This window comes from Streptomyces sp. ADI96-02, assembly GCF_003846185.1.
Classification (GTDB): Bacteria; Actinomycetota; Actinomycetes; order Streptomycetales; family Streptomycetaceae; genus Streptomyces.
This window is the reverse complement of the sequence record NZ_ML123034.1, coordinates 5,104,194-5,161,864: the sequence shown is the minus strand read 5'-3', so window position 1 is coordinate 5,161,864 and position 57,671 is coordinate 5,104,194. Positions and strand designations below refer to the sequence as shown.

The window sequence follows — 57,671 nt, the reverse complement described above, 5'->3', positions numbered from 1 at the left end:
CTGGACGGCGCGGGCGAGGAACGGGTCCGGCGGCGGAGCCGGCGCCGGGTCGTCGGCCTCGGCGGGCAGGGGCGCGGCCTCGGGATCCACGAGCTCCAGGCCGATCATCAGTCCGCGCCCCCGTACGTCGCCGATCCCCGGATGGTCGGCGCGCAGATCCCGCAGTCGGGCGAGCATCCGGGCACCGAGGACCGCCGCACGCTCCGCCAGTCCGTTCTCCCTGACGTACGCCAGGGTGGCCGCGCCCGCCGCCATGGCGAGCTGGTTCCCCCGAAACGTACCCGCGTGCGCGCCCGGCTGCCAGAGGTCCAGTTCGGAGCGGTAGACGATGACCGCGAGGGGGAGCGATCCGCCGATGGCTTTGGACAGGACCATGACGTCGGGCACGATGCCGCTGTGCTCGACGGCCCAGAAGGCCCCGGTCCTGCCGACACCCGTCTGCACCTCGTCGGCGATCAGCGGGATGGAGCGGTCCCGGGTGATCCGTCGCATGCGGCGCAGCCAGCCGTCCGGCGCGGGATTGACGCCGCCCTCGCCCTGGACGGGCTCCAGGATCATCCCGGCCGGGGCCGGCACGCCGCCCTTCTCGTCGTCCAGCAGGTGCTCCGTCCAGCGGGCGGCGAGGGCCGCGCCGCGCTCGCCGCCCGTTCCGAACGGGCAGCGGTAGTCCTGCGGGTAGGGCAGCCGGGTCACCCGGACGTCGGTCGCGCCGCCGGAGGCTTCCAGCGCTCCGGCCGTCATGCCGTGGTACGCGCCGGTGAAGGTCAGCAGACCGCTGCGGCCCGTCGCGGCGCGGACGAGCTTGAACGCCGCCTCGACCGCGTCCGTTCCGGCCGGTCCGCAGAACTGGACGCGCGCGTCGTCGGCGAGTTCTCTGGGCAGCGTGGCGAACAGCTCAGTGGTGAAGGCGTCCTTGACCGGGGTGGCCAGGTCGAGGACGTGCAGCGGCGCGCCGGAGTCGATGACCTTCCGGATCGCTTCGAGCACGACGGGGTGGTTGTGCCCCAGCGCCAGGGTGCCCGCGCCGGACAGGCAGTCCAGGTAGCGCCGGCCGTCCGCGCCCTCGATGGTGAGCCCGCGGGCCCGTACCGGCACGATCGGCAGGGACCGCGCATACGTGCGGGCGGCCGATTCGCGCAGTGACTGGCGGCGCAGGATGCCCTCGTGCGCGGAGGGCGGTGCCACCGGAGCGGGTTCGGTCACGGCCACGGCTGTTGGTCCTCCTGCGGTAGCGGTCGCGTTGCACGGCGGTGCGTTCTGGGCGCGGGCGGAGTGCTCGGCTGAACGTCGTCCCGGTGTCCCCCGTACGTACCAACGACGTCGACGGCGAGGGAACACGGGTGCGCCGGAAGATCCTCGCGCGCGGAACTGCGGGCCCGCCGCTCGCCGTCCCTGCGGCACCGGCGGGGTCGGGGGCCGGGCCGAGGATGCCGGACACCCTGGTCAGGCGCACGGGTCCGACGCCGCGGCCCCGAGCAGTACCGAGCAGTACCGAGTCACGACGTCCCAGGGGATTAGACGGGCCGGTGGGGCCGAAACTCCGGTGCCGCCGGGACTCGGCGGCGAGGCTGCCGGCGTGCGACGGGACGGGGACGGGACCGCTGCGCATCCCGCGAGGTCGCTGCACGGGCGCCTCGCACGCCGAAGGCCCGGCCCCTCGGTCGGAGGATGCTGTTGGTCAATTCGGGCCTGGTTGCTTCGCCCCGTCGTTATGCGGCGGGGCGGAGTGCTGTCAAGGGGCTGGTGCGGGTGCGGGCTCTTGGTGTGCCGGTGAGCCAGGCGTTTATGCGGATGAGGTTGACGGCGGCGCCGGTGAGCTGGTGCTGGAGACTGGTCTTCGCCAGGCCGCGGTAGCGGGTTCTGCGCAGGCCGCAGGCGTTCACTGCTTGGGAGATGGTGCCTTCAACGCCGGCACGGATCTTATAGCGGTCCTTCCACCCGTCGGTCGCCTGGAGCTTTCGCGCCTGCTGGAGTGCTTCATATTCGTCGCGGGGTCGGAGGTTGGTCTCCCGCCGCCGAGGCTTGGCGGAGTTGACGCATTCCCGCAGCTGGGGACAGGCGCCGCAGTCGGCCGGAGAGAACCGAACCCGGATGGTCGCCAGCCCCTCCTCGGAGGTGCGCTGGGCCCCTTGCGTACTGACGACGCCGTTCGGGCACGTCACGTGCTGGTTGTCCCAGGCGATGGTGAACGCGTCCTGGCAGGTCTTTTGGGTCCCGGCGGGCCACCTCCCCGTCAACCAGGTGGAAGTACCTCACCCACCCCTGCCGCAGCACCTCGACTTCCGGCAGTTCCCGCAGGCCCGGTGGCCCGTCCTACGCCCAGACGCTCCGCAGCAGGTGCATGCCGTCGTCGCCGACCCGCCGATACGTCTGGTCCCGGCGAGACCGGTCCTTGGGGAAACGGGAGTCCTCGTCCCGGGTGGCGTAGTGCTTGAACCATTCCGGCCGGGCGCACGCGCTCAGCCAGCCCGGCTCGGCCAGAGCTACGGCATTCAGCGCGGAGCGCAGGGTTTCCGCGACCAGTTCCAGCTGGTTCAGCCCGCGCACCGCGGACAGCACGTGGGTGGAGTCGGTCCGTGCCCGCCCCCGGGCGGTGATCAGTCCCTGTCGCCGGGCGGCAGCCAGGACCGTGTCCAGGATCTCCCGGCCGCCGTCGGCTCCGACGAGCCGGTCCCGGAACTCCGAGAGCACCGAGTAGTCGAATGGCGAACTGCTCGTCGCTAGACAACGACCCCAGTTCGTCCCGCACCCGCATCGCCAGGCTTCCCTTTGGGAACGCGGCCCGCGCCACCCGAACCGTCTCCGCCGGAATCTCCCCAGACCCCTTCGGCTGCATCGACATCCGCACCCACCCCACACGACAACGTCGGCCTACAAGACCACAACCGGGTCTTGAAGGCCGACGTCACGCACAGGCCCGAATCGACCAACAGCGTCCCTCGGTCGGAGGGGGCCGGGCCTTCGGTCCGTGCGGTGGCTGTGCGGACGGACGGTCCTCAGTGCGCCGCGGGGACGAACACCGCGAGCTCCGCGGCCAGTTCCTCGTGGACGCGCGCCTGGAGGAGCGTGCCGTCGGCGGTGTGCTCCTCCGACAGGACCTCGCCCTCGGCGTGCACCCGGGAGACGAGCGCCCCCTGGATGTACGGCACGAGCGCCTCGATCTCGACGGATGGACGGGGCAGCTCGGCGTCGATGAGCGCCAGCAGCTCGTCCATGCCCGCACCGGTCCGGGCCGACACGGCGATGGCGTGCCTCTCGTTGCGCAGCAGGCGCTGAAGGACCAGCGGGTCCGCCGCGTCCGCCTTGTTGACCACCACGATCTCGCGCACGTCGACCGCGCCGACGTCCCGGATCACCTCGCGCACGGCGGCCAGCTGCTCCTCCGGCACCGGGTGGGAGCCGTCCACCACGTGCAGGATGAGATCGGACTCGCCGACCTCCTCCATGGTGGAGCGGAACGCCTCGACGAGGTGGTGGGGCAGGTGCCGGACGAATCCGACGGTGTCGGCCAGGGTGTAGACGCGACCGCTCGGCGTTTCGGCCCGGCGCACGGTCGGGTCCAGAGTGGCGAACAGGGCGTTCTCCACGAGGACTCCGGCCCCGGTCAGGCGGTTGAGCAGCGACGACTTGCCCGCGTTGGTGTATCCGGCGATGGCGACGGAGGGCACCTTGTTGCGCTTGCGCTCCTGCCGCTTGATCTCGCGGCCGGTCTTCATCTCCGCGATCTCCCGGCGCATCTTCGCCATCTTCTCGCGGATCCGTCGCCGGTCCGTCTCGATCTTGGTCTCACCGGGTCCGCGGGTGGCCATGCCGCCCCCGCCGCTGGAACCGCCGCCGCCCATCTGACGGGAGAGCGACTGGCCCCAGCCGCGCAGCCTAGGCAGCATGTACTGCATCTGGGCCAGCGAGACCTGCGCCTTGCCCTCACGGGACTTGGCGTGCTGGGCGAAGATGTCGAGGATCAGCGCGGTCCGGTCGACCACCTTGACCTTGACGACGTCTTCCAGGTGGATCAGCTGGCCCGGACTGAGCTCACCGTCGCACACCACGGTGTCCGCCCCGGATTCCAGGACAATGTCGCGCAGCTCCAGCGCCTTGCCCGAGCCGATGTAGGTGGCCGGGTCCGGCTTGTCGCGCCGCTGGTAGACGGCGTCGAGCACCTGGGCGCCCGCCGTCTCGGCGAGTGCGGCGAGCTCCGCGAGGGAGATCTCCGCGTCGTGCACCGTCCCCGAGGTCCAGACGCCGACCAGCACGACGCGCTCCAGGCGCAGCTGCCGGTACTCGACCTCCGTGACGTCTTCGAGTTCGGTGGAGAGACCCGCCACGCGCCGCAGCGCCGCACGCTCGGAGCGGTCCAGCTGGTCGCCGTCCCGCGCTCCGTCGATCTCGTGGCTCCAGGCGACGTCCTCTTCCATCAGGGCGTCGGCCCGAAGGCCGTCGGTGAGACTCTCGGTGACGTTCTCCGTGGCGCTCTGCGCGTCGTGCGCGTCCTGGGGAAGGGAAGAAGAGGAGGTCATTGGATCCTTACGTCGATAGAAGTCCGATACGTCAGTCACAACGTGTGATCTGCCCGGATGATTCCCTGCCGGGAACGTCCGGTGCGGGCCGCCGCGCCGACGCGTCGATAGTGGCACGGTCCGGCGGGGCCCGTCACGCGGTTTCCCGGCCGTCGAGGGCCTGCGGCGCCTCCGCTCCCCCGCGCCAGTCGGGGTGGCCGGGCATCGGCGGGGTCTTCTCCGCGTACAGCCAGCCGTCGAAGAAGTCGCCGAGGTCCCGGCCCGCCATCGTGGACGCCAGCCGGACGAAGTCGGCGGTGGTCGCCGAACCGTCCCGGTGCAGCCGCACCCAGAGACGCTCCAGCCGGTCGAAGGCCGCCTCGCCGATCTCCTGGCGCAGCGCGTAGAGCACCAGCGCGGACCCGTCGTAGACGACCGGGCGGAACAGGCTGATCTTCTGCCCCGGGGCCGGGGCGTGCGGGTAGGCCGGAGGGCCGCCGTCCGCGCGCCAGCCGTCGGAGCGGGCGTACGCCTCGCGCATCCGCCGCTCCAGCGTGCCGCCTCCGTGCTCCTGCGCGTACCGGGCCTCGTACCAGGTGGCGTGTCCCTCGTTGAGCCACAGATCGGACCAGGCGGCGGGCGAGACGCTGTCGCCGAACCACTGGTGGGCCAGTTCGTGGACCATGACCGAGTCGACGTACCACTCGGGGTATCCGCCGGTGAAGAGGGACTTCTCGAAGAGCGAGAGCGTCTGGGTCTCCAGCTCGAACCCGGTCTCGGCGTCGGCGATGAGCAGCCCGTACGTCTCGAAGGGGTAGCGGCCGACCTGCCGTTCCATCCAGGTCATCTGGTCGGGCGTCTTGACGAGCCAGGGTTCCAGCTCCGTACGGTCGGCGGTGGGCACGACGTCGCGCAGCGGGAGTCCGCGGGGGCCGGAGCGCTCCAGGACGGTGGAGCGGCCGATGGAGACCTGGGCCAGCTCGGTGGCCATGGGGTGCTCGGTCCGGTACGTCCAGGTGGTCGTGGCCCCGTGGCGGGTGCGGCCGGCGGGGAGTCCGTTCGCCACCGCGGTCAGCTTCGCGGGAGCGGTGATCCGGAAGGTGAAGTACGCCTTGTCCGAAGGATGGTCGTCGGCCGGGAAGACGCGGTGGGCCGCGTCGGCCTGGTTGGCGAGGGCGAGGCCGTCTGCGGTGCGGACCCAGCCTCCGTCGTCCGGGTCCCCGGCCGGGTCGCTGGTGTGCCGGACGGTGATGTGCAGCGGCGCTCCGGGGCGGAGCCGGCGGGGCGGCTGGACGATCAGGTCCTCGTGCTTGCCGGCGAAGTCGGCGGCCACCCCGTCGACCTCGACGGAGCGGACGCGGCCCTTGGCGAAGTCCAGGTTGATGCGGTCCAGGGGCTCGGTGACACGGGCGGTGATCTTCGTGACGGCGTTCAGGGGCTTCGTGTTGTCGCCGCCGTAGGCGAGGGCGATGTCGTACGCGAGGACGTCGTAGCCGGGATTGCCGAGCTCCGGGAAGAGCCGGTCGCCGATGCCGAGGGGTTCGGGGTCGGGCAGGGCGGCGGCGACGAGGGCGAGCGAGGCGGCGGCCAGCAGCGCGGCGCGCCGTCGGCGGGAGGTGAGCGGCATGGACTACCGCTATCAGCGCGCGGCACGTCCGGCGTCGGTGGCGCGCGCCGCGCCACCCGAACGGGCTCACGGAGCGGGCGGGGCGTGCCGGGTCAGCCGGCGGCGGCCGGGTGCTGGGCGCGGCTGACGTCGTAGACCCCGGCGACCTCGCGCATCGCGCGCATCAGGGCGGGCAGCCCGGCGGCGTCGGGGAGTTGGAGGGTGTAGGTGTGCCGGACGCGCTGTTCACTGGGCGGCTCGACGTTCGCGGAGACGATCGCCGCGTCGGCGGTCGCGATCGCCTCGGTGAGGTCGGCGAGCAGCCGGGGCCGTCCGAAGGACTCGGCGACGAGCGTGACCCGGCAGGCGGCCGTGTCGCTCCAGCCGTCCTCGTCGTCCCGCCATCGGGCGGCGACCGGTGCGCGGCCGGTGTCGCGCATGCGGGCCACGGCGGCGCACTCCCGGCGGTGCACGGTGACGGCTCCGCCGCGGACGGGGAAGCCGACGACGTCGTCGGGGGGTACCGGGGTGCAGCAGCCGGCCAGGCGCACGGGGGCCTCAGGGCCGTCGACCAGGACGTTCGCGGCGCGTGCGCCGGACCGGGAGCGGGGCGGGGCGGGGACCGGCGCGGCACCGGCGGAGCGCCGGCCGCGGTCGCCCGGTTCCGCGCCGGGCTCGTGGTCGGGGTGGTCGGTGAGCCAGCCGGTGATCGCGATCCGGGCGGCGGGGGTGCGGGCGTGGTCCAGCCAGTCGGGCGAGGGGCCCGAGGCGGTGTCCTGGGCGAGCAGGAGCTGCACGGTGTCGCCGTCGCTGAGCTGGGTGCCGAGGGTGGCGAGGCGGCCGTTGACCCGGGCCCCGATGCAGGTGTGCGCCCGGTCGCCGTACTGCGCGTAGGCGGCGTCCACGCAGCTCGCCCCGGCGGGCAGCCCGAGGGTTCCGCCGTCGGTGCGGAAGACGGTGATCTCGCGGTCCTGGGCGAGGTCGGCGCGGAGCGTGGTCCAGAAGGTGTCCGGGTCGGTGGCGGACTGCTGCCAGTCCAGCAGCCGGGAGAGCCAGCCGGGTCGGGTGGGGTCGGCGCGTTCGCCGTCGGAGGGTTCGGTCTGCTGGGCGGCGGCGTCGTGCGCGTACGGATTGCCGAGGGCGACGACGCCCGCCTCGGCGACCTTGTGCATCCGGTGCGTGCGGATGAGGACTTCGGCCACCGCGCCGTCGGGTCCGACGACAGCGGTGTGCAGGGACTGGTACAGGTTGAACTTGGGCGCGGCGATGAAGTCCTTGAACTCGGAGACGACCGGCGTGAAGCAGGTGTGCAGTTCGCCGAGGACGGCGTAGCAGTCCGCGTCCTCGCCGACCAGGACGAGCAGCCGGCCGAAGTCGGTCGAGCGCAGCTCGCCGCGTTTCCTGCGGACCCGGTGCAGGGACACGAAGTGCCTTGGTCTGATGAGGACTTCGGCACTGATGTCCGCCTCGCGCAGGGTGTGGCGGACGCTGTCGGCGATGGCGGGCAGCGCGTCGTCGGCGCCGGAGGCGGCGGTCGACAGACGCCGTGTCTCCTCGTACGCGTCGGGGTGCAGGATGGCGAAGACCAGGTCCTCCAGCTCGGTCTTGAGCGCCTGTACGCCGAGCCGTTCGGCGAGCGGGATGAGCACGTCCCGGGTGACCTTGGCGATCCTGGCCTGCTTCTCGGGCCGCATCACGCCGAGGGTGCGCATGTTGTGCAGTCGGTCGGCGAGTTTGATCGACATGACCCGGACGTCGTTGCCGGTGGCGACGAGCATCTTGCGGAAGGTCTCGGGTTCGGCGGCGGCCCCGTAGTCGACCTTTTCGAGTTTGGTGACGCCGTCGACGAGGTAGCAGACCTCCTCGCCGAACTCCTCGCGCACCTGGTCGAGGGTCACCTCGGTGTCCTCGACGGTGTCGTGGAGGAGGGAGGCGGTCAGGGTGGTGGTCTCGGCGCCGAGTGCGGCGAGGATCAGCGTCACGGCCAGCGGGTGCGTGATGTACGGCTCGCCGCTCTTGCGCATCTGGCCGCGGTGCGAGGACTCCGCGAGGACGTAGGCCCGGTGCAGGATCGTCAGGTCGGCGTCCGGGTGGTGGGCGCGGTGCGCCTCGGCGACATGGCCGATCGCGGCGGGCAGGCGGTCGCGGGAGACCGGCCCGAGCAGCGCCACCCGGCCCAGTCTGCGGAGATCGATCCGGGGGCGGCTCCGCCTGCGCGGCGGGGCGGCGGGATCGGCTGCCTCTGCACTCATGGGGGCACCTCCGGCGACGTCGACCGGCGGTGGGGAGAGACGGATGCCTCTCCGGGCCGGTGCTTGATGCTACCGACCCCACCACGTGGCGCAGTCCGCCTCTCGCTCAGCGTGAAACGGATCACCCATTCGAGCGAAGCTCTAGCCGATCACTGTTTCGAGCCAGTCGGGGTCGACGACGCCCTCGGCGACGATCACGGCGGGGCCGGTCATGTCGATCTCCCCGTCCGGGTGCTCGGTGATGACCAGGACGCCCCCGGGCAGGTCCACCGTGTACGTGGCGGGGAGCCCGGTCACGGCGGGGTCGGCGCCGTCCCTGCGGGCCGCGGCGACGGCCACCGCGCACGCGCCGGTGCCGCAGGAGCGGGTCTCGCCGGAGCCCCGCTCGTGGACGCGCAGGGCCACGTGGCGCGGTCCGCGCTCGACCACGAACTCGACGTTCACGCCGTCGGGGTAGGCGCTCGCGGGGGTGACGGGAGGGGGCGCGAGCAGGTCTCCGGCGTGCGCCAGGTCGTCCACGAAGGCGACCGCGTGCGGATTGCCCATGTTGACGTGGCGGGCGGGCCAGCTGCGACCGCCGACGGTGACGGTGACGCCGTCCTCGGGGAACAGGGCGCGGCCCATGGAGACCGTGACGTCGCCGTTCTTCGCCAGATGCACGCGCTTGACGCCGCCCCGGGTGGCTACGGCGAGGTCCCCGTCGCCGACGAGGCCGGCACGCTGGAGGTAGCGGGCGAAGACGCGCACGCCGTTGCCGCACATCTCGGCGATCGAGCCGTCGGCGTTGCGGTAGTCCATGAACCACTCGGCCTCGGCCGCCTGCTCGCGGGCCTCGGGGTGGGCCGCCGACCGGACGACGTGCAGCAGGCCGTCCGCGCCGATGCCGGCGCGGCGGTCGCAGAGCCGCGCCACCACGGACGCGGGCAGCGCGAGGGCGTTGTCCGGGTCGGGGACGATCACGAAGTCGTTCTCGGTGCCGTGACCCTTGAGGAAGGCGATCTGCGAGGTGCTCACAGGGCCACTGTACGAGGCTCCGCCGACACCGTGCGAGGTCGGGACCCCGGCATCGGCCGGACGGGCCGCGGGCCCTCGGCGGCGCTCAGCGCAGCCGGGCGACGCGCCAGACGGCGAGGGCGACCAGGCCGACGCCCACGGCGGCGTACAGGGCGATCACGCGCCAGTCGGGGCGCTCGCCCGAGCCGCGGGCGGGGAGGCCGGGCCAGGTGTGGCCGACGCGGCGGGCCGCCATCATGCCCCAGCCGGCCGCGCAGCAGCTGATCAGCAGCCCCAGCATGGCAACGACGGCTCCGCCGCCGCCGAACTCGAAGGCGAGCGGGAAGGCGAACATCAGGGAGCCGAGCGCCGCCAGCATGACGATGGGCGCGAGCTGCCAGATCCGGAGCCTGCGGGCGGGACGGAGCTCGACCTCGACCTCCTGGGCCACCGGCTGCTCATCGGGGCCGTCGGGGCTCAGCCGCCCGGCGAGGTGCCGTGTCGGCAGGGCGTCCTGCTCTGTGTCGCGCTGCTCCGTGTCGCGAGGGCCGGCCTCCATCGCCACGCGCCCTCCCAACTCGGACTCCACTGACGGATCGATGCTCGATGATGGCACGCCCGGGGGCGCCGAATTGACGGGCAGGGCGTCCCGATGCCATCACGTGATCAGGCTGTGACCGCCCGTTCGACCAACGCCAGCGCCCGGTGCGGGAGTTCCGCCCGGTCACGGTGCCCGCCGCCGAGCCATCGGACGCGCGGGTCGCGGCGGAACCAGGACTCCTGCCGGCGTGCGAAGCGCTTGGTGGCGCGGACGGTCTCGGCGCGCGCCTCGGCCTCGGTGCACTCCCCCGCGAGCGCCGCCAGGATCTGCTGGTAGCCAAGGGCCCGGGAGGCGGTGAGGCCCTCGCGCAGCCCGGCCGCCTCCAGGTCGCGGACCTCGTCGACCAGGCCGTCCTCCCACATCCGGTCGACGCGCCGGGCGATGCGTTCGTCCAGTTCGGGGCGGTCGACGCCGACGCCGATCTGCACGGCGTCGTAGACGGGTTCCTCGCCGGGGAGGTTGGCGGTGAAGGGTTTGCCGGTGATCTCGATGACTTCGAGCGCCCGTACGATCCGGCGGCCGTTGCCCGCCAGGATGGAGCGGGCGGCGTCCGGGTCGGCGGCGGCGAGCCGGGCGTGCAGCGCGCCGGGGCCCCGCTCCGCCAGTTCCTGTTCGAGTGCGGCGCGCACCTCGGGGTCGGTGCCGGGGAACTCCAGGGCGTCGACGGCGCCCTTCACGTACAGCCCGGAGCCGCCGACCAGGACGGGCGTGCGTCCCTCGGCGAGCAGCCGGTCGATCTCCCGCCGGGCGAGGCGCTGGTACTCGGCGACGCTGGCGGCCTCGGTGACGTCCCAGATGTCCAGCAGTCGGTGCGGCACGCCGTCGCGCTCGGCGACGGTGAGCTTCGCCGTCCCGATGTCCATCCCCCGGTAGAGCTGCATGGAGTCGGCGTTGATCACCTCGCCGCCGAGCCGCTGGGCGAGGAACACGCCCAGATCGGACTTTCCGGCCGCGGTGGGGCCGACGACGGTGATGACACGCGGTGCGGGAACAGGAGGGGTCACGGGCACAGTCTCCCAAAGCGCCGGAACGTTCCCGAACGGGATGCGACCGGATTCCCGGCGGAGCGGTCGTCGACGGCGTCACGCGTGGCCCCGGATGCCCGGCGGAGCGGTCGTCGCGAACATTTACGCGTCGCCCGGCCGACGCGTAAAAGCGGCGGGAGCGGACAGGTGACGCACAATGGACGCGGGGAGAGCCCTCTCCCGACAGTCCTCACCGCACGGAAGGTGACCCATGGGGTTCCTGGACAACCTGAAGGCCAAGCTGGCACCGGCCAAGGACAAGGTCGGAGACCTCGCGCAGCAGCACGGGGGCAAGATCGAGCAGGGCCTGGACAGGGCCGCGCGCACGGTCGACCAGAAGACCAAGGGCAAATACAGCGACAAGATCGGCACCGGGACGCGCAAGGCCAAGGACGCCGTCGACCGGCTCGGTCACCGGGACGGGGGCACCACCCCTCCGCCGCCTCCGGCCTCCCCGGGAGGCACGCCTCCCCCGCCGCCCGCGCCGGGAAACACGCCCCCGCCGCCTCCCTCCCACTGATCCGCGTGACGGCACCGACGGCGGTGACCGGGCTCCGTGCCGGTCACCGCCGTCCGCCGTCTCACGACCAGGCGGCGACGGTGTAGCCGACCCCGTACGGGGCGTCCTCGTACAGCAGCCGGCTGCCGAGACCGGCCCCCCGCGCGGCACCGGCCAGAAGCTGCCAGGGGGCGCGGCCGGCCGCCTTCAGCTCGTACGCGAGGGTCGCGTCCAGGGCGGCCAGGGCGTCGAGGTCCGCGGAGCCGAGCGCGGCGGTGGCCTCCGCGTCGAACGCGGCGGCCCGCTCGTCGAGGTAGCCGGGCGCCTTGAGCGAGCGGCAGGCGCTGCCGTCGCCCATCACCAGGAGCGCCACCCGGTCGGCACGGGCGGCGGTCTCCTGCCCGGCCCGTACGCAGTCGGCAGCGGACAGGCGTTCCGGCAGCGCGAGCCCTTCGACCGGGGCGTTCGCCCAGCGGGCCCGCTCCAGCAGCCACCCGGCCACGGCGAGGGAGGCCGGCAGCGGCCGGTGCTCCGGGTCGGCCGGGCCGCCCTCGGCGGGCGGGCCCAGCGTGACGTCGAGGGCGACGCCGAACCCGCGGAAGGAGCCGGTCGTTCCCGCCGGATAGGCGCCGGCGCGGTCGTCGTCGGCCGGTGCGACCACGATCAGCAGGTCGGGGCGCGCGGCGGCGAGCACGCCCAGCGCGTCCAGGCACGCGGCCCGTGCGCGGTCGAGCTCGGGCGCGGCTCCGGCGGCGACCTCGGGCACCAGGAGCGGCGGGCAGGGGCACACGGCGGCGGCGGCAAGCATGCCGGTCAGCGTACTTGCCGGTAGGCCGCGAGTCCGCCGTCAGGGGTGCGCGGCCGGCGAGGGGCGAGCAGCCGCCGGCCTCCGGGTCGGACGGCTGAGGCCCACCGGGCGCCCCGCACCCAACGGCCCGGTCGTGCCGTCCCGTCCCGTCGCGCGGCCCGGTCGCCGCGCGGTCACGGCCCGGTCGCCGCGCGGGAGGTCAGTCGCGTCGCCGTCCCGTCCCGTCGCGCGGTCGCGCCGCGCGACGGGACGTCAGTCGCGTCCGCAGCCCGTCGCCGCGACGGCCGGCAGAGGGGCCGGGGCGCCGATGCCGGGCAGGCCGAGCATCACGCCGGCGGGCTTGGCGGCGGCTGCCGTGTTGCGCTTCGCCCAGGCGTCGCCCGCGCGGGTGGACCGCACGGCGAGCGGCGTGCCCTCGGCGAGCAGGTGGTGCGGGGCGGCGTAGGTGATGTCCACGGTCACCACGTCGCCGGGGCGCACGTCCTGCTCGGGCTTGGTGAAGTGGACGAGGCGGTTGTCGGGCGCGCGCCCGGAGAGCCGGTGGGTCGCGCCGTCCTTCCGGCCCTCGCCCTCGGCGACCATGATCTCCAGGGTGCGGCCGACCTGTTTCTTGTTCTCCTCCCAGGAGATCTCCTCCTGGAGGGCGGACAGCCGCATGTACCGCTCCTGGACGACCTCCTTCGGGACCTGCCCGTCCATGTCGGCGGCCGGGGTGCCGGGGCGCTTGGAGTACTGGAAGGTGAAGGCGTTGGCGAAACGGGCCTCGCGGACCGCGTGCATCGTCTGCTGGAAGTCCTCCTCGGTCTCGCCGGGGAAGCCGACGATGATGTCGGTGGAGATGGCGGCGTCGGGCATCGCGGCGCGCACCTTCGTGATGATCCCTAGGAAGCGTTCCTGCCGGTAGGAGCGGCGCATCGCCTTCAGGACCCGGTCCGATCCGGACTGCATCGGCATGTGGAGCTGCGGCATCACGTTCGGCGTCTCGGCCATGGCGGCGATGACGTCGTCGGTGAAGTCGCGGGGGTGCGGGGAGGTGAAGCGGACCCGCTCCAGTCCCTCGATTCGCCCGCAGGCGCGCAGCAGCTTGGAGAACGCCTCGCGGTCGCCGATGTCGGAGCCGTACGCGTTGACGTTCTGGCCGAGCAGGGTGATCTCGGACACCCCTTCGGCGACCAGGGCCTCGATCTCGGCCAGGATGTCGCCGGTGCGGCGGTCCTTCTCCTTCCCGCGCAGGGCGGGGACGATGCAGAAGGTGCAGGTGTTGTTGCAGCCCACGGAGATGGAGACCCACGCGGCGTAGGCGGACTCGCGGCGGGTGGGCAGCGTGGAGGGGAACGCCTCCAGGGACTCGGCGATCTCGATCTGCGCCTCGTCCTGGATCCGGGCGCGCTCCAGCAGCACGGGGAGTTTGCCGATGTTGTGCGTGCCGAAGACGACGTCCACCCAGGGGGCGCGCCGCACGATGGTGTCGCGGTCCTTCTGCGCGAGGCAGCCGCCGACGGCGATCTGCATGCCGGGGCGCTTCGTCTTCATCGGGGCGAGCCGGCCGAGGTTGCCGTACAGCTTGTTGTCGGCGTTCTCGCGCACCGCGCAGGTGTTGAAGACGACGACGTCGGCGTCGCCGTCGGCCCCTTCGGGGGCGCGGACGTATCCGGCGTCCTCCAGGAGACCCGACAGCCGTTCGGAGTCGTGGACGTTCATCTGGCACCCGTAGGTGCGCACCTCGTAGCTCTTCTTGACGTCCACTGCTTCGCTCCGGTTGCCGCTGCTCATGGGACAAGGGTAGGCGGTGGGCGACCGCGTCCCTCCCGTGCCCGGCCCGCCCTGCCGGACGGCCCTGGCCAGCGGGGCGGCCAGCTGGCAGGATCGCGCGCATGCCCCACGCTCTGTCCCGGTTCGGCCGACGACGCTCCCTTCAGGCGGGCGCCGTGCTCGCGGTCGTCCTCGGCCTGCTGGCGTGGTGGCTGAAGCCCCTGGGGGAACGGGCCCCGAGCGGCTCGCTGACCTTCTCCACGGGCGTCCCGACCGGCGTCTACCAGCGCTACGGGGAGCGGCTGGAGGACGCGCTGGCCCGGGACATGCCGAGAGTGTCGATAAGGCTGCGGACCAGTGAGGGCTCGCAGCAGAACCTCGCGCGGGTGGCGGCCGGAGAGGCCGACTTCACCATCGCCACCGCCGACGCCGTGGCCACCTATCTGCGGGCCGGCAAGCCGGGCGCCGAGCGGCTGCGGGGCTGTGTGCGGCTCTACGACGACTACGTACAGCTGGTCGTGCCCCGCGGCGCCGGCATCGAGAGCGTCGCCGACCTGCGGGGCAAGCGGGTCGGGGTGGGCCAGGAGGGCTCCGGGGTGCGGCTCGTCGCGGACCGGCTGATGACCGCCGCGGGCATCGATCCGACAGGCGGCGTCACCGCGGTGTCGGCCGGTATCGACACCATGCCGGACCGGCTGGTCGACGGCGAGATCGACGCCTTCTTCTGGTCCGGCGGCCTGCCGACCGGGGCCGTGCAGGCGCTGTCGGAGCGGTTCGCCATCCGGCTGGTCCCGCTGGACGACGCGTTGATCGCGAAGGTGCAGGCGGCCGGCGGGTCCACGCGCTACTACCGCTCGGCCGTGATGCCGGCGGACGCCTACCTCGACGCCCAGCAGGGCGAGTCGATCGCGACGGTCGCGGTCGCCAATCTGCTCGTCACCACCGACCGTACGGATCCGGCCATGACGGAGGCGTTCACCCGGACCGTGATCAACAGCCGGGACCGGATCGGCCGCGAGGTGCACGCGGCCCAGCTGGTGGATCTGCGGACGGCCATCTACACCGACCCGCTGGACGTGCACGAAGGGGCGAAGAGGTACTACCGGTCGGTCAAGCCCTGACCGGCTTCGCGCGGTACGCGGAGGGTGACGCGCAGGCCGTGCGGTTCGTGCTGCGCGTACGCGATCGAGCCGCCGCCCGCGGCCAGCAGGACCCGTGAGATGGAGAGGCCGAGGCCGGATCCGCTCACGTTCTGGTGGCGGGTGCTGCGCCAGAAGCGGTCGCCGACGCGCTCCAGCTCCTGTTCGGTGAGGCCGGGGCCGCGGTCCGCGACCACGACGGCCACCGCGGCGGCGTCGGCGGAGACGGTGACGCGCACGTCCTGTCCGGGCGGTGTGAACTTCAGCGCGTTGTCGATGACGGCGTCGAGGGCGCTGGAGAGCGCTATGGGGTCGGCCCACGCGGTGGCGGCCGGAGCCCCGTCCAGGACGAGGGCCACACCCTTGCCGTCCGCCATCGGACGCCAGGAGGCCACGCGCTCGGCGGTGAGTGGCACGATGTCGACCAGTTGGAGGTCGGCCTCGGCGTGCTCGGCGAGCGCCAGGTCGAGGAGGTCGTCCAGGACCCGGGCCAGCCGTTTGCCCTCGGTGCGCACGGCGGCGATCTCCTCGTTGCCGTCCGGCAGCTCCAGGGCGAGCAGTTCGATGCGCAGCAGGAGGGCGGCCAGCGGGTTGCGCAGTTGGTGCGAGGCGTCGGCGACGAAGGCCCGCTGCTGTTCCAGCACGTCCTCGACGTTGTCGGCCATCTCGTTGAACGACACGGCGAGCCGGCGGAGCTCGGGCGGCCCGCCGGAGGCGGCGACCCGCGAGCGCATGCGGCCGACGGCGATGTCGTGGGCGGCGGCGTCCAGCGTCCTGACCGGCAGCAGCACCCAGCCGGTGAGCCGGAAGGCCGCGCCGACCGCGACCAGCATGGCCAGGGCCTCGCCGAGGGCGATCAGCAGCCAGGCGCGCAGGATCCGGGACCGCATGACGTCGGTCGGCGAGTCGATCACGACGACGGCGACGACGTCCCCGTCCCGCACGACGGGCGAGGCGACGACGACACGGCCGTCCTGCCACGGCCAGACCTGCGGCGGATCGTGCGAGCGGCGGCCGAGCAGCGCTTCCTTGAACGCCGTGCGCCCCTCGCCCTCCTCGGGCAGCATCCAGGAGTCGGGGGCCTTCGCCAGGGCGCGGTCGTCCCGGTAGAAGACGCCGGCCCGTATCCCGTACACGGAGGCGTAGACCTCCAGGTCTGTCTGGAGGGTGCGGTGGCGCTCGTCGTCGTCGGGCAGGGTGTCCGTGCCGGCCTGTGCGAGCGCGGCGAAGCGTGCGGTGTCGTCGATCCGGTCGATCACCAGGCTCTGCTGCTCGGCGGCGGCGACGCTCACGGCGAGCGGGAATCCGAGGGTCAGCAGGACGGCGGCCATCAGGACGATGAGCAGCGGAAGGAGGCGGGCGCGCACCGGAGGGGAACCCGCCCGTCACGCGGACGGCGAGACGAGCCGGTAGCCGACGCCCCGCACGGTCTCGATCAGGGCGGGCAGCCGCAGCTTGGAGCGCAGGGAGGCGACGTGCACCTCCAGCGTGCGCCCGGTCCCCTCCCAGCTCGTACGCCACACCTCGCTGATGATCTGCTCGCGGCGGAAGACCACGCCGGGGCGCTGGGCGAGGAGGGCCAGCAGGTCGAACTCCTTGCGGGTGAGCTGGACCTCCGCACCGTCGACGCTGACCCGGCGGGTCGGCAGCTCGATGTGGACCGGGCCGAGGCGCAGGGCGGCGAGCGGGGTCGGCACGGTGTCCTCGCCGGAGGTGGTGCGCCGGGCGACGGCGTGGATACGGGCCAGCAGCTCGCCGGTGTCGTAGGGCTTGACCACGTAGTCGTCGGCGCCGAGGTTCAGCCCGTGGATGCGCGAGCGCACGTCGGCGCGGGCGGTCACCATGATCACCGGGGTCGCGGTGCGCTTGCGGATCTTGCCGCAGACCTCGTAGCCGTCCTGGTCGGGCAGGCCGAGGTCGAGGAGGATCACCCCGAAGGGCTCCTTCTCGGCGGGCAGCAGGGCGCGCAGCGCCTCCTCGCCGTTGCGGGCGTGCACCACCTGGAACCCGTGCCGGGCGAGCACGGCGGACAGGGCCGCCGCGACATGGTCGTCGTCCTCGACGAGCAGCAGTCTCATGGCCCTCCTCTCCGTCTCCCCGGGCCGTGGGCGTTCCCTGATCCCGTGTGCGTGAACCGGTCCTCGTCGCCCGGTGTCACAGCGTGACATCCGATCGTTCGCCGGCACTTCATCCCCGGGGCGCCCGATGAGGCTTCCCGTTCAGCGGGGTTTCACGTCCGTACCGCTCAGGGCATCCACTCCGATGACCGGCACACCAGTCAAGAGTCTGCCGGACGCAGGGGGGTTTCCGTTATGCACCCGGTACGCCCGGGCGTCGCTCCTGGCGCCCTCTTCACGCGGAGTGTCCGGTCGCGGCCGGATCGTTATGCTCAATTTCCGCTCAGATGTAATGACGCTGGTCGCACTGCGTCTCTAGTGTCCTCTCCAACCGAGGAGGACGGAGCATGAAGCCGATGAGCGGAGTTTCAGTGACCAAGGGCGCCGAGGATGCCGCGCCTGCGGCGAACGACCTGGTCGTACTGAGCAACGTCAACAAGCACTTCGGCGCGCTGCATGTGCTCCAGGACATCGATCTGACCATCGCCCGTGGCGAGGTCGTGGTCGTCATCGGGCCCTCCGGGTCCGGCAAGTCCACGCTGTGCCGCACGATCAACCGCTTGGAGACGATCGACTCGGGCGATATCACGATCGACGGCAAGCCCCTGCCCCAGGAGGGCAAGGAGCTGGCCCGGCTGCGCGCCGACGTGGGCATGGTCTTCCAGTCGTTCAATCTCTTCGCACACAAGACGGTGCTGGAGAACGTCATGCTGGGCCAGACCAAGGTCCGCAAGACCGACAAGAGCGCCGCCGAGGAGAAGGCCCGCACCCTGCTCGACCGGGTGGGTGTGGGAGTGCAGGCCGACAAGTACCCGGCCCAGCTCTCCGGCGGGCAGCAGCAACGCGTGGCGATCGCCCGGGCGTTGGCCATGGGTCCCAAGGTCATGCTCTTCGACGAGCCGACGTCGGCTCTCGACCCGGAGATGATCAACGAGGTCCTCGAAGTCATGCAGCAGCTGGCGCGGGACGGGATGACGATGATCGTCGTCACCCACGAGATGGGCTTCGCCCGCTCCGCCGCCAACCGCGTCGTCTTCATGGCGGACGGCAAGATCGTCGAAGAGGCCGCGCCCGAACAGTTCTTCAGCAATCCGCGCAGCGACCGGGCCAAGGACTTCCTGTCGAAGATCCTTCACCACTGACGCCGACGACCTACGACATAAGGAATGTTCAGATGAAGCTCCGTACATCCGCCGCTGTCGCGGCCATCGCCGTGCTCGCCCTGACCGCGACCGCGTGTGGCGGCAAGGAAGGGTCCGCCGGTGACAAGCCGGGCGGCACGAAGCCCGGCTCCCCCGAGGCCCCCGCGCTTCCCGAGTACACCGTGGCCACGGGTGTCGACCTGGACTCGCCGGTCTTCAAGGAGGCCAAGAAGCGCGGCAAGCTGATCATCGGCGCCAAGGCCGACCAGCCGTACCTCGGCTTCGAGGACCAGTCGACCAAGGAGCGCTCCGGCTTCGACATCGAGATCGCCAAGATGATCGCGGCGGACCTCGGTTTCTCGGACAAGCAGATCGAGTGGAAGACCGTCGACTCCGGCATCCGCGAGACGGCCATCTCCAAGGGCCAGGTCGACTACTTCGTCGGTACGTACACGATCAACGACGAGCGCAAGAAGCAGGTCGGCTTCGCCGGCCCGTACTACAAGGCGGGCGCCGACCTGCTGGTGCGCAAGGACGAGAAGGCCATCACCGGCAAGGACGCGGTGAAGGGCAAGAAGGTCTGCTCGATCGTCGGCTCCACGCCGCTCCAGGAGATCAAGAAGCCCGAGTACGGCGCGAGCGTCGTCGAGCTGGCGAAGTACTCCGACTGCGTCCAGCAGCTGCTGACCAAGCAGGTCGACGCCGTCACCACGGACGACTCGATCCTCAAGGGCTACGCCGCCGCCAACTCCGGCAAGCTCAGGGTCGTCGGCAAGCCGTTCACCGACGAGCCCTACGGTGTCGGCCTGAACAAGGACGACAAGGTCCTGCGCGAGGCGATCAACAAGTCGCTGGAGAAGCACGTCGCGGACGGCACGTACAAGAAGATCTACGAGGCCACGCTGGGCCTGTCCGGTTCGGACTACACCGAGCCGCCGGCCCTCGAGCGCTACTGACACCGTCCGCCGCTCGACGGCTGACGCCCCGTCACTGACGCACCACGTGTGACGCAGACGTCCCGTACGCCGCCGCTGCCCGCGATCCCCGCGGTCGCGGCGTGCGTACGGGGCGCCCCCTCCCCTGCCCCGATGCCGCTGCCCGCCGACGCGGAGACCTCATGAACGTACTGCTCGACAATTTCCCAGAGTTCCGCGACGGCTTCATAGGCACCGTGTCGATCACGGCCGTCAGCTCGGTCATCGCCCTGCTGCTCGGTGTCGCGATCGCCGGATTCCGGGTCTCGCCGGTACCGCCGCTGCGGTACTTCGGCACCGCCTGGGTGACGCTGATGCGCAACACCCCGCTGACGCTCCTCTTCCTGATCTTCTTCTTCGTGGTGCCGGAGATCCTTTTCCCGGGCATGAGCCCGTTCCTCCTCGGCTCGCTCGCCCTGGGCTTCTACACCTCGTCGTTCGTGTGCGAGGCCGTGCGCTCCGGCATCAACACCGTGCCGCTGGGCCAGGCCGAGGCCGCCCGATCGATCGGCATGACGTTCGCCCAGACGCTGCGCATCGTGGTGCTGCCCCAGGCGACGCGGACCGTCATCCCCCCGCTGAGCAGCATCTTCATCGCGCTCACGAAGAACTCCGCGATCGCCGGCGCCTTCAGCGTCGCCGAGCTGTTCGGCTGGCAGAAGCTGATGAGCGACCGGGGCTACGACATCGTCCCCGTCTTCATCTGGGTGGCCCTCGGCTACCTCGTCGTCACGTTTACCATCAGCGGCCTCTTCCGGCTGCTGGAGCGTCGCATGGAGGTCGCCCGATGAGCGCCAGCGTTCTCTACGACGCCCCGGGTCCCAAGGCCGTCGTCCGCAACCGGCTCTACGCCGTCGTCGGCACGCTCGCCATCGCGGCGCTGCTCGCCGTCGGCATCATGCGGCTGTACGACAAGGGCCACCTGGCCCCGGAGATGTGGGACATCTTCAACTACGCGGGCATCCGGCAGAACATCGCCGACGCCGTGCTCGCCACGCTCAAGGCGTTCGGCCTCGCCGCGGTCGGCTCGCTCGTCCTCGGCGTCGTGCTCGCGGTGGGGCGCCTCTCCGACCACAAGCCGGTCCGCTGGGTCGCGACCACCTTCATCGAGCTGTTCCGCTCGCTGCCGCTGCTGATCACGATCTACGCGATCTGGGTCGGCTTCCTCACCGACTACTCGATGTGGGCGCTGGCGCTGGGCCTGTCCGTCTACAACGGCTGCGTGCAGGCCGAGGTGCTGCGCGCCGGCATCAACTCCGTCCCCAAGGGGCAGAGCGAGGCCGCGTACGCCCTGGGCATGAGCAAGACGCAGGTCATGAGCACCGTCCTGATGCCGCAGGCCATCCGGTCCATGCTCCCGACGATCATCAGCCAGCTCGTGGTGACCCTCAAGGACACCTCGCTCGGCTTCATCATCCTGTACCCGGAGCTGCTCCAGACCGCGCGTCTGATCGCCTCCAACACGCAGGTCAACGGCATGTATCCGTACGTCTCGACGATCACCGTGATCGGCACCATCTACATCGCGATGTGCCTGGTGCTCTCGGCCCTGGCGACCTGGATCGAGAAGCGCGGACGCCGCGCCAAGACCGGCATCGCGGTGGCCCCGGCCGCCGAGGCGCCCGGCGGCGTCGACGCCGAGGGCGGCACGTTCGCCCCGGGCACGGGGAGCGCAGGGGGCGCAGACCGTGCCGAGACCACCGTGGCGGAAGGCGCCGACGGGTCGGCGGGGGCCGGTGGTACCGGAGTGGCGAAGGACTGACCCTCCACCGGCAAGAGCATTCGAGGCAGCGGCGCACGCGTCGCTGCCTCGGTCACTTGACGCAAGCACCCCCAGTGGGTTGCATACGTTCTGTGATCACGCACCCGGCTACCACTGCCACGTTCCGTATGACCGTTCGGGCCGGAGGGTTCGCACCGTGGACCCGGTGATCGTCGTCGGCGCCGGGCCCGTCGGCCTGACGCTGTCCCTGGCCCTCGCCGCGCAGGGCGTCCCCAGCATCCTCCTCGACGAGGGACCGGGGCAGGAGGAACCCCGCCTCGCCCGCACGGTCGTCCTGCGTGAGGACACCGCCGACCTGGTGGAACGTCTCGGCTGCCCGGATCTGGAACGGTCCGGGCTCCGCTGGTCGGCCTGGCGTTCGATGCGCCGCCGGCAACTGGTCCGCGACGTGCCGCTGGGCGAGGACCGGCACGACGCGGAGGGCGCGCCGCTGCCCGCGGGTCCGGCCGCACCGCTCCACGTTCCGCAGCATGCGCTGGCCTCTTCCCTGCGCGCGGCGGTCGCCGGGCAGCCGCTGGTCCGGCTCGTGCCGCACAGCCGTATCGACACCCTGGAGCAGGACCGCGACGGCGTCACCGCGCACACCAGGGAACCCGGCTCCACCTGGTGGCGCGGGAGCTACCTGGTGGGCTGCGACGGCGCCCGATCGACCGTGCGGAAACTGCTGGACGTCCGCTTCCCCGGCCGTACGGCGGTGGAGCGGCACGCCGTCGCCGCGCTCCGGGCCGATCTGCCCTGGCCCGGCGAGGCCGTGCTGCACCGCCGGCCGCCGTGGCGCGGCGCAGGCGCCGAGATCGCGGCACGACCGCTGCCGGACCGGGTCTGGCGGCTGGACTGGCTGCTTCCGCAGGGCAGCGAACTCGTCACCCCGGACGCCCTGGTCCTGCGCATCCGGGACACGCTGGCCGGCTGGTGCGGCGAGACCCCGGCCTACGAACTGCTGGACACCGGCGTGTACACGCTGCACCACCGGCTGGCCCGGCAGTGGCGGGTGCGGCGCGCCTTCCTGGCGGGCGACGCGGCCCACCTGCTGGGGGCCCTCGGCACGCAGGGGCTGGACGAAGGACTGCGGGACGCGGAGAACCTGGCCTGGAAGCTGTCCCACGCCTGGCACCACGGGCACGCCGACCGGCTGCTCGACAGCTACCAGGACGAGCGCCGTGCGGCGGTGGCCACCCGGCTCCGCGCCGCCGACCAGTCGCTGCCGGTACTGCGCGGCGGCGGCGGGCTGCGGACGCTGGTCCCGAGGGCGGCCCGGAGCCACGACGCCCTGGTCGCCGACGGCCACCTCGGACGCGGAGCCCTGGGAGCGCCCCCCTCGTACAGTCACTCGCCTCTCGCGCCCCCGCACGCCGAGGCGCACGTCACCGTCGGCACGCGCCCCGGTGCGCCGGTCGTCGACGTGCGGGTGACCGCACCGGACGGCACGGTGGCACGGCTGCGCGAGCGGCTGGTGCGGGGACAGCCGCTGGTGATCCTGGTCGCGCCCGGGACGGAGGTGTGGGACCGGCGGCACTGGATGTCCGCGGGGATCATGCCGCGCCTGGTGGAGGCGGTGGAGGCGCTTCCCGTCACGGCGGAACTGCTGGTCGCGGAGAGCTATCCGGGAGCTTCGGCCCACACCGTCCTGCTGGTCAGGCCGGACGGGCACCTGGTCGCGGCCTTCGGCGGCGTGCGGCCCGCGGAGCTGTTCGCGGCGGTCGGCGCGGCCCTGGGCGGCGCGCCCGCCGACGGGGCGGCGGACGCGGAGCGCGGCAAGGGTGCCGAGGACGGGAGCGCGACCGGGAACGGGGACGACACCGGGGGCGACTCCGAACGCGACTCCAGGGGCGGAAGCGCGGCGGGGAACGCGCACGGTGACCGCCCCGGCCCGGAGGGCGAGCGCGCGGCGGACCGGGCCCAGGTCACAGCCGATCGGAGCGCCAGGACCAATTGACCGGCACGGGCGCACATGGTGTACTCCAGATCATGACCGACACCGATGTGCGCCTGTGGCGGAGGGTCCATATGGACCTCCTCCGTTACGCGGGCTGCGTGTGTCGGCCGTCCTGCTGATCGCCTTCCTCTGCCGGCCGCGCTGGTGAGCGCGCCGCCGGACTCTCACGCGAACTCTCAGGACGGTCCCTGTGTCTTCCCCTTCCTCCGCCGTGCCCACGGCCGGTTCCACCGCCGTGCCCTCGTCCGCCTCCGTGCTCTCACCGGCCTCCGTGCCCGCCCCCGCCGCAGCCCCGCAGGGTGCCGCCTCCCCTGCGCCCGGCACGCCTCCCGCGCCTCTCGCGGGCGGCGCGTCGGGTCACTCCCAGGACGGCTCGCGGGCCGGTTCGTCAAGCGGTCCGACGATGACCGAACTCCTCGACTTCGTCCGTCGCACCGCCGAGGACGCGGCGCTCGTCGCCTCCCTCCCGCTCGACCCGGAGGGCCGCACCTGGGTCCGTCTCGACGGTCCGGGCGGCAGTGAGGCGTGGCTGATCGGATGGCCGCCCGGAACCGGAACGGGCTGGCACGACCACGCCGACTCGATCGGCGCGTTCACCACGGCCTCCGGCACGCTCAAGGAGCACTCGCTGGCCGTCAGGCTGCCCACCGACGGCTGGAAGACGCTGGAACTGAACGACGGGGTGGACCGCTCGCGGGAGCTGGCGACCGGTCAGGGCCGGGCCTTCGGGCACCACCACGTCCACGAGGTCCTCAACGAGTCCGACAGTGTTCACGCCGTCTCCGTGCACGCGTACTATCCGCCGCTGCCGCGGATCCGCCGCTTCAGCCGCACCGGCGCGGTCCTCCGCCTGGAGCAGACGGAGCTCCCGGAGGACTGGCAGTGAGCGCCGACCGGAACGGGCGGGGAGCAGGGGCCGACACCTCGGGCGCATCGAGCACTCCGGACGCGCCGCCCGTCTCCTCCAGCTCGGAACGCGTCGGCATAGACGAGCTGCTGGAGCGGGTCAGGAGCGGTTATGACCGGATCGGCCCGCACGAGGCCGCCTCGGCGCTTGGGGAGGGGGCATTGCTGGTGGACATCCGGTACGCCGCCCTCCGCGAGAAGGACGGGCTCATCCCCGGTGCGCTGATCGTCGAGCGCAACGAACTGGAGTGGCGGCTCGACCCACAGGGCAGCCACCGCGCGCCCGAGGCGGTGAGCCACGACCTCCCGGTGGTGGTGATCTGCAATGAGGGATACGCGTCGAGCCTCGCGGTGCTCTCCCTGCGCCAACTCGGCCTGCACCGCGCCACGGATCTGATCGGCGGCTTCCAGGCATGGCGCGCGGCGGGGCTCCCGGTCGACCGGCCCACCGACGCCTGACGCCGCTCCCGGCCGGTCGCACACGGGCCGCGAGGCCGCGAACCGGTTGCCCCACCCCTGCTGCCGTGCCCACCCGAACGCCACGTTCTACTGGAGCTGTCGCCGTCAGCGACCGACATTCGCCTCGTACACGAGGACCGAAATGTTCGGAGATGACACATTCATGGCGATCCCCGTTCTCACTCCCGACGAACTCGACGCCCAGGCTTCCCGGCTGCATGACACCGAGGCGTGGCAGCAGATCGTCACCGGCTGGGAGCACACCGCCCACGAGCCCGCACGCTCGCCGGGCCTCCGCACGCCGAAGCCCACGGCGTCGGCCGGCTCCGAAGGACTCGCTCACCCGGGGCCCGGCGACTGGCGGAGCCTGCTGTCCGTCCCCGTCGACCGGCTCATCGACGACTCGCTGCGGTCTCTGCCGGCCGCCCCTCCCCAGGAGCGCCCGCTCCCCGGCCGGCTCGGGGCGGTGCTGCCCGACCGCGTCCACGCCTGGCGTCGGATCGGCCAGGCCGATCTGAGGCCGTCCACCCAACTCGGCTACGCGCGGCAGATCCTGGCCGAGTGGGGCTGGCAGAACACCCCGTACCGGCTGCGCGATGCCCGGGGCGCCCGGTGCGTCTGCGGCGCGCTGCTCAGCGCCCACCGGCTCGGGTACGGCTCCCTCGACACCGTGAACCGGTCCGGCGCCTGGCTGATCACCGAACTCCGCGCCCAGGGATGGACCGGCCTGATCGGCCCGTGGAACCGCCACCCCGGCCGCACCTCGGCCGACGCCCTGGCCCTCATCGAGGGCGCCGCCCGCCGCGCGGCCCTGGCCGGCCACTGACCTCCTCGCCCCGGCCTCAGAAGGGCTCGTCCAGCCCCTCCGTGTCCTCGCCCTCCTCCTCCAGCGCCTGCCGCACCACACGCAGGGCCATGCCCTCCCCGTATCCCTTGCGTGCGAGCATCCCGGCCAGGCGGCGCAGCCGCTTGTCGCGGTCCAGGCCCCGCGTGGAGCGGAGCTTGCGGGCGACGAGCTCCCTGGCCGTCTCCTCCTCCTGTTCGGCGTCGAGCCTGCCGACCGCGTCGTCGATCACCGCGGAGTCCACGCCCTTGGTGCGCAGCTCGCGGACGAGCGCCCGGCGCGCGAGACCCCGACCGTGGTGCCGGGACTCCACCCACGCCCCGGCGAACGCGGCATCGTCGATCAGCCCGACGTCCTCGAAGCGGGAGAGGACTTCTTCGGCCGCCTCGTCCGGGATCTCCCGCTTCCGCAGCGCGTCCGCGAGCTGCTTGCGCGTCCTCGGCGTTCCGGTGAGCAGGCGCAGGCAGATGTTGCGCGCCTGCTCGACCGGATCTCGCGGCTCCCCCGACTCGGCCCTCGACGAGGAAGGGGAGCCGCTGCCTGTGGTGCCGGAACGGGCCCGACGCCCCGCCCCTTCGCCGAACCCCGCGCCGCCCTCGCCGCGCCTGCGGCCCCCCGACCGCGGCGTGGAGCCGGCCCCCGGCTCGGATCCGTACCCGTCGGCGGCCCCGACGGCGGGTCCGTAGGCAGGCCCGTCGGCGGACTCGTGGCCGTGGCCGGGCTCCGCTGAGCCTCCCGGCCATTCCGTACGACGTGTCACGGCCTAGCTCTTGGCCGCCGCGGTCTTGGCCGGCTTGGCCTTGGTCGCCGCTGTGGCCGCCGGCTTCGCCGCGGCGTCGACACCGGGCCCCCCGGCCGCGGCGGCGTCCGCGGCGGGCTCGCCCGTCGCCGCCTCCGGGCGGACGCCGACACCCAGCTTCTCCAGGATCTTCTTCTCGATCTCGTTGGCGAGGTCGGGGTTGTCCTTGAGGAAGTTGCGGGCGTTCTCCTTGCCCTGGCCGAGCTGGTCGCCCTCGTACGTGTACCAGGCGCCGGCCTTGCGGACGAAGCCGTGCTCCACGCCCATGTCGATCAGGCCGCCCTCGCGGCTGATGCCCTGGCCGTAGAGGATGTCGAACTCGGCCTGCTTGAACGGCGGCGCGACCTTGTTCTTGACGACCTTGACGCGGGTGCGGTTGCCCACGGCGTCGGTGCCGTCCTTCAGGGTCTCGATCCGGCGGATGTCGAGGCGCACCGAGGCGTAGAACTTCAGCGCCCGGCCACCGGTCGTGGTCTCCGGGGAACCGAACATCACCCCGATCTTCTCGCGGAGCTGGTTGATGAAGATGGCCGTGGTCTTGGACTGGTTGAGCGCACTGGTGATCTTGCGGAGGGCCTGGCTCATCAGCCGCGCCTGGAGACCCACGTGCGAGTCGCCCATCTCGCCCTCGATCTCCGCGCGGGGCACGAGGGCCGCGACGGAGTCGATGACGATCAGGTCCAGAGCACCGGAGCGGACCAGCATGTCGACGATCTCCAGCGCCTGCTCGCCGTTGTCCGGCTGGGACAGGATGAGGTTGTCGATGTCGACGCCGAGCTTCTTCGCGTACTCCGGGTCCAGCGCGTGCTCGGCGTCGATGAACGCCACCGAGCCGCCGAGCTTCTGCGCGTTCGCCACGGCGTGCAGCGTCAGCGTCGTCTTTCCGGAGGACTCCGGCCCGTACACCTCCACCACGCGGCCACGCGGCAGGCCGCCGACGCCGAGGGCGACGTCGAGGGCGGTCGATCCCGTCGGGATGACCTCGATGGGCTCGTTGGGCCGTTCGCCGAGGCGCATCACCGCACCCTTGCCGAACTGTCGTTCAATCTGCGCGAGCGCGGCGTCCAGCGCCTTCTCGCGGTCGGTTCCTGCCATGGGTTCCACCCGATTTGCTTGAGTCGATCGCTTCACGTGACAGACGCTAACCCCTGCCACTGACAATGGGCCTCGACGTCTCCCCGACCTGTGGACAACTCCGCGGTCGGGGCCCGGGAAACCCGGCCGGAATTCCATAAGAATGGATGTTCGATTTTGGTGTCAAGCGCACCACACGACCCCCGGGCCTCACCGGTCGCGGCGCCTCAGCCGCCGGACCGGGCCGGGGGCACGCCGTTCGCGTCCTCAGCCGGCGGGGCTGCGCGGCACGGCCGCGTCCGGCGCTCCGTTCGCGGATCCGGCTGTTCCGGATCCGACCGTTCCTGAGCGGACCGCCGTTGCGCGCCCCGTTCCGGAATCACCCGTTCCCGTCTCCCCGGACCTTCCGGATCCGGCCGCCCCGACCCGTCCGCCCAGTCCCCGGCGCATCCGTAGGAACAGCGGATCTCCGCGCCGGGTGCGCCGGCCTCCGTGCACCCTCGGATCGTCCGTGACGTCGTACCGCTTCACGTAGGCGCCGAGGAACGCCTGGAGCGTGGCGATGGCCGGGATCGCGATCAGCGCGCCGACCGCTCCCAACAGGGCGGTTCCCGCGACCACCGAGCCGAAGGCGACGGCCGGGTGGATGTCGACCGTCTTGGAGGTGAGCTTGGGCTGCAGCACGTAGTTCTCGAACTGCTGGTAGACCACGACGAACCCGAGCACCCACAGCGCGTACCAGGGATCGACCGTGAACGCGATCAGCATCGGCAGCGCGCCCGCCAGATAGGTGCCGATGGTGGGGATGAACTGCGAGACGAGCCCGACCCAGACCGCGAGCGCCGGGGCGTAGGGCACACCGAGGATCATCAGCAGGACGTAGTGGGCGACACCGGAGATCAGGGCCATCAGGCCGCGCGAGTAGATGTAGCCGCCGGTCTTGTCGACCGCGATTTCCCAGGCGCGCAGGACTTCGGCCTGCCGAGCCGGCGGCAGCACCGAGCACAGGGCACGGCGCAGCCGGGGGCCGTCGGCGGCGAAGTAGAAGGAGAACAGGAAGATCGTCAGCAGTCTGAAGAGCCCGCCGATCACCGTGGTGGAGACGTCGAGCACTCCGGTCGCGCTGTTCTGCACGTATCTCTGGAGCCAGTCCGAGTGCAACAGGCTGTCCTGGACCTCGACGCGGGAGAGGTCGGTGCGGAAGGTCTGGTTGGCCCAGTTGATCACCGAGTCGATGTACTTGGGGAACTCGTCGACCATGTCCACGATCTGGCCCGCGAGCATCGATCCGAGCAGGACGACGAAGCCGACGCCGATGATCAGCACACCGAGGAAGACCAGGGAGGTGGCCAGTCCGCGGCGCATTCCGCGGCCCGACATCCGGCTCACCGCGGGCTCGATGGCGAGAGCGAGGAAGAACGCGATCAGCACATTGGTGAGCAGTCCGATGAGCTGGTCGAACGCCCAGCTGCCCAGGCGGAAGCAGGCGTAGAGCGCCAGGGCCAGCACCATCGCACGCGGCAGCCAGCCGGGCATGCGGACAGGCCCCTTCCCGGACGGCTGCGCGGGCGGCGCGTCGGTCGGCGGAAGGGGAGGTGAGGTGGGCGGCCGGGCCGCGGCGGTCTCGTCTGTCGATGACACGGGACAAGTCTCGCCCATGCCTCCGGCGGTTCGTCCGCCGCCCCGAAGCTGTCCCCCGGCGCCCCGGCGGCCCCCGGGGGGCACGGGCGGACGGCTGTCAGCGCTTGTCGGCGGGTACGTCCATGGCGGCGCAGACCGCGCGCCAGACGTCCTTCGCGTCCCAGCCCGCCTCCAGCGCCTCGTGCACGGTACGGCCGCCCAGTTCGGCCATCACATGGTCACGGGCGAAGGAGTCCGCGTAGGCCGCACCGAAGTGGTCGGCCATCCGCTCCCAGAAAATCGTCAACCGCATGCCCTCAGTATCGCGCTCCTGAGAGTGCAGCCGGTCCGGCGGGCATGTGCCGGGGCCCCATTCCGTTCTACGGTCGCTGCATGGCTGGAACCGGAGCAAACCCTCTCGCCCGCGCCGAGCAGTTCATCTGGCTCACCGCCCGGGTCCTCGAACAGCGCAGGTTCGCCCACGGCTTCCTCGGCGGGGATCCGGACGCCGTCGAGACGGCGCTCGCCGCCTACCGGAACGAGGACGGCGGGTACGGGCACGCGCTGGAACCCGACCTTCGGGGTCCGGTCAGTCAACCGCTGCACACTGCCCACGCGCTGAGCGTTCTTGACTCGATCGACCGTTGCAGCGGGCCCCGCATTGAACGAATCTGTCGCTACCTGACCGATGCGTCGACCCGAGAAGGGGCGCTGCCCGCGCTCCTCCCCTCGCAGCGCGGCTATCCCGCCGCTCCGTTCATCCCGATCGTCGACGATCCGCCCGCCGAACTGCTGGCGACCGGTCCCGTCGTCGGACTGCTGCACCGCAATCAGGTCTGGCACGCCTGGCTGTTCCGGGCCACCGACTTCTGCTGGAGCGCCGTCGACGCCCTGGAGCAGTCGCACCCCTACGAGATCGAGGCCGCCGTCGCCTTCCTGGACGGTGCTCCGGACCGGGCCCGCGCCGAGGTGGCGGCGGACCGGCTCGGCCGGCTGGTGCGCGAGCAGCGGCTCGCCGTCATGGATCCGGCCCGGCGGGCGGAGTACCCGGTGGCGGTCGGCTACGCCCCGGGGGAGCAGCACTTCCCGCACGACTACGCCCGTACACCCGGATCGCTGGCCCGGCGCTGGTTCACCGACGAGGAGATGGAGCGCTCGCTGGACCATCTGGCGGCCGAGCAGCAGGAGGACGGCGGATGGCCGGTGAACTGGCGGCAGTGGGCCCCGGGCACGGCGCTGGAGGGACGGCCGTTGGTCACGCTGAAGGCGCTGGGGACCCTGCGGGCGTACGGCCGACCGCTCGGTTGACCGTACGGTGGCTGCCGGTGCGAAGGAGCGCTCAGGTCAGGGCGCGCACTCCCGCCGTGACGGCGACCCCGGCGCCGACGACCACCAGGAAGGGGGCGCGCAGGACGAGTGCCAGCGCCGCCGCCGCGAGCCCGGCGGCCCGGGCGTCCAGGGCCAGGTACCGGCCGTCGGCGAAGGTCTGCTGCGCGGTGAGGGCCGCGAGCAGCGCCACCGGCAGCAGGGCGGCCATCCGCTGGACGAGCGGACGTTCCAGCACTCCCGCGGGCACGAGCAGGCCCAGCAGCTTCGTGAGGTAGCAGCCGACCACGGTCAGCCCGATGGCGATCCAGACGTTCACGCGCGCTCCTCGTTCTTCCGCTCCGCCTGCTCCGGCATCTGCTCCGCCTGCTCCGGCTCCCGCCGCAGCGATGTCGCCTTCTCCCCATCCGCATCCGCATCCGCGTCCGCGCCGCCCGCCCGGTCGGCGGTGTCCGCCCCCGGTCCGGTCCGGCCCATGAGGAACAGGACGACGGGTGCGGCGAGCGCCGACAGGAGGACCGGTAGGCCCGCGGGCAGGACGGGCAGCAGCGTCAACGCCAGCAGTACCGCGAGTCCGGCCGTGACGCGTTCGACGGTGCTCCTGAGCATCGGCGCCAGCAGCGCGAGGAAGACCGCGGGGCTCGCCGCGTCCAGGCCCCAGGCGTCGGTGTCGCCCAGCGCCTCGGCGCCCAGGGCGCCCACCAGGGTGGTGAGGTTCCACAGCACGTACAGGGTGATCCCGGTGACCGTGAACCCGATGCGGGCCGCCCGCCGGGTGGGCTGGGCCAGGGTGACCGCCGTCGTCTCGTCGATCACCCACTGGGCGGCGAACGGCCGTACGGGGCGGGGAAGCGCGAGGAGCTGGGAGAGCCGCAGGCCGTAGAAGGCGTTCCTGATGCCGAGGAAGAACGCCCCGGCCGCCGCGGTGTACGGGTTGCCGCCCGCCGCCAGCGCGCCGACCAGGGCGAACTGCGAGGCGCCGGTGAAGACGAGGAGGCTCAGGGCGCAGGTCTGGAGCAGGCTGAGCCCGGAGCCGGCTGAGGTGACGCCGAAGGCGAATCCGGAGAGGCCGACGGCTATGCCGACGCCAAGCGCGTCCCGGACGACGGCCGCGTCCGGCTTCTCCGGGCGGGCGTCCTCGGCCGGCGGGCGGGGCGGGGCGCCGGTCGCGCCGGCGCTCCCCGGGGGTGCTGTCTGTTCTGCCACGCCCGGAACGCTACGGGGACGTACCGGGCCCCGTCTTGTACGTTCTTGCAGGTGCGGGCCTGTATGCCCGTGCGGGTGCGCGCCGGTGCACGGCGCGCTCGCGCTGGTACGCGCCGGGCGGTACGCCGACGATCCGGGTGAAGTGGCGGTTGAGGTGCGGCTGGTCCGTGAAGCCGACGGTCGCGGCCACGTCGGCGGGAGCGGCACCCGCGTCGAGCATGCGGCGGGCCCGCCGGACCCGGGCGTCGGTGAGCCAGGTGTGGGGCGGCATGCCGTACTCCTTCTTGAAGGCCCTGAGCAGCGCGAACGAACTGGTGTCCAGCTCGGCGGCCAGCGCCTCCAGCGTGGGTGGCGCGGCCATCCGCTCCTCCAGCGCGGCACGGGCGCGTACGGCGTCGCGGGCGCTCCCGGCGCGGGGCGCGAGAAGGGGCAGCGGGCTGCCGTGCCGGTCGAGGAGCCGGGCGACCACCACGCGCAGCAGACTGTCCGCCGCCAGGGCGTTGCCCTCCTCCGCGGCCCGGTGCACCCCGTTGATCAGCCGGGAGGCGTACGGGTCCACCACGCTGGTCCGGACGAAGCCGACCGTGCCGCGCAAGGGCGTCACCTCGGCGGCGATCGCGTTGACGACCCGTGCCGAGGGGTACAGCGTGGCGTACACCCAGCCGTCCGGCGTCCCGGAGCGTGCGGTGTGCGGCACCTCGGGGTTGATCATCACGACGGTGCCCGGGACCGCGCGCACGGTGCCGCCCGGCAGCCCGACGTCCTCCGCGCCCCGGGTGACCGCTCCGAAGACGTAGCCCTCGTGGCTGTGCCGGGGAAAGGTGTGGCGGACGTAGCGGGCGCGCAGGAGATCGAGGTCGGGCAACTCGGCGTACTGCCAGTGCCTCGCCCATTCACGCGGGCCACCCACTCCGGACATACCCGCATTCTCGCAGGTCCCGGCCGTGCTACGCGGCCCGAGGGGCGGCGCCTGGCGGTGTCACGGGCCGGTTGTCAGTGCCGGGGTGCACGATGGGTGACATGACCGGCTCCGCTCTCGACGCCTTCTCGCCCGCGACCCGCAGTTGGTTCGCCGGTGCCTTCAGCGCGCCCACCGCCGCGCAGGAAGGCGCCTGGCGGGCCATCGGCGAGGGCAGCGACGTGCTGGTGGTCGCCCCGACCGGCTCCGGCAAGACCCTGGCCGCGTTCCTGGCCTCGCTGGACCGGCTGGCCGCCGAGCCTCCGCCCGCCGAGGCGAAGAAGCGCTGCCGAGTGCTGTACGTGTCCCCGCTCAAGGCCCTGGCGGTCGATGTCGAACGCAACCTCCGCTCCCCGCTGACCGGCATCCGCCAGGAGTCGGTGCGCCTGGGCCTGCCGGAGCCGGAGGTCCGGGTGGGCATCCGGTCCGGCGACACCCCGCCCGCCGAGCGGCGCTCCCTGGTGACCAGGCCGCCGGACATCCTGATCACCACACCCGAGTCGCTGTTCCTGATGCTCACCTCCTCGGCCCGGGACGCGCTGGCCGGCGTCGAGACGGTGATCCTCGACGAGGTGCACGCCGTGGCGGGCACGAAGCGCGGAGCCCATCTCGCGCTGTCCCTGGAGCGCCTGGACGAGCTGCTGCCGAGGCCCGCTCGGCGGATCGGCCTCTCCGCGACGGTCCGCCCGGTCGGCGAGGTGGCCCGCTTCCTCTCGCCGCAGCGGAAGGTGGAGATCGTCCAGCCGCCGTCCGCGAAGGAGTTCGACCTCTCGGTGGTCGTCCCGGTCGAGGATCTGGGCGAGCTGGGCGGCTCTCCCGCCACCGACGGCGACTCCGGCCAGGCGGAGAAGCCCTCGATCTGGCCGCATGTCGAGGAGCGCATCGCCGATCTCGTCCAGTCGCACCGCTCCACCATCGTCTTCGCCAACTCCCGGCGGCTGGCGGAGCGGCTCTGCAACCGGCTCAACGAGATCGCCTACGAGCGGGCGACCGGCACCGCGTTCGATCCGGACGACCCGGCGCCCGCACTGCCGGAGGCTCACGCCCCGGCGGAGATCATGGCCCAGTCCGGCGCGGGCCGGGGCGCGCCGGCCCTGCTGGCCCGCGCCCACCACGGCTCGGTCTCCAAGGAGCAGCGCGCCCAGGTCGAGGAGGACCTCAAGGCCGGACGGCTGCCGGCCGTGGTGGCGACCTCCAGTCTGGAGCTCGGCATCGACATGGGCGCGGTCGACCTGGTGATCCAGGTGGAATCGCCGCCCTCCGTCGCCTCGGGGCTGCAACGGGTGGGGCGGGCCGGCCATCAGGTGGGCGCGGTCTCCACCGGCGTGGTCTTCCCGAAGTACCGGGGCGATCTGGTGCAGGCGGCGGTGGTGACGGAGCGGATGCGCGAAGGAGCCATCGAAGCGCTGCGCATCCCGTCCAATCCGCTGGACGTGCTCGCCCAGCAGCTGGTCGCCATGGTGGCGCTGGACACCTGGCAGGCGGACGACCTGCTGGCTCTGATCCGCCGGGCGGCCCCCTTCGCCTCGCTCCCCGAATCCGCGTTCAGCGCCGTGCTCGACATGCTCGCCGGACGTTATCCCTCCGACGCCTTCGCGGAGTTGCGTCCCCGGGTGGTGTGGGACCGGATCGCCGGCACGGTCACGGGCCGCCCCGGCGCCCAGCGGCTGGCCGTCACCTCGGGCGGCACGATCCCGGACCGGGGCCTGTTCGGGGTCTTCCTGGCCGGCGCCGACCCGAAGAAGGGCGGGGGCCGGGTCGGCGAGCTGGACGAGGAGATGGTCTACGAGTCGCGGGTCGGCGACGTCTTCACGCTGGGCACCACGTCGTGGCGGATCGAGGACATCACCCGCGACCGGGTCCTGGTGTCGCCCGCGCCGGGCGTCCCGGGAAGGCTGCCGTTCTGGAAGGGCGACCAGTTGGGGCGCCCGCTGGAGCTGGGCCGGGCCCTGGGCGCCTTCCTGCGCGAGGTCGGCGCCCTGTCCGAGGAGGACGCCCGGCTGCGCCTGCTGGCCGCCGGGCTCGACGCCTGGGCCTCGGACAACATCCTGGCCTACCTGGACGAGCAGCGCCGGGCGTGCGGCCACGTCCCGGACGACCGGACGATCCTGGTCGAGCGGTTCCGGGACGAGCTGGGCGACTGGAGGGTCGTCGTCCACTCCCCGTTCGGGGCGCAGGTGCACGCTCCCTGGGCGCTGGCCCTGTCGGCGCGGCTGGGCGAGCGGTACGGCATGGACGCCCAGGTGATGCACGCCGACGACGGCATCGTGCTGCGGCTGCCGGACGCCGACCTGATGGGCCTGGATCTGCTGGACTTCGACGCGCCCGCCCCGGAGGCGGCGGGCGGCGGAGGACCGGAGCGCGGGACCGCGCCGCCGGCCGCCGGATTCGGCGGCGGCGACCAGCCTCCCGTCGGAGCGTCCGACGTGCTCTTCGACCAGGGCGAGGTCCAACAGATCGTCACCGACCAGGTGGGCGGCTCGGCGTTGTTCGCCGCCCGGTTCCGGGAGTGCGCGGCCCGGGCCCTGCTGCTGCCGCGCCGCTCCCCCGGCAAGCGCACACCGCTCTGGCAGCAGCGCCAGCGTGCCTCCCAGCTGCTCCAGGTCGCCTCCGAGTTCGGCTCGTTCCCGATCGTGCTCGAAGCCGTCCGCGAGTGCCTTCAGGACGTGTTCGACGTCCCCGGACTCACCGAGCTGATGGGCGATCTGGAGGCCCGCCGCGTCCGGCTGGTCGAGGTCACCACACAGGAGCCCTCGCCGTTCGCGCGCTCCCTCCTGTTCGGTTACGTCGCACAGTTCCTCTACGAGGGCGACTCACCGCTCGCCGAGCGGCGGGCGGCGGCGCTGTCCCTGGACTCCCACCTCCTGGCCGAGCTGCTGGGCCAGGCGGAGCTGCGCGAGCTGCTGGACCCGGAGGTGCTGACCGAGCTGGAGCGGGAGCTCCAGTGGCTCACCGAGGACCGCCGGATCAAGGACGTCGAGGGGGTCGCTGACCTGTTGCGCGTGCTGGGTCCGCTGAGCGACGCCGAGCTCGCCGAGCGGGGCGCCGAGCCGTCCTGGGCGCCGGAGCTGGCCGCGGCCCGGCGCGCCATCCAGGTGCGCATCGCCGGTGCGGACCACTGGGCGGCCGTCGAGGACGCGGGCCGGCTGCGGGACGCGCTGGGCACCGCCCTGCCCGTCGGCGTGCCCGAGGCGTTCACCGAACCGGTGAAGGACCCCCTCGGCGACCTCCTGGCCCGCTACGCCCGAACGCACGGCCCCTTCACCGCGGCCCGGGCAGCCGAACGCTTCGGACTGGGCACGGCCGTCACCGACGGAGCACTGCGGCGGCTGGCCGCCTCCGGAAGGACCGTCCAGGGCGAGTTCCACCCGGCGGGCATCGGCCAGGAGTGGTGCGACGCCACGGTGCTGCGCCGGCTGAGACGGCGCTCGCTGGCGGCGCTCCGCCAGGAGCTGGAGCCGGTGCCGCCCGCCGCTCTCGCCTCGTTCCTCCCCCAGTGGCAGCATCTCGCGGACAGCGGTCTGCGCGGCATCGACGGCCTGGCCCGCGCCGTCGAACAGCTCCAGGGAGCCCCCGTCCCGGCCTCGGCCCTGGAGAAGCTGATCCTGCCGAGCCGGGTCACCGGCTACACCCCGGCCATGCTCGACGAGCTGACGACCACCGGAGAGGTCGTCTGGGCCGGTGCGGGTGCGCTGCCGGGCAAGGACGGCTGGGTCTCGCTCTATCCGGCCGACAGCGCGCCCCTGCTGCTGCCCACGGCGCATCCGCTGGAGCTGTCGGCGCTGCACGAGTCCGCCCTCACCGCCCTCTCCGGCGGTTACGGCCTGTTCTTCCGCCAGATCGCCGACCGGGTGCGGGCCACGACGCACCCCGACTGCACCGACCAGCAGCTCGCCGACGCCGTATGGGATCTGGCCTGGTCGGGGCGGCTCACCAACGACACGCTCGCCCCGCTGCGCTCGCTCCTCGGTTCCGGGCGGACGGCGGGCGCCACCGCGCACCGGGCCCGGCGCAGTGTTCCGCGCGGGCGCTACGGCTCCCTGACCGCCGCCGCCCGGCCCGCGTCCCGTAGCGGCCCGCCGACCGTCTCGGGGCGCTGGTCGCTGCTGCCCGCCCGCGAGCCGGAGCCGACCCACCGGGCCCACGCCCTGGCCAGGACTCTTCTGGACCGGCACGGCGTGGTCACCCGCGGAGCGGTGCAGGCCGAGGGGGTGGAGGGCGGCTTCTCCGCGGCGTACCGCGTCCTCGCCGCCTTCGAGGACAACGGGCAGGCGCGGCGCGGTTACGTGGTCGAGGGGCTGGGCGCCGCCCAGTTCGCGATGGACGGCGCGGTGGACCGGCTGCGGGCGGCGTCCACGGCCCGGGACCGCCGCGATCCCGGCGCCCCGCCCGTCGCCCTGGTCCTCGCCGCGGCCGACCCGGCGAACGCGTACGGTGCCGCGCTGCCCTGGCCGGAGTCACCGGACGGCGCCGGGCACAAGCCCGGCCGGAAAGCGGGGGCGCTCGTGGTCCTCGTCGACGGCGAGCTCACTCTCTACATGGAGCGCGGCGGCAAGACGCTGCTCGCCTGGCCCTCCGACCCCGAATCCCCCGCACTGCGGGCAGCCGCCGAGGCGCTGGCGGCCTCCGCACGGGTCGGAGCGCTCGGCACGGTGACGGTCGAGCGGACCAACGGCGTCTCCTCCCTCACCTCTCCGCTCGGCCGCGCCCTGGAGGCCGCCGGGTTCCTCGCCACCCCGAGAGGGCTGCGGCTGCGCGCCTGAGCCCCGCGCGGTCGTCGCCGACCCGACATCATGGAGGCATGCCCGAAGGAGACACCGTCCTACAGACCGCCGCGCGTCTGCACGCCGCGCTGGCGGGGCGGGTGCTGACCCAGGCCGATCTGCGCGTCCCCCGGTTCGCCACCGCCGACCTCGTCGGCCGCACGGTCCTGGACGTCACCGCCCGCGGCAAGCACCTTCTGACCCGGATCGACGGCGGCCTCACGCTGCACAGCCACCTCCGGATGGACGGAGCCTGGCGGGTGTACGCGGCGGGCGAGCGCTGGCGCGGCGGTCCGGGGCACCAGATCCGTGCCGTCCTCGGCAATACCGAGCACACCGCCGTCGGCTACCGGCTCCCCGTGCTCGAACTGCTGCGCACCGCGGACGAGCAGCAGGTCGTCGGGCACCTCGGGCCCGACCTCCTGGGCCCGGACTGGGATCCCGCCCTCGCCCTGGAACGGCTCCTCGCCACGCCGGACCGCCCGCTCGGCGAGGCACTGCTGGACCAGCGCAACCTCGCGGGCATCGGCAACGTCTACAAATGCGAGCTGTGCTTCCTGGCCCGGGTCACCCCCTGGCTGCCCGTCGCCGCCCTCCCCGACGGCGTCCTCGCACTCCTGGTCACCGCGGCCGAACGACTGCTCCACGCCAACCGCGACCGCCTCGCGCGCACCACCACCATCCCCGCCGAACTACGGGCCCGGCCCACCGCTGCCCCGGCGGCGGGCGCCTCCTCCGGAAGCCGCCGCACACCGCCGCCGCGCGTCCAGGAGCGGCTGTACGTCTACGGCCGGGCCCACCGCCCCTGCCTGCGCTGCGGAGCCACGATCCGCGCGGCCGACCAGGACGACCGCCCCACCTACTGGTGCCCCGGCTGCCAGTCGGGACCGACTCCCTGACACCACGCCAGTTGACGCACCGTCAGATCTGGTCGTACGGTCCCGTCATGGGTCTGTCCGCGTACGACCTCACGGGCCGCTCGGCGTTCGTCACCGGCGCGGCGAGCGGCATCGGCAGGGCGAGCGCCGAACTTCTGGCGGAGGCCGGCGCGATCGTCCACTGCGCCGACCGCGACGAGGAGGGCCTGCGCCGCACGTACGAACTCATCACCGCCACGGGCCGCAGCGCCCGCAGCCACCCGCTCGACGTCACCGACCGCGGGCAGGTCCGCGACGCCGTCCGCGCGGCAGGAGGCGTCGACATCCTGGTCGCCTCGGCCGGCGTCATGCACACCAGCAGCGTCCTGGAGACCCGGGACGAGGATCTGGCCCGAGTACTGGCGGTCAACTTCTCCGGAGTGCTGTACGCCTGCCAGGAGGTAGCCCGCGACATGATCGCTCGCTCGGTCCCGGGATCCCTGATCACGATGGCGTCCGGAGCCGTGGACTCCGCCGTCGCCGGCCTGCTCTGCTACAGCGCGGCGAAGGCCGCCGTGGTCCAGCTCACCAGGACGCTCGCCACCGAACTGGGGCCGTACTCCATACGAGTGAACGCGGTCGCCCCGGGCTGGATCCGTACGCCGATGAACGGCATGCACGACACCGACGGGCGCCGGCCGAGCGGAGACGGCGCCGGCGGCCACGGCGGCGGCGGCGGACGGCCGACGGCCGACGGCCGGGCCGGAGCGCGACCGGCGCGGGACCGGCAGCCGGGAGGCCGGACCCGATCCCGAGCGGAAGCGGCGCACGGAAGCGGTCATGGCCCGGTTGTCGCCCCTGGGCCGGGTCGGCGAGCCGGAGGACGTGGCGCACACGGTGCTGCACCTGGCATCCGACGCCTCCTCCTTCACGACCGGCCAGATCCTCCGCCCGAACGGCGGCGTGGCCATGCCCTGGTAGGCCGCGCACCGCTGCTCACCGGCCGCCGCCAGGCCCTCACGTGCACGGGCAGCAGGCTCAGCCCCCAGCCGCCCGCCGCCACCGCGCCCTCCACCACCCCGGCACGATCCGGCTCCAGGACGAGCCGCAGCACCGCCCACCACCACAGACCGCCGAGGACCAGCGCCGGCACCCATCGCCATCCCATGGCTGCCTCCCGCGACCGACGTCGTTTCCGGCAGTTTCCCCTGGCACCCACCTCACTGCATCCAGAGGCGGAGAGACCGGAAGCGGGAGCGGGCCGCGACCAGGACCCACCACAGAAGAGGTCAAGGAGGCCAGGAAGACCGGGAAGACCCACGCACCAGTGCCCCCGCCGTCACGGCGGGGGCACTGCGGCACTACTGCTCCTGCTGCGGGGCTGTCAGTCGTCGTCCCGGCGGAGCGAGTCCTTGACGCCCTTGGCGCGGTCGCCGACCTCGTCCACCTTGTCCTTGGCTCCGGCCCTGGCCTGGTCGGCCTTGCCCTCGGACTCCTTGCGGCGGTCGCCGGTGAGCTTGCCGACGGCCTCCTTGCCCTTGCCCTTGAGCTTGTCCACGGCGTTGTCCTTACCGCTCATGATCTCGCTTCCTTCCGCTCAGGCGCTCTCGGCCTGGAACATCCAGGCGTGCTTCTCCAGGTCCGCCGTCAGTGCGATCAGGATGTCCTGGGTGACGGGATCCGGCTCGTCGGTCACCTCGATACGCTCCCGCATCCGGCTGATGACCACGCCCAGGGCGTCCACGAGGGCCCGCACCGCGTCGGTGTCCTTGATCCAGCCGTCCGGCGCGGACCGGATGGCGGTCTCCTTCGCGATGGTTCCCGAGCGTCCGTCGGGGTTGACGCCGAGGGCCGATGCGCGTTCGGCGACCGTGTCGGAGTGCTGCCGCGCCGTGACCACGACATCGTCGAGTTGGAGGTGCACCGACCTGAAGCGCGGTCCGACCACGTTCCAGTGGACCTGCTTGGCCACGAGGGAGAGGTCCACCAGGTCGACGAGCGCGCCCTGAAGCGCGCCTCCGACGAGCTTGAGATCGCTCTCGGACAACGGGCTCTTCACCACAGACATGCACTTCTCCATCCGTCATGCGTCCTGCTGAACGTCGTCAGGCTTGTCGCTGACCGTTTCCGTGCACCATCTACGATGGCACATATGAACTAAAACGGTCATGTTGGCCTTGACCTCCGCCTGCCCGCTTCACGGCTTCTCACACACGAGAATCCCGGCCGGCCCCAGTGGGGCCGACCGGGATTCCGGTCGAGCACGTGCCGCGCTGATCAGGCGGCGACGACGTCCACCGCTTCCGCGGGCGCCTTGATCGTCACCCGGCCCGACGGCACACCTGCCACCGAAGAGACGGAGACGGAGTTGAGCATGGGGCGCACCGGTACTGGTACCGGATCACTGGCTGCCGCCGACTCGGCCAGCTCAGCGAGCGAGAGCTCGTCGCTCACCTCACGCATGAGTTCGGACATCCGTACGTCAAGCGCGTCGCAAATCGCGGAGAGCAGCTCGGAGGATGCCTCCTTCTGCCCCCGCTCCACCTCGGAGAGATAACCGAGCGAGACCCGGGCGGACGAGGAGACTTCGCGCAGAGTACGGCCTTGGCGCTGGCGCTGCCGACGCAGCACGTCACCCAGCAGGCGACGGAGCAGAATCATCGGTGGCTCCCTCCTCGGACCGCGTAGCCGCATCCTTCACGCCCTACCGTACCGCCTTGTGCTGCGGCGGTGCGGGGCGCGATGTCGTGTTCACTCAGGGCTGTAAACATCAAATCCCCCCGTAGTGTTCCGTATCCTGTGCCCGCGCGTTTCCGCCGAGTTCGCCCGCGAGCAGTTCGAGGACGCTTCGCACACTCTCTCGACGGATTTCCGCCCTTCCACCATTCAACCGCAGCTCGGACACTTTCTCGACGTCCAAAGGTCCCGAGACCGCGACGTAGACCGTGCCCACGGGCCGGCCGTCCTGCTCCTGCGGACCCGCGACGCCCGTGGTGGCGATGCCCCAGTCCGCGTCGAGGACACGGCGCACCCCGGCCGCCATCTGCCGCGCGACCTCGGCGTCCACCGCTCCGCGCCGGGCCAGCAGGCTCCCGTCGACGCCGAGCACATCCCTCTTGAGGTGCGTCGCGTACGCCGTCACGGACCCCTTGAAGCAGGCCGAGGCTCCGGCGACGGACGTGAGTTCCGCCGCCACCAGGCCGCCGGTCAGGGACTCGGCGACAGCCAGCGTCTCGCCGCGCTCCACCAGCGTCCGCAGCACACGGGCGGCGTCCGTCACCGCTCGGCTTCCGCGGCGTCGCGCGCCTCGGCGGCCTCTCGGTCCTCCCCGCGCCCGGATGCCGTCCCGGAGCCGCCCCGGCCCGTGCCGCCCGTCGCGCGGTGCGGGCGGAGGGCGGGCGTCACCGCGGTGGACCCGCCGGCCGCGGGAGTCCGCACAGCCCCGGCAGCTCCCGCGGCCCCGGCGTCCCCGACGGCGCCGAGCGCCTCGGCCGCCTCCTGGAGCGCCTGCGCGGCCCGCGCGGCGGCCACGCGCTCCGCGGCGATGCCCAGCCGGCGCAGCACGACGGCCTGGCGGACGTAGTCGAGCCCGGTGACGACCGTCAGTGCCACGGCGATCATCATCACCCAGAAGCGCAAGGTGGCCAGCGGGCCGGTGAGCACCAGGACGTACATCCCGACCGCCGTTCCCTGGGCCAGCGTCTTGAGCTTCCCGCCGCGGCTGGCCGGGATCACCGCGAGCCGGATCACCCAGAACCGCATGAGCGTGATGCCCAGCTCACGGGCGAGGATCACGCCGGTGATCCACCAGGGCAGGTCGCCGAGGAGGGACAGGCAGACGAGGGCCGCGCCCATGATCGCCTTGTCGGCGATCGGGTCGGCGATCTTCCCGAAGTCCGTGACCAGGTTGTACGTCCGCGCCAGATGGCCGTCGAACAGGTCGGTGATCATCGCCACGGCGAAGGCCGCCCAGGCGAAGGAGCGCCAGACCGGGTCGTATCCGCCGTTGTGGAGCAGCAGCAGGACGAAGGCCGGGACGAGCAGCAGACGCACCATGGTCAGGATGTTGGCGATGTTCCACAGGCCGGCCTGGTTGACGGCCGCAGGGCCCAGCTCGCCGCCGCGGACCGGTTTCGCGCCGGTGCCGCCTGCCGCGGATGCCGGGACTCCCGTCATCTGGCTACCTCCGCAAGCTCGTGGTGTTCGGCCACCAGGTCGACGCCCTCGGTGCCCACTGCCTTTGCCTCGACCATACGGCCCGGTACGAGTCCCTCGCGTGTGGTGAAGACCACCTGCCCGTCCGTTTCGGGGGCCTGGTGGGCGGCGCGGCCGATCGCGACCTCGCCGTCCTCCTCCGATTCGACCGACTCCACGAGGACCTGGAGCGTCTCGCCGACCCGCTCCTCGGCCCGCTGGGAGGTCAGTTCCTCGGCCAGCTGGGAGATGTGGGCGAGCCGCTCGGCGATGACGTCGGCATGCAGCTTGTTCTCGTAGCCGACGGCCTCGGTGCCCTCCTCGTCCGAGTAGCCGAAGACGCCGATGGCGTCGAGCCGCGCACCGGTGAGGAAGCGTTCCAGCTCGGCGAGGTCGGCCTCGCTCTCGCCGGGGAAGCCGACGATGAAGTTGGACCGCGCACCCGCCTCGGGGGCCTTGCTCCGGATGGTGTCCAGCAGCTCCAGGAAGCGGTCGGTGTCGCCGAAGCGGCGCATCGCGCGGAGCACGCCGGGGGCGGAGTGCTGGAAGGAGAGGTCGAAGTACGGGGCGACCTTCGGCGTCGAGGTGAGGACGTCGATGAGTCCGGGGCGCATCTCGGCGGGCTGGAGGTAGCTGACCCGGATCCGCTCGATCCCGTCCACGTCGGCCAGCTCCGGCAGCAGGGTCTCCAGGAGCCGGATGTCGCCGAGGTCCTTGCCGTAGGAGGTGTTGTTCTCGGAGACGAGCATGACCTCCTTGACGCCCTGCTCGGCCAGCCAGCGGGTCTCCTGGAGGACGTCCGAGGGCCGTCGCGAGATGAACGAGCCGCGGAAGGAGGGGATGGCGCAGAAGGAGCAGCGGCGGTCGCAGCCGGAGGCCAGCTTCACCGAGGCGACGGGGCTGGTGCCGAGCCGGCGGCGCAGCGGCGCGCGCGGTCCGGAGACCGGTGCGACGCCCGCGGGAAGGTCCTCGGGCGCCGGGGCGGGCGCCTCCTGCGCGTGGCCGGGGAGCGCGACGGCCGCGTCCTGCCGTTCGGCGGGGCTGATCGGCAGCAGCTTGCGGCGGTCGCGGGGGGTGTGCGAGGCGTGGATGCCGCCGTTGAGGATCGTCTGGAGCCGGTCGGAGATGTCGGCGTAGTCGTCGAAGCCGAGGACGCCGTCCGCCTCGGGCAGGGCCTCGGCGAGGTCCTTGCCGTAGCGCTCGGCCATGCAGCCGACGGCGACGACGGCCTGCGTGCGGCCGTGGTCCTTCAGATCGTTCGCTTCGAGCAGGGCGTCGACGGAGTCCTTCTTGGCGGCTTCGACGAACCCACAGGTGTTGACGACTGCGACATCCGCGTCGGAGGCATCCTCGACGAGGTCCCAGCCGTCCGCTGCCAAGCGGCCTGCAAGCTCCTCCGAGTCCACCTCGTTACGGGCGCAGCCAAGAGTGACAAGGGCGACGGTACGGCGTTCGGGCATGGACTCAAGACTACTTCGTCCCGCGGACCGCCCCGCCGTGCAGGGTTGCCTGTGCTCAAGGCGACGCCCCGCCCGCCCCGCCCGGCGCGGGGACGCGGACCGGGAGAGCGGACGGATACGCCGACGGGCGCCCGGCAGGAGACCGGGCGCCCGTCGGCGCGGTGCGGCGGGGCCGCGGGCGGCCGGAGGATCAGCCCGCCTCGGGGTCGCCCTTGGTGTAGGAGAGCCGCTCGACCTGGCCCGGTGCGAACCGGTCCTGGACCTTCTTGCCGTTCACGAAGAGCTCGATCGCACCGGCGTCGCCGAGCACGAGGTCGACGCGCTCCTTGTCCTGGAAGGTCTTGGACTCGCCCCGGAGCAGCAGCCCGTCGAAGAGCAGCCGTCCGTTGTGGTCCTTGGCGGAGATCCAGCTCTTGCCCCGGTCGGCGCTGAGCTTGACCGTCACCTTGTCCCGGGGGGCGGCGGCGATGGCGCTCTCGGAGGGCACGGGCTCGGGGTCGGCCGGCTTGGTCGCCGGCGGTTTGCTGGTGGACTTGTCGGGGGTCGAGCCTTCCGCGACCTGCGCGGTGTTCGCCGGTTCGTCGTCGCCGCTGAAGAGCGTGAAGCCGACGAAGCCGACCACGGCGACGATGGCCGCGACCATGGCCGCGGTCCAGTTGGGCCGCCGGGGCTCGGACCGGATGCGTTCGGCTTCGAACAGCGGCGCCGCGGGGGTCGGCGCCGGACGTCCGCCGTGCTCGTCGTCGTACTGCTCGATCAGCGGTTCCGGATCGATGCCGACGGCGCGGGCGAACATGCGGATGTGGCCGCGTGCGTAGACGTCGCCGCCGCAACGCGAGAAGTCGTCCTCCTCCAGCGCGTGCACGATGGGGATGCGCACCCTGGTGGAGCTGCTGACTTCCTCGACCGTCAGACCTGCGGCGATACGAGCCTGCTGAAGGGCACGACCGATCGAAGGCCGGTCGTCTTCGGGGGAGTTGCCGATGGACACGGGGGCGCCTTTCGAGCGTGAGCCACCTGCTGGATGTTCAGTCTAGGGGGGGTACGAAAGGGTGGGGCAACCGGGAGCGACGACTTTGTACGCCATCGGGTTCGCCGGACGGCCCCGCGGACCGCTCCACGGACGGAGCAGAGGCGGAGCACGGCCCCGGCCGAGGACTGGGCACCCTGGAGTGGGCCGATCAGGGGGTGGGACAGCGGAATGGGCCGGAGGGCGGAGCATGGTTCCGCCCCTCCCTTCAACTTGACGTGCGACCGTACGAAACGGTTGCCCACGAAACCTTTACGGAGCGGCTTCCCCGCGGATGACCGCCAACGCCCCGTCCAGTTCGTCCGGCTTCACCAGGACGTCGCGCGCCTTGGACCCTTCGCTGGGTCCGACGATGTTGCGCGACTCCATCAGGTCCATCAGCCGGCCCGCCTTGGCGAAGCCGACCCGGAGCTTGCGCTGGAGCATCGAGGTGGACCCGAACTGGGTGGAGACGACCAGTTCGGCGGCCTGGCACAGCAGGTCGAGGTCGTCGCCGATGTCCTCGTCGATCTCCTTCTTCTGCTTCGTGCCCACCACGACGTCGTCGCGGAAGACCGGGGCCATCTGGTCCTTGCAGTGCTGGACGACGGCGGCCACCTCGTCCTCCGTGACGAAGGCTCCCTGCATACGGGTGGGTTTGTTGGCCCCCATCGGGAGGAACAGCCCGTCGCCCTTGCCGATGAGCTTCTCGGCCCCGGGCTGGTCGAGGATGACGCGGCTGTCGGCGAGGGAGGAGGTGGCGAAGGCGAGCCGGGAGGGCACGTTCGCCTTGATCAGTCCGGTCACGACGTCGACCGAGGGGCGCTGGGTGGCGAGCACCAGGTGGATGCCGGCGGCGCGGGCCAACTGGGTGATGCGGACGATGGAGTCCTCGACGTCGCGCGGGGCGACCATCATCAGGTCGGCCAGCTCGTCGACGATCACCAGCAGGTACGGATACGGCGACAGCACCCGCTCGCTGCCCTCGGGCGCCTTGGCCTTGCCGCTGCGCACGGCGTGATTGAAGTCGTCGATGTGCCGGTAGCCGTAGGCGGCGAGGTCGTCGTAGCGCAGGTCCATCTCGCGCACCACCCACTGGAGCGCTTCGGCGGCCTTCTTGGGGTTGGTGATGATCGGCGTGATCAGGTGCGGGATGCCCTCGTACGCGGTGAGCTCGACGCGCTTGGGGTCGACCAGGACCATCCGGACGTCCTCGGGGGTGGCCCGCACCATCACCGAGGTGATCAGGCAGTTGATGCAGGAGGACTTGCCGGATCCGGTGGCGCCGGCGACCAGGACGTGCGGCATCTTGGCGAGGTTGGCCATCTCGTAGCCGCCCTCGACGTTCTTGCCGAGCGCCACGAGCATCGGGTGGTCGTCCTCGGCCGCGTCGGCGAGGCGCAGCACGTCGCCGAGGTTGACCATCTCGCGGTCGGAGTTGGGGATCTCGATGCCGACGGCGGACTTCCCCGGGATGGGCGAGATGATGCGCACGTCCGGACTGGCCACCGCGTAGGCGATGTTCTTGGTGAGCGCGGTGATCTTCTCGACCTTCACGGCCGGGCCCAGCTCGATCTCGTAGCGGGTGACCGTCGGGCCCCGGGTGAAACCGGTGACGACGGCGTCGACCTTGAACTCGGTGAACACGTTCGTCAGCGAGCTGACGACGGCGTCGTTGGCTGCGCTGCGGGTCTTGCCGGGGCCGCCGCGCTCCAGCAGGTCGAGCGAGGGCAGCGAGTAGGTGATGTCGCCGGAGAGCTGAAGCTGCTCGGCGCGCGCGGGCAGGGCCCCGGTCCGCTCGGGAACGGGCTTGGTCAGATCGGGTACGCCCGCGGCGGGGACGCCGGGCTTCCCGCCGCCGCGGGCCTTGTCGCCGCCGCCGCGGCCCGTGTCCGGCCCGTCCCCGCGCTCGCCCCCGCGCGCTCCGGGCACCGGCGTGCCGGTCCGCTCGCGGTCCGCCGAGACGCCCTGGGTCAGGTCGGCGACGACCGGTGAGGGCGGCATGCCGTTGAGCACGGCCCCGTCGAGCGCAGCGGCGGCGGCTGCCGCGACGTCGACGGCGTCCAGCGGACGGTTCATCGCGGGCTGCGCGGCGGGCCTGCGGGGCCGCCCGCGGCGGGTGGGGGCCTCCGCCTCGGCCTCGTCGTGGGCCGCCTCCGGGTCCGAGCCGCGCGGCAGACCGCGCCGGGTGCGCTCGGGCAGGGCCTCGCTCCACTGCTCGTCGTAACGCCCGTCGTAGCGCTCGTCGTCGTCCTCGTACGCGCTCGGCGCTTCGTAGGCCGGTTCCACGATGCCGAGCCGGACGCCGAGCTGCCGCAGCCGCCGGGGGATCGCGTTGACCGGGGTCGCGGTGACGACGAGCAGGCCGAAGACGGTCAGCAGCACCAGCAGCGGTACGGCGAGCACTTCGCCCATCATGAAGATCAGCGGTTGGGACGAGGCCCAGCCCACCAGACCGCCGGCGTCCTGCATCGCCTCGGTGCCGTCCTCGCGCCCCGGCGAACCGCAGGCGATGTGGACCTGTCCGAGAACGCCGACGACGAGCGCGGACAGCCCGATGACGATACGGCCGTTGGCCTCCGGCCGCTCCGGATAGAGGATCAGCCGGACCGCCATCGCGCCGAGCAGTATCGGGGCCAGCAGGTCGAGCCGGCCGAACGCGCCGGTCACCAGCATCTCGACGAGGTCGCCGACGGGGCCCTGGAGGTTGGACCAGGTGCCGGCGGCCACGATGAGCGACAGGCCGAGCAGGAGGAGGGCGAGGCCGTCCTTGCGGTGGGCGGGGTCGAGTCCCTTCGCTCCGCGCCCTATGGAGCGCAGCACCGCGGCGACGCCGTGCGCGGCGCCCAGCCAGACGGCGCGGACCAGCCGGTACACGCCTCCGGTGGGGGACGGCGCGGGCTTGGGCGGCTTTCTGACCGCCGCCTTCTTCACCGGAGGTTTCCTCGCGGAGGGCTTCCTGCCGGGCGCGGCCGTCTTCTTCGGCGCGGTCTTCCTGGCGGGCGCGGCTTTCTTCGCCGGGCCCGGAGTACGGCCGGCGCTCTTCGCGGTGCCCGCCGTGCCCTGGGAACCCTTGCCGGACGTACGTGAGGCCATGGGGCCGAGGTTACCGCTGTCCACGCCCGTGAACACGTTCGCCTACTGGTTCACCCGACCGTGTCGCCGCGCGGCTGCGGGGAACTGACGCGCGCTCACCGCACGGAGGCATCCACCGCACCGTCCCTCGCCATCTGTCCCCGTCCCGCCCCGGCCGCACGACGGCATCCGGAGCCGGCGGTCGCGGCCCGCTCCGGCGTACGCCCCCGACGCAGGGAAGCGGCCCGCGCGGAGACAGGCGGGCGTGCGCCGTCAGTTCTGCGCGGGCAGCACACCCGTGCCGCCGCCCGTGCCCGGCTCCAGCGCGTCGAGCGCGCGGCGCAGGCCGGTGAGCTTGCGTTCGAGGTGGGCCGCCGTGGCGACGGCCGCCGCGTCCGCGGACTCGTCGTCGAGCTGCTTGGAAAGCGCCTCCGCCTGCTCCTCGACCGCCGCGAGCCGGGCGGAGAGCTCGGCGAGCAGACCGGCCGGCTCCTTCTCGTGCGCGCCGGCTCCGTGACCGCCGCCTTCGAGCTGGAGCCGCAGCAGCGCGGCCTGCTCGCGCAGCTGACAGTTCTTCATGTAGAGCTCGACGAAGACCGAGACCTTGGCGCGGAGCACCCATGGATCGAACGGCTTCGAGATGTAGTCCACCGCGCCGGCCGCGTACCCCCGGAAGGTGTGGTGCGGACCGTGGTTGATCGCGGTGAGGAAAATGATCGGGATGTCCCGGGTCCGTTCCCGTCGCTTGATGTGCGCGGCGGTTTCGAAACCGTCCATGCCCGGCATCTGGACGTCCAGCAGAATGACCGCGAAGTCGTCCGTGAGCAGCGCTTTGAGCGCCTCCTCCCCTGACGATGCCCGGACCAGTGTCTGATCGAGCGCAGAGAGGATGGCCTCCAGCGCCAGCAGATTCTCCGGCCGGTCATCGACCAGGAGGATCTTGGCCTTCTGCACCATGGCCCGCCCTCCTCGCCCCGGAAATGCACCGGGTGCCGCCCCAGGGGACGACTCCCTTACGCCGTCCGTCCTTGTGCCGGTCATGGTAGCCGCACCCCGCCCGTCGCCACACCCTGTCACCGCGATGTCACTGTGCACATACCGCAAACGCGGTCGGAGACGTGAAGGTTCCCCGGATGCAGCGCGTTCACACCAGTCCGGGCACAGTCGGTCAACAAATCACTACCTTTCGTTCAATTTTCGATCACTCTCCGTGCATCCATCGCTCCATCACGGCCAACAGATGATCAGGGTCGACCGGTTTCGTCACATAGTCGGAAGCCCCGCAGTCGATGGCCTTCTCTCGGTCGCCCTTCATCGCCTTGGCGGTCAGAGCGACGATCGGCAGACCGGCGAACTGCGGCATCCGCCGGATCGCCGTCGTGGTCGCGTAACCGTCCATCTCGGGCATCATGATGTCCATCAGTACGACCGTCACGTCGTCGTGCTGCTCCAGGACTTCGATGCCCTCGCGGCCGTTCTCCGCGTACAGCACCGCCAGCCCGTGCTGCTCCAGCACGCTGGTGAGCGCGAAGACGTTGCGGATGTCGTCGTCGACGATGAGCACCTTCTCGCCGCGGAACCGGAACGTCCGCCGGGGCTCCGGCTCCTCAGCCGAGCCCTGGCCTCCCTGCACCCACTCCTCCTGCGGGACGCTCTCCCCCACCGGCCGGCCGGCCGCCGGCAGCGCGGGCCTCCGTGCCGCGTCCGCGAGGGCCTTGCGCCGGCGCCGGAAGACCCCGGCCGAGTTGGCCGGATCCCCGAACGGGGCCTGCCCGGCGCCCTGCTGATCCGGTGCCAGGCCGCCGTCCGGCCCGCCCAGCAGCTCGGCGGAACCGGAACCGGGTCCCGCCGTCTGCGGGTAGCCCGGCGGCGGCAGCTCGGCGCGGTGCAGCGGCAGGTACAGCGTGAAGGTCGACCCCCGGCCCGGCTCGCTCGCCGCGTGGATCTCACCGCCGAGCAGTCGCGCGATCTCCCGGCTGATCGAGAGCCCGAGACCGGTTCCGCCGTACTTGCGGCTCGTCGTGCCGTCCGCCTGCTTGAACGCCTCGAAGATCACCAGCATCTTGCTGGACGCGATCCCGATCCCGGTGTCGGTGACCGAGAACGCGATCAGATCGGCGTCCGCGTCGCGCAGCGAACCGGACTCCAGCAGGTGTTCGCGGATCGCGTTCGGCACGTCCGCGCCGGCCGGCCGGATCACCAGCTCCACCGCGCCCGAGTCGGTGAACTTCACCGCGTTGGACAGCAGGTTGCGCAGCACCTGGAGCAGCCGCTGCTCGTCGGTGTGCAGCGTGGCCGGAAGCTCCGGCGAGACCCGTACGGAGAAGTCGAGCCCCTTCTCCGCGGTGAGCGGCCGGAAGGTCGCCTCGACGTAGTCGACCAACTGGACCAGCGCGATCCTGGTCGGGCTGACGTCCATCTTGCCCGCCTCGACCTTCGACAGGTCGAGGATGTCGTTGATCAGCTGGAGCAGGTCGGACCCGGCCCCGTGGATCGTCTCGGCGAACTCGACCTGCTTCGGCGACAGGTTGCCCTCGGCGTTGTCGGCGAGCAGCTTGGCCAGGATCAGCAGCGAGTTGAGCGGCGTGCGCAGCTCGTGCGACATGTTCGCCAGGAACTCCGACTTGTAGCGCATCGAGACGGCCAGCTGCTCGGCGCGCTCCTCCAGGACCTGCCGCGCCTCCTCGATCTCGGTGTTCTTCACCTCGATGTCCCGGTTCTGCTGGGCCAGCAGCTCGGCCTTCTCCTCCAGTTCCGCGTTGGATGCCTGGAGCGCCTTCTGCCGGTTCTCCAGCTCCTGCGAGCGGTCGCGCAGTTGCTCGGTCAGCTCCTGGGACTGCTCCAACAGCTTCTCCGTCTTGGTGTTGACGCTGATCGTGTTGACGCTCGTCGCGATCATCTCGGCCAGCTGGTTGAGGAAGTCCCGCTGGATGTGCGTGAACGGCTGGAACGAGGCGAGTTCGATCACGCCGAGGACCTTGCCCTCGAAGAGCACCGGCAGCACGATCACATGGGCCGGAGGAGCCTCGCCGAGACCGGAGGAGATCTTCAGGTATCCCGGCGGCACGTTGTCCACCTGGATCGTCCGCTTCTCCTCCGCCGCCGTCCCGATCAGCGTCTCGCCGGGCCGGAAGGACGTCGGCATCGAACCGGCCGAGTAGCCGTAACTCCCCCGCATCCGCAGCTCGTACGAGCCGTCCTCGCCGTTGTCCGGGCCGACCTCGTCGGAGTCGCCGGGAGACATCGCCAGGAAGAACGCGCCGTGCTGCGCCGACACCACCGGCGTCAGCTCGCTCATGATCAGCGACGCCACGTCGTCCAGATCGCGCCGCCCCTGCATCAGGCCCGAGATCCGGGCGAGGTTGCCCTTGAGCCAGTCCTGCTCCTTGTTGGCCAGCGTCGTGTCGCGCAGGTTCGCGATCATCGTGTTGATGTTGTCCTGGAGGACCTGGATCTCGCCGGCCGCGTCCACGTCGATCTTCAGGTTCAGATCGCCGCGCGTCACCGCGGTGGCGACGGCCGCGATGGCGCGCACCTGCCGGGTCAGGTTCCCGGCCATCTCGTTCACCGACTCGGTCAGGTCCCGCCAGGTGCCGTCGACGTCCCTCACCCGCGCCTGGCCGCCCAGCTGGCCCTCGGTGCCCACCTCGCGGGCCACCCGCGTCACCTGTTCGGCGAACGAGGACAACTGGTCGACCATCGTGTTGATGGTGTTCTTCAGCTCCTGGATCTCACCGCGCGCGTCGATGTCGATCTTCTTGGTCAGGTCACCCTTGGCGATGGCGGTGGTCACCGTCGCGATCTGGCGCACCTGGCCGGTCAGGTTGGAGGCCATCGAGTTCACCGACTCGGTGAGGTCCTTCCAGGTCCCGGAGACGCCCGGCACCCGCGCCTGGCCGCCCAGCTCGCCCTCCGTGCCCACCTCGCGGGCCACCCGCGTCACCTCGTCGGCGAACGACGACAGCGTCGTCACCATCGTGTTGACGGTGTCGGCCAGCTCCGCGACCTCGCCGCGCGCCTCGACGGTGACCTTCTTCGTGAGGTCGCCGGTGGCGACCGCGGAGGAGACCCGGGAGATGTTGCGCACCTGGCTGGTCAGGTTGTTGGCCATCAGGTTGACGTTGTCGCTGAGGTCCTTCCAGATGCCGGTCGCCCCGCGCACCCGCGCCTGACCGCCGAGGATGCCCTCGGTGCCCACCTCGCGCGCCACCCGCGTGACCTCGTCCGCGAAGTTCAGCAGCTGGTCGACCATCGTGTTGACGGTCGTGACCAGTTCGAGGATCTCGCCCTTGGCGTCGACGGTGATCTTCTTGGAGAGGTCGCCCTTGGCGACCGCGGTGGTGACCTCTGCGATGTTGCGGACCTGGAGCGTCAGGTTGTTCGCCATGCCGTTGACGGACTGGGTGAGGTCCTTCCAGGTGCCCGAGACGCCCTGCACCTCGGCCTGGCCGCCGAGAATGCCCTCCGTGCCCACTTCCCGCGCCACCCGCGTCACCTGCTCGGCGAAGTTCGAGAGCTGGTCGACCATGGTGTTGAGGGTGTTCTTCAGCTCCAGGATCTCGCCCCGGGCGTCCACGTCGATCTTCTGCGACAGGTCGCCGCGCGCCACCGCCGTCGCGACCTGCGCGATGTTGCGGACCTGAGCGGTGAGGTTCCCCGCCATGCCGTTCACCGAGTCGGTCAGGTCACGCCACACCCCGGCCACGCCGGGCACCTGCGCCTGACCACCGAGCCGCCCGTCCGTGCCCACCTCGCGGGCCACCCGGGTCACCTGCTCGGCGAAGGCCGAGAGCTGGTCGACCATCGTGTTGATGGTGTTCTTCAACTCCAGGATCTCGCCCCGGGCGTCCACGTCGATCTTCTGCGACAGGTCGCCCCGCGCCACCGCCGTCGTCACCTGGGCGATCTGGCGCACCTGGGACGTCAGGTTGCCCGCCATGAAGTTGACGGAGTCGGTGAGCTCCTTCCACGTACCGGAGACGCCGTCGACGCGCGCCTGACCGCCGAGACGGCCCTCGGTGCCCACGTCCCGGGCCATCCGCGTCACCTGGTCGGCGAACGAGGACAACTGCGCCACCATCGTGTTGACGGTGTTCTTCAGCTCCAGCATCTCCCCGGCCACGTCCACGGTGACCTTCTGCGACAGGTCCCCGTTGGCGACCGCCGTCGTCACCTGCGCGATGTCGCGCACCTGACCGGTGAGGTTGCGGAACGCGGTGTTCACCGAGTCCGTCAGGTCCTTCCACGTCCCGGCCGCTCCGGGCACCTCGGCCTGACCGCCGAGCCGCCCCTCGACACCGACCTCCCGCGCCACCCGGGTCACCTCGGAACCGAAGGACTGGAGCTGGTCCACCATCGTGTTGACGGTGTTCTTCAGCTCCAGCATCTCCCCGGCCACGTCGACCGTGACCTTCTGCGACATGTCGCCGCTGGCCACCGCCGTCGTCACCTGCGCGATGTCGCGCACCTGCGTGGTCAGGTTCCGGAAGACCGTGTTCACCGAATCGGTGAGGTCCTTCCACGTACCCGCGGCCCCCGGCACCTGGGCCTGCCCGCCGAGCAGCCCCTCGCCGCCGACCTCGCTCGCCACCCGGGTGACCTCGTCCGCGAACGTACGGAGCGTCTCGGTCATCTGGTTGATCGTCTCGGCGAGCTGGGCGACCTCGCCGCGGGCGCTCACCGTGACCTTCTGGGACAGGTCCCCGTTGGCGACCGCCGTCGTCACCTCGGCGATACCGCGTACCTGGGACGTGAGGTTGCCCGCCATCGTGTTGACGGAGTCGGTGAGGTCCTTCCACACCCCGGCCACGCCCGGCACGGTCGCCTGCCCGCCCAGCTCGCCCTCCGTACCCACCTCTCGGGCGACACGCGTCACCTCGGAGGAGAACGAGGAGAGCTGGTCCACCATCGTGTTCACGGTGTTCTTCAGCTGAAGCATCTCGCCGGCCACGTGGACGGTGACCTTCCGCGACAGATCGCCCTTGGCGACCGCCGTCGTGACCAGCGCGATGTCGCGCACCTGGGCGGTGAGCCGGTACGCCATGGTGTTGACGGAGTCGGTGAGGTCCTTCCACGACCCGGACATCCCGCGCACCTGCGCCTGCCCGCCGAGCTTGCCCTCGGTGCCCACCTCGACCGCTACGCGCGTCACCTGCTCGGTGAAGACCGACAGCTGGTCGACGAGGTTGTTGACCGTACGGGCGACCTTCAGGAACTCGCCGCGCAGGGGCCGCACCGTCTCGTCCGTGGTGTGCGACCGCAGCTCCATCCGCTGCTCCAGATCACCGTCGGCGACCGCCGACAGGACCCGTCCCACCTCGGAGACCGGACGCGCGAGATCGTCGACGAGATCGTTGGAGGCGTCGATCGCCGCCGCCCAGGAACCCTCGCAGGCCCCCGTCTCCAGCCGCTCCGTGAGCTTGCCCTCACGCCCCACCACCCGCCGCACCCGCGCCAGCTCGCCCGTGAGATGCAGGTTGCGGTCGGCGACCTCGTTGAAGACCGCCGCGATCTCCGTCATCACGCCGTCGCCCGAGACGGTGAGCCGCCTGCGGAAGTTGCCGTCCCGCATCGCCGCCAGGCCCGCGAGCAGTCTGTTCAGAGCTGCCGCGTCCACTTCGACGGTGCCATTGCGCTGCTTTTTCACGGACTGCCCGCCTCTTGTACGCGTTCCTGACCCCCGCGCCGCCACGCCAGACTCCACCGTGTCCCTCCCGCAGGGGTTGACCGTTTCGCTCGGGCCTATCGGAAGCTTGCCCGGTTCCACTTTGGCTCACCGCCTCGGCCCACCGTCAAGGGGCGACCGGACGGCCGTCAAATCGTTGCAACGTACCAGGCCGGGGCCGGTCCGTGGGCGACCTCTCCCGGTTGCCCACCGTCCCCGCCTCGGGAGTCCATACTTGTGCGCCCGCACACCGCTCACGGTCCGTCCTGTCCCGATCTCGGCCCTCGTGTACCCGGCACCCCGGGCGAGCGTCTAGCCTGGCAAGGCGAATCGAAGCGGCGAGAATCGGGCACAGGACTCGGGGAAGCGACGAGACACCATATGGGGAGTGCTGTGATCACGGCGCGCGCGGCCGCCACCTTCGAACCGGTCGGGCGCTCGGTGGCGACCGCCCGCGCTTTTGTCCGGGACACGCTCCAGGGGTGGGGCTACACCGACGTCGTCGACGACGCCGTCGTCCTGACCAGCGAACTCGTCACCAACGCCGTGGTGCACGCGGGGACCGCGGCCGACGTGCTGTGCCTGCGCACCGAGGACGGCGTACGCGTCGAGGTCTCCGACCACTACCCGGAGCGGGAGGTCCCGCTCCGCAGCAGCGGCGTCGACTTCGGCAGCCCGGACCGCGAGAACGGCCGCGGACTGCTGCTCTGCGCCGCGCTGGCCACCCGCTGGGGCGTCGAGTACACACCCACGCGCAAGCACGTCTGGTTCCAGCTGGACCTGCCCGAGCGCCCCGTGGGCATCCGCTCCGCCGGCCCGGTGCTCCCTACCTCACTGCTGCCCGTCACGGACCAGCGCGTACGCGTGGCCGTCGTCCAGATGGACGGCACGGGCTCGATCGCCGCGTGGAACGAGGACGCCGCGTTCCTCTTCGGCCACGCGGCGGAGCAGGTCACGGGCAAGCAGCTGACCGACTTCGTCGCCTGGCCGCACACCCCGGGCACCAACACCGGGATCGCCGACGCCCTCCAGCTCTCCCGCTGGGAGGGCAGCTACGGCATCCGCGCGGCCGACGGACGGGTCACCCCCGTCTACGCCTCGCACCTGCGCGTCCGCGACACCGACGGCGAACCGTCCACGGTCTGCCTGCTCGTCCGCGACTACGAACGCGCCGTGCTCCAGTCTCCGGTCCGCGCCCCGGTCTCCGACACCGTCTCGGAGAACCGCGCCGCCGACCCGTTCGAGGTGTTCATCGGCTCTCCCGCACCCGACGATCTCGACGGACTGCTCCAGCGGACCGTCGAGCGGGCGCGCGACATGCTCGACGCCGACGCGGCCTTCCTGCTGCTCGCCACCGACGACGAGACGGAACTGGAGGTCCGGGCCACGACCGGCCTGCCCTCCGCCCGGCAGCGCTTCGCCCGGGTGCCCGTCGAGGCCGGCACCGGACGCTACGGCTCCGCCCGCATGCCGGCCGTCCACGAGGACCTGACCGCCGTCCCCGGGGCCGTCCCGCTCCTCACGGACACCGGGATGCGCTCGGTCGTCACCGTGCCGCTGAAGGTCGAGGGCCGCCTCACCGGCTCGCTCGGCGTCGCGGCCGAGGCGGCGGGCCGGTACACCAACGAGGAGGCCCTGCGCCTCCAGTTCGCCGCCGACCGCATCGCCCTCGCCGTGGAGTCGGCCCGGCTGGGCGAGCTGGAACGGCTGCGCCGCGGCTCCCTGTCCTTCCTCGTCGAAGCGTCGGACCTGCTGGCGGGCACGCTCGACCGGGACCAGACCCTGGCGCTCATGGCCCAGATGACGGTCCCCACGCTCGCGACCTGGTGCGCCGTCTACACGATCGCGGACCAGTCCTCCGACCCGTACCTCTCGTACGTGCTCCACGAGGACGAGGACCTCATCGACGGGATCAAGGCCCTGCTCTCGACGATCGACCCGCCGGACCCGGTCCCGACGCCGGGAGCCCGGGTCTGGACGGCGCCCTCGGAGGCGGGCCACCGGGCGGCGCTGCTCACCTCGACGCGCAGCCTGGACCGGGACGCTCCGCTGAGCATGAGCACGGCCACCCGCACCACGCTCGCCACGGCCCAGGCGGTCGGCGGCGAGACCGTCGTCCTGCCGCTGGTGGCCCGCAACCGGGTCATCGGCATGCTGACGCTCGGCAAGCCGTCGGACGACCACTTCCGCCAGGAGATCCTGGAGCTGGCAGAGGACCTGTCCCGCCGGGCCGCCCTGGCCCTGGACAACGCCCGCCTGTACTCGGAGCGCATGGCCATCAGCCAGTCCCTCCAGCGCAGCCTGCTGCCCCCGGGCCTCCCCGACGTCCCGAACGTCGAGATCGAGGTCATCTACCGGGCGGCGGGCGAGGGCAACGAGGTGGGCGGCGACTTCTACGACGTCTTCCCCATCCACGACGGCGCGTACGGCTTCGCCATCGGCGACGTCTGCGGTACGGGCCCCGAGGCCGCCGCCGTCACGGGGCTGGCCCGCCACGCCCTGCGCCTGCTCGCCCGCGAGGGCTTCGCCGGCCCCGCCGTCCTGGAGCGCCTGAACGCGGCGATCCTCGACGAGGGCGCCCGGAGCCGCTTCCTGACGCTCCTGTACGGCGAGCTGTGGCCCCAGGAGGACGGCAGCGCCCTCCTGAAGGTCGTCTGCGCCGGACACCCGCTGCCGCTGCGCCTTCGCCAGGACGGCACCGTGGAGGCCGCCGCGGAACCGCAGCCGCTGCTGGGCGTCATCGACGACCTGGATCTGTACGAGCAGGAGGTGACGCTCGACCCGGGCGACGTCCTCCTGTGCGTCACGGACGGCGTCACCGAACGCCGAGAGGGAACGCGCATGCTCGGCGACGACGGCCTGGCCGAAGTCCTCGCGACGTGTACGGGCCTGACGGCCGGCGCGGTCGCCGCCCGCATCCTGCGGGCCGTGGAGCGCTTCGCGGCCGAGCCCGCCTCGGACGACATGGCGATCCTGGCCATGCGCGTCCCGGAGCCGCCCCGCGTCTGAGACCGCCGTCTCCCCGACCCGGCACACGAGAAAGGCCCCCGCCGTACGGCGGGGGCCTTTCTCTTTCTTCTGAGCCCCAATGCGGAATCGAACCGCAGACCTTCTCCTTACCATGGAGACGCTCTACCGACTGAGCTATTGGGGCCTCGCTGCGCTGTGGCAACGAGGTAAACCATACACCGGATCCGAGGATGCTCATAACCACGCCGGCGCCTCTTTCCCCGGCCGCTCGCAGCCTCTTCGACCACCTTTCCCGACCCGTCCACCCCAACACCACCGCTGGCCCCGGATACGGCCCTGGATGCGAAGAGGCCCGGAACGCAGG

43 protein-coding genes, 1 tRNA gene and 3 pseudogenes (1 of these 47 only partly in view) are annotated in these 57,671 nt (G+C 72.1%); 16 read left to right on the top strand and 31 right to left on the bottom strand.

Annotated features, from left to right (window positions below):
• The 8 genes and pseudogenes from EES43_RS22805 to miaA all read right to left on the bottom strand — a co-directional run.
• A protein-coding gene (locus EES43_RS22805) for a diaminobutyrate--2-oxoglutarate transaminase family protein (protein WP_124270432.1) crosses the window boundary here: on the bottom strand, window positions 1-1,209 show its 5' portion. It extends 186 nt beyond the left edge of the window; the window shows 1,209 of its 1,395 coding nt (coding positions 1-1,209); the start codon lies at window positions 1,207-1,209; its stop codon lies beyond the left edge, outside the window.
• A 500-nt stretch (window positions 1,210-1,709) separates the two neighbouring features.
• A pseudogene (locus EES43_RS22800) lies at window positions 1,710-2,842 on the bottom strand (transposase).
• Between the two features lie 154 nt (window positions 2,843-2,996).
• Window positions 2,997-4,517, bottom strand: coding sequence for a GTPase HflX (gene hflX, locus EES43_RS22795; RefSeq protein WP_124270431.1), 1,521 nt, complete (start codon window positions 4,515-4,517; stop codon window positions 2,997-2,999).
• Window positions 4,518-4,650: 133 nt separating this feature from the next.
• Window positions 4,651-6,123: a M1 family metallopeptidase gene (locus EES43_RS22790; RefSeq protein WP_124270430.1), complete on the bottom strand. Its 1,473-nt coding sequence runs from the start codon at window positions 6,121-6,123 to the stop codon at window positions 4,651-4,653.
• A gap of 92 nt (window positions 6,124-6,215) precedes the next feature.
• Entirely contained in the window at window positions 6,216-8,354 is a 2,139-nt protein-coding gene (locus EES43_RS22785; RefSeq protein WP_124270429.1) for a RelA/SpoT family protein, read from the bottom strand.
• A 141-nt stretch (window positions 8,355-8,495) separates the two neighbouring features.
• Entirely contained in the window at window positions 8,496-9,368 is an 873-nt protein-coding gene (gene dapF / locus EES43_RS22780) for a diaminopimelate epimerase (RefSeq protein WP_124270428.1), read from the bottom strand.
• A gap of 85 nt (window positions 9,369-9,453) precedes the next feature.
• Window positions 9,454-9,906 (bottom strand): hypothetical protein, encoded by a 453-nt coding sequence (locus tag EES43_RS22775; protein WP_124272118.1) that lies wholly within the window; start codon window positions 9,904-9,906, stop codon window positions 9,454-9,456.
• Window positions 9,907-10,013: 107 nt separating this feature from the next.
• On the bottom strand, window positions 10,014-10,952 hold the full coding sequence (gene miaA / locus EES43_RS22770; protein WP_124270427.1) for a tRNA (adenosine(37)-N6)-dimethylallyltransferase MiaA: 939 nt from the start codon (window positions 10,950-10,952) through the stop codon (window positions 10,014-10,016).
• A 232-nt stretch (window positions 10,953-11,184) separates the two neighbouring features.
• Here miaA and EES43_RS22765 point away from each other — a divergent pair, with 232 nt between their 5' ends.
• Window positions 11,185-11,493, top strand: coding sequence for an antitoxin (locus tag EES43_RS22765; protein ID WP_124270426.1), 309 nt, complete (start codon window positions 11,185-11,187; stop codon window positions 11,491-11,493).
• Window positions 11,494-11,554: 61 nt separating this feature from the next.
• On the opposite strand, the gene EES43_RS22760 is transcribed toward EES43_RS22765, so the two are convergent.
• Both EES43_RS22760 and miaB read right to left on the bottom strand, forming a co-directional pair.
• A complete protein-coding gene (locus tag EES43_RS22760) occupies window positions 11,555-12,280 on the bottom strand; it encodes a class III extradiol dioxygenase subunit B-like domain-containing protein (RefSeq protein WP_124270425.1) in 726 nt (241 codons plus the stop codon).
• A gap of 252 nt (window positions 12,281-12,532) precedes the next feature.
• Window positions 12,533-14,053 (bottom strand): tRNA (N6-isopentenyl adenosine(37)-C2)-methylthiotransferase MiaB, encoded by a 1,521-nt coding sequence (gene miaB, locus EES43_RS22755; RefSeq protein ID WP_206430105.1) that lies wholly within the window; start codon window positions 14,051-14,053, stop codon window positions 12,533-12,535.
• A gap of 101 nt (window positions 14,054-14,154) precedes the next feature.
• Between miaB and EES43_RS22750 the strand changes: the two genes are divergently transcribed.
• Window positions 14,155-15,153: a TAXI family TRAP transporter solute-binding subunit gene (locus EES43_RS22750; RefSeq protein ID WP_124270424.1), complete on the top strand. Its 999-nt coding sequence runs from the start codon at window positions 14,155-14,157 to the stop codon at window positions 15,151-15,153.
• Here the strand turns inward: EES43_RS22750 and EES43_RS22745 are convergent.
• Both EES43_RS22745 and EES43_RS22740 read right to left on the bottom strand, forming a co-directional pair.
• Window positions 15,132-16,538 carry a sensor histidine kinase gene (locus EES43_RS22745; protein ID WP_124270423.1) on the bottom strand — a complete coding sequence of 469 codons (1,407 nt, stop codon included), beginning with the start codon at window positions 16,536-16,538 and terminating at the stop codon, window positions 15,132-15,134. The genes EES43_RS22750 and EES43_RS22745 overlap by 22 nt on opposite strands.
• 18 nt (window positions 16,539-16,556) lie before the next feature.
• A complete protein-coding gene (locus EES43_RS22740) occupies window positions 16,557-17,249 on the bottom strand; it encodes a response regulator transcription factor (RefSeq protein ID WP_124270422.1) in 693 nt (230 codons plus the stop codon).
• A gap of 395 nt (window positions 17,250-17,644) precedes the next feature.
• On the opposite strand from EES43_RS22740, the gene EES43_RS22735 reads away from it, so the two are divergent.
• The 8 genes from EES43_RS22735 (at window position 17,645) to EES43_RS22700 (ending at window position 25,314) form a co-directional block, all read left to right on the top strand.
• Entirely contained in the window at window positions 17,645-18,430 is a 786-nt protein-coding gene (locus tag EES43_RS22735) for an amino acid ABC transporter ATP-binding protein (protein ID WP_124270421.1), read from the top strand.
• Window positions 18,431-18,462: 32 nt separating this feature from the next.
• A complete protein-coding gene (locus tag EES43_RS22730; RefSeq protein WP_124270420.1) occupies window positions 18,463-19,386 on the top strand; it encodes a glutamate ABC transporter substrate-binding protein in 924 nt (307 codons plus the stop codon).
• 161 nt (window positions 19,387-19,547) lie between these two features.
• Window positions 19,548-20,195 carry an amino acid ABC transporter permease gene (locus EES43_RS22725; RefSeq protein WP_124270419.1) on the top strand — a complete coding sequence of 216 codons (648 nt, stop codon included), beginning with the start codon at window positions 19,548-19,550 and terminating at the stop codon, window positions 20,193-20,195.
• Window positions 20,192-21,166 carry an amino acid ABC transporter permease gene (locus tag EES43_RS22720; protein ID WP_124270418.1) on the top strand — a complete coding sequence of 325 codons (975 nt, stop codon included), beginning with the start codon at window positions 20,192-20,194 and terminating at the stop codon, window positions 21,164-21,166. The genes EES43_RS22725 and EES43_RS22720 overlap by 4 nt, the downstream gene beginning before the upstream one ends.
• Window positions 21,167-21,323: 157 nt before the next feature.
• Window positions 21,324-23,123 carry an FAD-dependent monooxygenase gene (locus EES43_RS22715; protein WP_124270417.1) on the top strand — a complete coding sequence of 600 codons (1,800 nt, stop codon included), beginning with the start codon at window positions 21,324-21,326 and terminating at the stop codon, window positions 23,121-23,123.
• Window positions 23,124-23,313: 190 nt separating this feature from the next.
• Window positions 23,314-24,009 (top strand): cupin domain-containing protein, encoded by a 696-nt coding sequence (locus tag EES43_RS22710; protein ID WP_124270416.1) that lies wholly within the window; start codon window positions 23,314-23,316, stop codon window positions 24,007-24,009.
• 98 nt (window positions 24,010-24,107) lie between these two features.
• On the top strand, window positions 24,108-24,488 hold the full coding sequence (locus EES43_RS22705) for a rhodanese-like domain-containing protein (protein WP_124272116.1): 381 nt from the start codon (window positions 24,108-24,110) through the stop codon (window positions 24,486-24,488).
• Between the two features lie 163 nt (window positions 24,489-24,651).
• Window positions 24,652-25,314, top strand: a complete 663-nt coding sequence (locus EES43_RS22700; protein ID WP_124270415.1) for a DUF6197 family protein — start codon at window positions 24,652-24,654, stop codon at window positions 25,312-25,314.
• A gap of 16 nt (window positions 25,315-25,330) precedes the next feature.
• Here EES43_RS22700 and recX read toward each other — a convergent pair whose 3' ends face one another.
• The 4 genes from recX to EES43_RS22680 all read right to left on the bottom strand — a co-directional run bounded on the left by recX (window position 25,331) and on the right by EES43_RS22680 (window position 29,138).
• Window positions 25,331-26,092 carry a recombination regulator RecX gene (recX, locus tag EES43_RS22695; protein ID WP_124270414.1) on the bottom strand — a complete coding sequence of 254 codons (762 nt, stop codon included), beginning with the start codon at window positions 26,090-26,092 and terminating at the stop codon, window positions 25,331-25,333.
• 3 nt (window positions 26,093-26,095) lie between these two features.
• On the bottom strand, window positions 26,096-27,226 hold the full coding sequence (gene recA, locus EES43_RS22690; protein ID WP_124270413.1) for a recombinase RecA: 1,131 nt from the start codon (window positions 27,224-27,226) through the stop codon (window positions 26,096-26,098).
• 246 nt (window positions 27,227-27,472) lie between these two features.
• Window positions 27,473-28,741 (bottom strand): AI-2E family transporter, encoded by a 1,269-nt coding sequence (locus EES43_RS22685; protein WP_241192713.1) that lies wholly within the window; start codon window positions 28,739-28,741, stop codon window positions 27,473-27,475.
• Window positions 28,742-28,943: 202 nt separating this feature from the next.
• A complete protein-coding gene (locus EES43_RS22680) occupies window positions 28,944-29,138 on the bottom strand; it encodes a DUF3046 domain-containing protein (RefSeq protein ID WP_124270411.1) in 195 nt (64 codons plus the stop codon).
• An 80-nt stretch (window positions 29,139-29,218) separates the two neighbouring features.
• Between EES43_RS22680 and EES43_RS22675 the strand changes: the two genes are divergently transcribed.
• Entirely contained in the window at window positions 29,219-30,133 is a 915-nt protein-coding gene (locus EES43_RS22675) for a hypothetical protein (protein ID WP_124270410.1), read from the top strand.
• A 31-nt stretch (window positions 30,134-30,164) separates the two neighbouring features.
• On the opposite strand, the gene EES43_RS22670 is transcribed toward EES43_RS22675, so the two are convergent.
• From EES43_RS22670 to EES43_RS22660, 3 genes are read right to left on the bottom strand one after another with little or no spacing between them, the layout of a single operon-like run.
• A complete protein-coding gene (locus EES43_RS22670) occupies window positions 30,165-30,470 on the bottom strand; it encodes an AzlD domain-containing protein (RefSeq protein ID WP_124270409.1) in 306 nt (101 codons plus the stop codon).
• Entirely contained in the window at window positions 30,467-31,357 is an 891-nt protein-coding gene (locus tag EES43_RS22665) for an AzlC family ABC transporter permease (protein ID WP_241192501.1), read from the bottom strand. Before EES43_RS22665 ends, EES43_RS22670 begins: the two co-directional genes overlap by 4 nt.
• A 10-nt stretch (window positions 31,358-31,367) precedes the next feature.
• On the bottom strand, window positions 31,368-32,276 hold the full coding sequence (locus EES43_RS22660; RefSeq protein ID WP_124270408.1) for an AraC family transcriptional regulator: 909 nt from the start codon (window positions 32,274-32,276) through the stop codon (window positions 31,368-31,370).
• Between the two features lie 101 nt (window positions 32,277-32,377).
• Here EES43_RS22660 and EES43_RS22655 point away from each other — a divergent pair, with 101 nt between their 5' ends.
• The 4 genes and pseudogenes from EES43_RS22655 to EES43_RS31750 form a co-directional block, all read left to right on the top strand.
• Window positions 32,378-37,078, top strand: a complete 4,701-nt coding sequence (locus tag EES43_RS22655; protein WP_124270407.1) for an Lhr family helicase — start codon at window positions 32,378-32,380, stop codon at window positions 37,076-37,078.
• 38 nt (window positions 37,079-37,116) lie between these two features.
• Window positions 37,117-37,977, top strand: a complete 861-nt coding sequence (locus EES43_RS22650; RefSeq protein ID WP_124270406.1) for an Fpg/Nei family DNA glycosylase — start codon at window positions 37,117-37,119, stop codon at window positions 37,975-37,977.
• 47 nt (window positions 37,978-38,024) lie between these two features.
• A pseudogene (locus EES43_RS31755) lies at window positions 38,025-38,603 on the top strand (SDR family oxidoreductase); the annotation flags it as partial.
• 157 nt (window positions 38,604-38,760) lie between these two features.
• Window positions 38,761-38,916, top strand: a pseudogene (locus EES43_RS31750) (SDR family oxidoreductase); the annotation flags it as partial.
• On the opposite strand, the gene EES43_RS31500 reads toward EES43_RS31750, so the two are convergent.
• From EES43_RS31500 to EES43_RS22585, 11 genes are all read right to left on the bottom strand, one after another.
• A complete protein-coding gene (locus EES43_RS31500; protein WP_124270405.1) occupies window positions 38,864-39,103 on the bottom strand; it encodes a hypothetical protein in 240 nt (79 codons plus the stop codon). The pseudogene EES43_RS31750 and the gene EES43_RS31500 sit on opposite strands and share 53 nt — an antisense overlap.
• Before the next feature lie 216 nt (window positions 39,104-39,319).
• Window positions 39,320-39,514: a CsbD family protein gene (locus tag EES43_RS22630; RefSeq protein WP_124270404.1), complete on the bottom strand. Its 195-nt coding sequence runs from the start codon at window positions 39,512-39,514 to the stop codon at window positions 39,320-39,322.
• A gap of 18 nt (window positions 39,515-39,532) precedes the next feature.
• The gene (locus tag EES43_RS22625) at window positions 39,533-40,003 is read right to left on the bottom strand and encodes a Dps family protein (RefSeq protein ID WP_124270403.1); all 471 of its coding nucleotides are present in this window, start codon (window positions 40,001-40,003) and stop codon (window positions 39,533-39,535) included.
• A 209-nt stretch (window positions 40,004-40,212) separates the two neighbouring features.
• Window positions 40,213-40,596, bottom strand: a complete 384-nt coding sequence (locus tag EES43_RS22620) for a helix-turn-helix domain-containing protein (protein WP_003965837.1) — start codon at window positions 40,594-40,596, stop codon at window positions 40,213-40,215.
• 109 nt (window positions 40,597-40,705) lie between these two features.
• Window positions 40,706-41,215, bottom strand: a complete 510-nt coding sequence (locus tag EES43_RS22615; RefSeq protein WP_124270402.1) for a CinA family protein — start codon at window positions 41,213-41,215, stop codon at window positions 40,706-40,708.
• Entirely contained in the window at window positions 41,212-42,111 is a 900-nt protein-coding gene (gene pgsA / locus EES43_RS22610) for a CDP-diacylglycerol--glycerol-3-phosphate 3-phosphatidyltransferase (protein ID WP_241192500.1), read from the bottom strand. Before pgsA ends, EES43_RS22615 begins: the two co-directional genes overlap by 4 nt.
• Window positions 42,108-43,589, bottom strand: a complete 1,482-nt coding sequence (rimO, locus tag EES43_RS22605) for a 30S ribosomal protein S12 methylthiotransferase RimO (protein WP_124270401.1) — start codon at window positions 43,587-43,589, stop codon at window positions 42,108-42,110. Before rimO ends, pgsA begins: the two co-directional genes overlap by 4 nt.
• A gap of 190 nt (window positions 43,590-43,779) precedes the next feature.
• Window positions 43,780-44,580 (bottom strand): helix-turn-helix domain-containing protein, encoded by an 801-nt coding sequence (locus tag EES43_RS22600; RefSeq protein ID WP_124270400.1) that lies wholly within the window; start codon window positions 44,578-44,580, stop codon window positions 43,780-43,782.
• A 291-nt stretch (window positions 44,581-44,871) separates the two neighbouring features.
• Window positions 44,872-47,694 carry a DNA translocase FtsK gene (locus EES43_RS22595; RefSeq protein WP_124270399.1) on the bottom strand — a complete coding sequence of 941 codons (2,823 nt, stop codon included), beginning with the start codon at window positions 47,692-47,694 and terminating at the stop codon, window positions 44,872-44,874.
• 252 nt (window positions 47,695-47,946) lie between these two features.
• Window positions 47,947-48,630 (bottom strand): response regulator, encoded by a 684-nt coding sequence (locus EES43_RS22590; RefSeq protein ID WP_124270398.1) that lies wholly within the window; start codon window positions 48,628-48,630, stop codon window positions 47,947-47,949.
• Window positions 48,631-48,874: 244 nt separating this feature from the next.
• Window positions 48,875-54,319: a HAMP domain-containing protein gene (locus EES43_RS22585; RefSeq protein WP_124270397.1), complete on the bottom strand. Its 5,445-nt coding sequence runs from the start codon at window positions 54,317-54,319 to the stop codon at window positions 48,875-48,877.
• Between the two features lie 399 nt (window positions 54,320-54,718).
• On the opposite strand from EES43_RS22585, the gene EES43_RS22580 reads away from it, so the two are divergent.
• Window positions 54,719-57,346: a SpoIIE family protein phosphatase gene (locus EES43_RS22580; protein WP_124270396.1), complete on the top strand. Its 2,628-nt coding sequence runs from the start codon at window positions 54,719-54,721 to the stop codon at window positions 57,344-57,346.
• 72 nt (window positions 57,347-57,418) lie between these two features.
• Here EES43_RS22580 and EES43_RS22575 read toward each other — a convergent pair.
• Window positions 57,419-57,491: transfer RNA gene (locus EES43_RS22575), tRNA-Thr, on the bottom strand.
• Window positions 57,492-57,671 lie beyond the last annotated feature (180 nt).

Bases quoted from the DNA above. Each gene is read 5' to 3' on its own strand.
- hflX (WP_124270431.1), bottom strand. From the start codon at position 4,517: ATGACCTCCTCTTCTTCCCTTCCCCAGGACGCGCACGACGCGCAGAGC.
- EES43_RS22790 (WP_124270430.1), bottom strand. From the start codon at position 6,123: ATGCCGCTCACCTCCCGCCGACGGCGCGCCGCGCTGCTGGCCGCCGCC.
- EES43_RS22785 (WP_124270429.1), bottom strand. From the start codon at position 8,354: ATGAGTGCAGAGGCAGCCGATCCCGCCGCCCCGCCGCGCAGGCGGAGC.
- EES43_RS22775 (WP_124272118.1), bottom strand. From the start codon at position 9,906: ATGGAGGCCGGCCCTCGCGACACGGAGCAGCGCGACACAGAGCAGGAC.
- EES43_RS22765 (WP_124270426.1), top strand. From the start codon at position 11,185: ATGGGGTTCCTGGACAACCTGAAGGCCAAGCTGGCACCGGCCAAGGAC.
- EES43_RS22760 (WP_124270425.1), bottom strand. From the start codon at position 12,280: ATGCTTGCCGCCGCCGCCGTGTGCCCCTGCCCGCCGCTCCTGGTGCCC.
- miaB (WP_206430105.1), bottom strand. From the start codon at position 14,053: ATGAGCAGCGGCAACCGGAGCGAAGCAGTGGACGTCAAGAAGAGCTAC.
- EES43_RS22750 (WP_124270424.1), top strand. From the start codon at position 14,155: ATGCCCCACGCTCTGTCCCGGTTCGGCCGACGACGCTCCCTTCAGGCG.
- EES43_RS22740 (WP_124270422.1), bottom strand. From the start codon at position 17,249: ATGAGACTGCTGCTCGTCGAGGACGACGACCATGTCGCGGCGGCCCTG.
- EES43_RS22735 (WP_124270421.1), top strand. From the start codon at position 17,645: ATGAGCGGAGTTTCAGTGACCAAGGGCGCCGAGGATGCCGCGCCTGCG.
- EES43_RS22730 (WP_124270420.1), top strand. From the start codon at position 18,463: ATGAAGCTCCGTACATCCGCCGCTGTCGCGGCCATCGCCGTGCTCGCC.
- EES43_RS22725 (WP_124270419.1), top strand. From the start codon at position 19,548: ATGAACGTACTGCTCGACAATTTCCCAGAGTTCCGCGACGGCTTCATA.
- EES43_RS22720 (WP_124270418.1), top strand. From the start codon at position 20,192: ATGAGCGCCAGCGTTCTCTACGACGCCCCGGGTCCCAAGGCCGTCGTC.
- EES43_RS22700 (WP_124270415.1), top strand. From the start codon at position 24,652: ATGGCGATCCCCGTTCTCACTCCCGACGAACTCGACGCCCAGGCTTCC.
- recA (WP_124270413.1), bottom strand. From the start codon at position 27,226: ATGGCAGGAACCGACCGCGAGAAGGCGCTGGACGCCGCGCTCGCGCAG.
- EES43_RS22685 (WP_241192713.1), bottom strand. From the start codon at position 28,741: ATGCCCGGCTGGCTGCCGCGTGCGATGGTGCTGGCCCTGGCGCTCTAC.
- EES43_RS22680 (WP_124270411.1), bottom strand. From the start codon at position 29,138: ATGCGGTTGACGATTTTCTGGGAGCGGATGGCCGACCACTTCGGTGCG.
- EES43_RS22675 (WP_124270410.1), top strand. From the start codon at position 29,219: ATGGCTGGAACCGGAGCAAACCCTCTCGCCCGCGCCGAGCAGTTCATC.
- EES43_RS22660 (WP_124270408.1), bottom strand. From the start codon at position 32,276: ATGTCCGGAGTGGGTGGCCCGCGTGAATGGGCGAGGCACTGGCAGTAC.
- EES43_RS22655 (WP_124270407.1), top strand. From the start codon at position 32,378: ATGACCGGCTCCGCTCTCGACGCCTTCTCGCCCGCGACCCGCAGTTGG.
- EES43_RS22650 (WP_124270406.1), top strand. From the start codon at position 37,117: ATGCCCGAAGGAGACACCGTCCTACAGACCGCCGCGCGTCTGCACGCC.
- EES43_RS31500 (WP_124270405.1), bottom strand. From the start codon at position 39,103: ATGGGATGGCGATGGGTGCCGGCGCTGGTCCTCGGCGGTCTGTGGTGG.
- EES43_RS22630 (WP_124270404.1), bottom strand. From the start codon at position 39,514: ATGAGCGGTAAGGACAACGCCGTGGACAAGCTCAAGGGCAAGGGCAAG.
- EES43_RS22625 (WP_124270403.1), bottom strand. From the start codon at position 40,003: ATGTCTGTGGTGAAGAGCCCGTTGTCCGAGAGCGATCTCAAGCTCGTC.
- EES43_RS22620 (WP_003965837.1), bottom strand. From the start codon at position 40,596: ATGATTCTGCTCCGTCGCCTGCTGGGTGACGTGCTGCGTCGGCAGCGC.
- pgsA (WP_241192500.1), bottom strand. From the start codon at position 42,111: ATGACGGGAGTCCCGGCATCCGCGGCAGGCGGCACCGGCGCGAAACCG.
- rimO (WP_124270401.1), bottom strand. From the start codon at position 43,589: ATGCCCGAACGCCGTACCGTCGCCCTTGTCACTCTTGGCTGCGCCCGT.
- EES43_RS22595 (WP_124270399.1), bottom strand. From the start codon at position 47,694: ATGGCCTCACGTACGTCCGGCAAGGGTTCCCAGGGCACGGCGGGCACC.
- EES43_RS22590 (WP_124270398.1), bottom strand. From the start codon at position 48,630: ATGGTGCAGAAGGCCAAGATCCTCCTGGTCGATGACCGGCCGGAGAAT.
- EES43_RS22580 (WP_124270396.1), top strand. From the start codon at position 54,719: ATGGGGAGTGCTGTGATCACGGCGCGCGCGGCCGCCACCTTCGAACCG.